This window comes from Pedobacter ginsengiterrae (assembly GCF_039537385.1).
In the GTDB taxonomy this organism is placed as follows: Bacteria; Bacteroidota; Bacteroidia; order Sphingobacteriales; family Sphingobacteriaceae; genus Pedobacter; species Pedobacter ginsengiterrae.
On record NZ_BAABAK010000009.1, the window covers coordinates 1 to 57,671 of the forward strand.

49 protein-coding genes and 1 rRNA gene are annotated in these 57,671 nt (G+C 35.3%); 17 read left to right on the forward strand and 33 right to left on the reverse strand.

What is annotated here, in order from left to right; translation table 11 throughout:
* The first annotated feature begins 124 nt into the window (after window positions 1-124).
* Window positions 125-236, forward strand: a 5S ribosomal RNA gene (gene rrf / locus ABD692_RS07855).
* A gap of 929 nt (window positions 237-1,165) precedes the next feature.
* Window positions 1,166-2,146 (forward strand): acyl-ACP desaturase, encoded by a 981-nt coding sequence (locus ABD692_RS07860; RefSeq protein ID WP_316764036.1) that lies wholly within the window; start codon window positions 1,166-1,168, stop codon window positions 2,144-2,146.
* A gap of 51 nt (window positions 2,147-2,197) precedes the next feature.
* Here ABD692_RS07860 and ABD692_RS07865 read toward each other — a convergent pair whose 3' ends face one another.
* The 11 genes from ABD692_RS07865 to pyrR form a co-directional block, all read right to left on the reverse strand.
* Entirely contained in the window at window positions 2,198-5,569 is a 3,372-nt protein-coding gene (locus ABD692_RS07865) for a methylmalonyl-CoA mutase family protein (protein WP_316764033.1), read from the reverse strand.
* A 148-nt stretch (window positions 5,570-5,717) separates the two neighbouring features.
* Window positions 5,718-7,373 carry an alkaline phosphatase PafA gene (gene pafA, locus ABD692_RS07870; protein ID WP_344766100.1) on the reverse strand — a complete coding sequence of 552 codons (1,656 nt, stop codon included), beginning with the start codon at window positions 7,371-7,373 and terminating at the stop codon, window positions 5,718-5,720.
* A 68-nt stretch (window positions 7,374-7,441) separates the two neighbouring features.
* On the reverse strand, window positions 7,442-8,731 hold the full coding sequence (locus ABD692_RS07875; RefSeq protein ID WP_344766101.1) for a bifunctional folylpolyglutamate synthase/dihydrofolate synthase: 1,290 nt from the start codon (window positions 8,729-8,731) through the stop codon (window positions 7,442-7,444).
* A 109-nt stretch (window positions 8,732-8,840) separates the two neighbouring features.
* A complete protein-coding gene (locus tag ABD692_RS07880) occupies window positions 8,841-9,656 on the reverse strand; it encodes an energy transducer TonB (RefSeq protein WP_316764025.1) in 816 nt (271 codons plus the stop codon).
* Window positions 9,656-10,057 (reverse strand): ExbD/TolR family protein, encoded by a 402-nt coding sequence (locus ABD692_RS07885; protein ID WP_316764022.1) that lies wholly within the window; start codon window positions 10,055-10,057, stop codon window positions 9,656-9,658. The genes ABD692_RS07880 and ABD692_RS07885 overlap by 1 nt, the downstream gene beginning before the upstream one ends.
* Entirely contained in the window at window positions 10,057-10,761 is a 705-nt protein-coding gene (locus tag ABD692_RS07890; protein ID WP_316764018.1) for a MotA/TolQ/ExbB proton channel family protein, read from the reverse strand. Before ABD692_RS07890 ends, ABD692_RS07885 begins: the two co-directional genes overlap by 1 nt.
* Entirely contained in the window at window positions 10,761-12,131 is a 1,371-nt protein-coding gene (locus ABD692_RS07895) for an HU domain-containing protein (protein ID WP_344766102.1), read from the reverse strand. The genes ABD692_RS07890 and ABD692_RS07895 overlap by 1 nt, the downstream gene beginning before the upstream one ends.
* 53 nt (window positions 12,132-12,184) lie before the next feature.
* The gene (locus tag ABD692_RS07900) at window positions 12,185-13,882 is read right to left on the reverse strand and encodes a porin family protein (protein ID WP_344766103.1); all 1,698 of its coding nucleotides are present in this window, start codon (window positions 13,880-13,882) and stop codon (window positions 12,185-12,187) included.
* A gap of 4 nt (window positions 13,883-13,886) precedes the next feature.
* The gene (locus ABD692_RS07905; protein ID WP_344766104.1) at window positions 13,887-16,913 is read right to left on the reverse strand and encodes a tetratricopeptide repeat protein; all 3,027 of its coding nucleotides are present in this window, start codon (window positions 16,911-16,913) and stop codon (window positions 13,887-13,889) included.
* A 277-nt stretch (window positions 16,914-17,190) separates the two neighbouring features.
* Window positions 17,191-18,120: an aspartate carbamoyltransferase catalytic subunit gene (locus ABD692_RS07910; protein WP_316764007.1), complete on the reverse strand. Its 930-nt coding sequence runs from the start codon at window positions 18,118-18,120 to the stop codon at window positions 17,191-17,193.
* A gap of 7 nt (window positions 18,121-18,127) precedes the next feature.
* The gene (gene pyrR, locus ABD692_RS07915) at window positions 18,128-18,673 is read right to left on the reverse strand and encodes a bifunctional pyr operon transcriptional regulator/uracil phosphoribosyltransferase PyrR (protein ID WP_316764003.1); all 546 of its coding nucleotides are present in this window, start codon (window positions 18,671-18,673) and stop codon (window positions 18,128-18,130) included.
* A gap of 357 nt (window positions 18,674-19,030) precedes the next feature.
* Here pyrR and ABD692_RS07920 point away from each other — a divergent pair, with 357 nt between their 5' ends.
* Window positions 19,031-19,432 carry a thiol-disulfide oxidoreductase DCC family protein gene (locus tag ABD692_RS07920; protein ID WP_316764000.1) on the forward strand — a complete coding sequence of 134 codons (402 nt, stop codon included), beginning with the start codon at window positions 19,031-19,033 and terminating at the stop codon, window positions 19,430-19,432.
* A gap of 11 nt (window positions 19,433-19,443) precedes the next feature.
* Here the strand turns inward: ABD692_RS07920 and ABD692_RS07925 are convergent, their stop codons facing one another.
* The 11 genes from ABD692_RS07925 to ABD692_RS07970 all read right to left on the reverse strand — a co-directional run bounded on the left by ABD692_RS07925 (window position 19,444) and on the right by ABD692_RS07970 (window position 30,732).
* Window positions 19,444-19,683, reverse strand: a complete 240-nt coding sequence (locus tag ABD692_RS07925; RefSeq protein ID WP_344766105.1) for a hypothetical protein — start codon at window positions 19,681-19,683, stop codon at window positions 19,444-19,446.
* An 80-nt stretch (window positions 19,684-19,763) separates the two neighbouring features.
* A complete protein-coding gene (locus ABD692_RS20940) occupies window positions 19,764-19,865 on the reverse strand; it encodes an SHOCT domain-containing protein (protein WP_425567339.1) in 102 nt (33 codons plus the stop codon).
* Window positions 19,866-19,948: 83 nt separating this feature from the next.
* On the reverse strand, window positions 19,949-20,545 hold the full coding sequence (locus ABD692_RS07930) for a hypothetical protein (RefSeq protein ID WP_344766106.1): 597 nt from the start codon (window positions 20,543-20,545) through the stop codon (window positions 19,949-19,951).
* A 1-nt stretch (window position 20,546) separates the two neighbouring features.
* Entirely contained in the window at window positions 20,547-21,023 is a 477-nt protein-coding gene (locus ABD692_RS07935; protein WP_344766107.1) for an RNA polymerase sigma factor, read from the reverse strand.
* A gap of 250 nt (window positions 21,024-21,273) precedes the next feature.
* On the reverse strand, window positions 21,274-22,941 hold the full coding sequence (locus ABD692_RS07940; protein WP_344766108.1) for a beta-N-acetylhexosaminidase: 1,668 nt from the start codon (window positions 22,939-22,941) through the stop codon (window positions 21,274-21,276).
* 407 nt (window positions 22,942-23,348) lie between these two features.
* On the reverse strand, window positions 23,349-25,283 hold the full coding sequence (rpsA, locus tag ABD692_RS07945) for a 30S ribosomal protein S1 (RefSeq protein WP_316763983.1): 1,935 nt from the start codon (window positions 25,281-25,283) through the stop codon (window positions 23,349-23,351).
* 364 nt (window positions 25,284-25,647) lie between these two features.
* Window positions 25,648-26,634, reverse strand: a complete 987-nt coding sequence (locus tag ABD692_RS07950) for an SH3 domain-containing protein (RefSeq protein ID WP_344766109.1) — start codon at window positions 26,632-26,634, stop codon at window positions 25,648-25,650.
* Window positions 26,635-26,775: 141 nt separating this feature from the next.
* Window positions 26,776-28,257, reverse strand: a complete 1,482-nt coding sequence (locus ABD692_RS07955; protein WP_344766110.1) for a TPM domain-containing protein — start codon at window positions 28,255-28,257, stop codon at window positions 26,776-26,778.
* Window positions 28,258-28,319: 62 nt separating this feature from the next.
* Window positions 28,320-29,150, reverse strand: a complete 831-nt coding sequence (locus ABD692_RS07960; RefSeq protein WP_316763968.1) for a 3-keto-disaccharide hydrolase — start codon at window positions 29,148-29,150, stop codon at window positions 28,320-28,322.
* A gap of 54 nt (window positions 29,151-29,204) precedes the next feature.
* Window positions 29,205-29,885: a (d)CMP kinase gene (gene cmk, locus ABD692_RS07965; protein WP_344766111.1), complete on the reverse strand. Its 681-nt coding sequence runs from the start codon at window positions 29,883-29,885 to the stop codon at window positions 29,205-29,207.
* 61 nt (window positions 29,886-29,946) lie between these two features.
* Window positions 29,947-30,732, reverse strand: coding sequence for a hypothetical protein (locus tag ABD692_RS07970; protein ID WP_316763963.1), 786 nt, complete (start codon window positions 30,730-30,732; stop codon window positions 29,947-29,949).
* A 162-nt stretch (window positions 30,733-30,894) separates the two neighbouring features.
* Between ABD692_RS07970 and arfB the strand changes: the two genes are divergently transcribed.
* Window positions 30,895-31,305, forward strand: coding sequence for an alternative ribosome rescue aminoacyl-tRNA hydrolase ArfB (gene arfB / locus ABD692_RS07975; protein ID WP_344766112.1), 411 nt, complete (start codon window positions 30,895-30,897; stop codon window positions 31,303-31,305).
* Between the two features lie 2 nt (window positions 31,306-31,307).
* Here the strand turns inward: arfB and ABD692_RS07980 are convergent, their stop codons facing one another.
* Window positions 31,308-32,255, reverse strand: coding sequence for a lipid A deacylase LpxR family protein (locus ABD692_RS07980; RefSeq protein ID WP_344766113.1), 948 nt, complete (start codon window positions 32,253-32,255; stop codon window positions 31,308-31,310).
* Window positions 32,256-32,348: 93 nt separating this feature from the next.
* A complete protein-coding gene (gene lon / locus ABD692_RS07985) occupies window positions 32,349-34,820 on the reverse strand; it encodes an endopeptidase La (RefSeq protein ID WP_316763954.1) in 2,472 nt (823 codons plus the stop codon).
* A 332-nt stretch (window positions 34,821-35,152) separates the two neighbouring features.
* Between lon and ABD692_RS07990 the strand changes: the two genes are divergently transcribed.
* Complete coding sequence (locus ABD692_RS07990; RefSeq protein WP_316763951.1) at window positions 35,153-35,773, forward strand: tetratricopeptide repeat protein; 621 nt, start codon at window positions 35,153-35,155, stop codon at window positions 35,771-35,773.
* Between the two features lie 54 nt (window positions 35,774-35,827).
* Here ABD692_RS07990 and ABD692_RS07995 read toward each other — a convergent pair whose 3' ends face one another.
* On the reverse strand, window positions 35,828-36,355 hold the full coding sequence (locus ABD692_RS07995; protein ID WP_344766114.1) for a hypothetical protein: 528 nt from the start codon (window positions 36,353-36,355) through the stop codon (window positions 35,828-35,830).
* Window positions 36,355-37,875, reverse strand: a complete 1,521-nt coding sequence (gene gpmI, locus ABD692_RS08000; protein ID WP_344766115.1) for a 2,3-bisphosphoglycerate-independent phosphoglycerate mutase — start codon at window positions 37,873-37,875, stop codon at window positions 36,355-36,357. The genes ABD692_RS07995 and gpmI overlap by 1 nt, the downstream gene beginning before the upstream one ends.
* Window positions 37,876-38,163: 288 nt before the next feature.
* On the opposite strand from gpmI, the gene ABD692_RS08005 reads away from it, so the two are divergent.
* The 4 genes from ABD692_RS08005 to ABD692_RS08020 all read left to right on the forward strand — a co-directional run bounded on the left by ABD692_RS08005 (window position 38,164) and on the right by ABD692_RS08020 (window position 41,037).
* Entirely contained in the window at window positions 38,164-38,508 is a 345-nt protein-coding gene (locus ABD692_RS08005) for a DUF4783 domain-containing protein (protein ID WP_344766116.1), read from the forward strand.
* An 89-nt stretch (window positions 38,509-38,597) separates the two neighbouring features.
* Complete coding sequence (nadC, locus tag ABD692_RS08010) at window positions 38,598-39,440, forward strand: carboxylating nicotinate-nucleotide diphosphorylase (RefSeq protein ID WP_316763940.1); 843 nt, start codon at window positions 38,598-38,600, stop codon at window positions 39,438-39,440.
* A 51-nt stretch (window positions 39,441-39,491) separates the two neighbouring features.
* Window positions 39,492-40,139 carry a glycerol-3-phosphate 1-O-acyltransferase PlsY gene (gene plsY / locus ABD692_RS08015; RefSeq protein WP_344766117.1) on the forward strand — a complete coding sequence of 216 codons (648 nt, stop codon included), beginning with the start codon at window positions 39,492-39,494 and terminating at the stop codon, window positions 40,137-40,139.
* Between the two features lie 91 nt (window positions 40,140-40,230).
* Window positions 40,231-41,037 carry a M48 family metallopeptidase gene (locus ABD692_RS08020; protein ID WP_344766118.1) on the forward strand — a complete coding sequence of 269 codons (807 nt, stop codon included), beginning with the start codon at window positions 40,231-40,233 and terminating at the stop codon, window positions 41,035-41,037.
* A 146-nt stretch (window positions 41,038-41,183) separates the two neighbouring features.
* Here ABD692_RS08020 and ABD692_RS08025 read toward each other — a convergent pair whose 3' ends face one another.
* The 4 genes from ABD692_RS08025 to ABD692_RS08040 all read right to left on the reverse strand — a co-directional run bounded on the left by ABD692_RS08025 (window position 41,184) and on the right by ABD692_RS08040 (window position 46,908).
* Window positions 41,184-42,440, reverse strand: coding sequence for an anthranilate synthase component I family protein (locus ABD692_RS08025; protein ID WP_344766119.1), 1,257 nt, complete (start codon window positions 42,438-42,440; stop codon window positions 41,184-41,186).
* A gap of 243 nt (window positions 42,441-42,683) precedes the next feature.
* The gene (locus ABD692_RS08030) at window positions 42,684-43,964 is read right to left on the reverse strand and encodes an adenylosuccinate synthase (protein ID WP_316763929.1); all 1,281 of its coding nucleotides are present in this window, start codon (window positions 43,962-43,964) and stop codon (window positions 42,684-42,686) included.
* 38 nt (window positions 43,965-44,002) lie between these two features.
* Window positions 44,003-44,500 (reverse strand): Fur family transcriptional regulator, encoded by a 498-nt coding sequence (locus tag ABD692_RS08035; RefSeq protein ID WP_316763928.1) that lies wholly within the window; start codon window positions 44,498-44,500, stop codon window positions 44,003-44,005.
* Window positions 44,501-44,700: 200 nt separating this feature from the next.
* Window positions 44,701-46,908, reverse strand: a complete 2,208-nt coding sequence (locus ABD692_RS08040; RefSeq protein WP_316763926.1) for a RelA/SpoT family protein — start codon at window positions 46,906-46,908, stop codon at window positions 44,701-44,703.
* Between the two features lie 110 nt (window positions 46,909-47,018).
* Between ABD692_RS08040 and ABD692_RS08045 the strand changes: the two genes are divergently transcribed.
* The 4 genes from ABD692_RS08045 to ABD692_RS08060 all read left to right on the forward strand — a co-directional run bounded on the left by ABD692_RS08045 (window position 47,019) and on the right by ABD692_RS08060 (window position 50,429).
* Window positions 47,019-47,633, forward strand: a complete 615-nt coding sequence (locus ABD692_RS08045) for a DUF4294 domain-containing protein (RefSeq protein WP_316763925.1) — start codon at window positions 47,019-47,021, stop codon at window positions 47,631-47,633.
* A gap of 9 nt (window positions 47,634-47,642) precedes the next feature.
* Entirely contained in the window at window positions 47,643-48,155 is a 513-nt protein-coding gene (locus ABD692_RS08050) for a glutathione peroxidase (protein ID WP_316763923.1), read from the forward strand.
* Between the two features lie 5 nt (window positions 48,156-48,160).
* Window positions 48,161-48,877, forward strand: a complete 717-nt coding sequence (gene bshB1 / locus ABD692_RS08055; RefSeq protein ID WP_344766120.1) for a bacillithiol biosynthesis deacetylase BshB1 — start codon at window positions 48,161-48,163, stop codon at window positions 48,875-48,877.
* 190 nt (window positions 48,878-49,067) lie between these two features.
* The gene (locus ABD692_RS08060; RefSeq protein ID WP_316763916.1) at window positions 49,068-50,429 is read left to right on the forward strand and encodes an acyl-CoA dehydrogenase family protein; all 1,362 of its coding nucleotides are present in this window, start codon (window positions 49,068-49,070) and stop codon (window positions 50,427-50,429) included.
* 244 nt (window positions 50,430-50,673) lie between these two features.
* Here ABD692_RS08060 and ABD692_RS08065 read toward each other — a convergent pair whose 3' ends face one another.
* On the reverse strand, window positions 50,674-51,903 hold the full coding sequence (locus ABD692_RS08065) for a glycosyltransferase (RefSeq protein ID WP_344766121.1): 1,230 nt from the start codon (window positions 51,901-51,903) through the stop codon (window positions 50,674-50,676).
* Between the two features lie 152 nt (window positions 51,904-52,055).
* On the opposite strand from ABD692_RS08065, the gene ABD692_RS08070 reads away from it, so the two are divergent.
* Window positions 52,056-52,637 (forward strand): MiaE family protein, encoded by a 582-nt coding sequence (locus ABD692_RS08070; protein ID WP_344766122.1) that lies wholly within the window; start codon window positions 52,056-52,058, stop codon window positions 52,635-52,637.
* A gap of 125 nt (window positions 52,638-52,762) precedes the next feature.
* Here the strand turns inward: ABD692_RS08070 and ABD692_RS08075 are convergent, their stop codons facing one another.
* Both ABD692_RS08075 and ABD692_RS08080 read right to left on the reverse strand, forming a co-directional pair.
* Window positions 52,763-53,833 carry a DUF3810 domain-containing protein gene (locus ABD692_RS08075; RefSeq protein WP_344766123.1) on the reverse strand — a complete coding sequence of 357 codons (1,071 nt, stop codon included), beginning with the start codon at window positions 53,831-53,833 and terminating at the stop codon, window positions 52,763-52,765.
* Complete coding sequence (locus ABD692_RS08080) at window positions 53,833-55,167, reverse strand: dihydroorotase (RefSeq protein ID WP_344766124.1); 1,335 nt, start codon at window positions 55,165-55,167, stop codon at window positions 53,833-53,835. The genes ABD692_RS08075 and ABD692_RS08080 overlap by 1 nt, the downstream gene beginning before the upstream one ends.
* Window positions 55,168-55,500: 333 nt before the next feature.
* Here ABD692_RS08080 and ABD692_RS08085 point away from each other — a divergent pair, with 333 nt between their 5' ends.
* From ABD692_RS08085 to gldC, 3 genes are all read left to right on the forward strand, one after another.
* On the forward strand, window positions 55,501-56,847 hold the full coding sequence (locus ABD692_RS08085; RefSeq protein WP_316763902.1) for a DEAD/DEAH box helicase: 1,347 nt from the start codon (window positions 55,501-55,503) through the stop codon (window positions 56,845-56,847).
* Window positions 56,847-57,119, forward strand: a complete 273-nt coding sequence (locus ABD692_RS08090; RefSeq protein ID WP_344766125.1) for a hypothetical protein — start codon at window positions 56,847-56,849, stop codon at window positions 57,117-57,119. Before ABD692_RS08085 ends, ABD692_RS08090 begins: the two co-directional genes overlap by 1 nt.
* Before the next feature lie 131 nt (window positions 57,120-57,250).
* A complete protein-coding gene (gene gldC / locus ABD692_RS08095; protein WP_316763897.1) occupies window positions 57,251-57,586 on the forward strand; it encodes a gliding motility protein GldC in 336 nt (111 codons plus the stop codon).
* The last annotated feature ends 85 nt before the right edge of the window (window positions 57,587-57,671 follow it).

Below are 57,671 nucleotides of genomic sequence, written 5' to 3' on the forward strand. Positions count from 1 at the left end.
TTTGTTCTTCAAAACTTAACTTCTTTCAATAATATGTCATTTAAGTTGTATGTTATAAGTTGTAGGTAGTACGTTCAAAAACGTAAAACCTAATACTTAAAACGTAACACTTATTTAAAAACATTTAGGTGCCTATATCGGTGGTGTCCACCTCTTCCCATTCCGAACAGAGAAGTTAAGCCCACCAGAGCCGATGGTACTGCGGTAACACGTGGGAGAGTAGGTCGGTGCCAAATCTTAAACTGCTAAAAGCAGATTAATAAAAGAACCCTTGTAGTAACAACTGCAGGGGTTTCTTGGTTTACAGGGTTTTTGTATGATGCTTATTAAAGCTAAAAGACTAAAGCAGAAAGCTAAAAGACCAAAGTGGTTAAGGGTAACTGGAAATTAATTTCACCAGCTAAGACATTCTAAGGGAATCTAAGTTTTCCAGTTTCATTTAAGGGTTATCAATATAATTCCTTCAGACTAAAGGGAAGAGCACAGATTGTTAGATGCTAGAAGACTAAAGCTTAAAGCGGAAAGCTTAAGTTAGGCATCAATCTGATGGTGACAGAATGTTAATTTTACCAGCTAAGATATCTAAGGGCATCTAAGGTTTCCAGTTTCATTTAAAGGATTACTAATATAATTCCTTCTGACTAAAGGGAAGAGCACAGATTGTTAGATGCTAAAAGACTAAAGCAGAATGCTGGGGATTTCAATTGATCTATTGTTTATGCTGAAAGCTTAAAGATCAAAGCAGAAAGCTAAAAGACCAAAGTAGTTAAGGGTAACAGGATATCAATTTTACCAGCTAAGACATCTTAGGACATCTAAGGTTTCCAGTTTCATTTAAGGGTTATTAGGTATTTTTATAGTTTGGGCAGGATGAATGGTTCAAAAAAAGTATCTGGCATTGCGCTTTAAACCTGATGGTAGCGAAAATCCTTTTTGGGTTTCCAGGCTTTTATACGATCGGGTACTTCTAGCGGCCAAAAAGATTGTAGCAAACAGCAGGACTGCATTGGCCCATAAGCACCAGAATTGTTTTACTGAAAAAAAATACCCGTTTTAGGGTATAATATCTATCATATTTAAAACTGATTGTAGTCAAATATGTTAATATTGTAAAGATTTGCCGTAATATTTGGTTATCTTTGCTAGCGATAATACATAACAGATAATGAGCTTTTTTGCAGATAAAAGAAGGGAAGTAATGATGCATATTGAAAAATATATGCTTGAATCTATGGGTACCTACTTAAAACCAATTGATACTAACTGGCAACCATCAGATTTTTTACCAGATTCTACAAGTGAAACTTTTTATCAGGATATCAGGGATTTAAGGGATAATGCAAAAGACCTTTCTTATGATTTAGTAGCTGTTTTAATTGGTGATACGATTACTGAAGAGGCATTACCAACTTACGAATCGTGGTTAGCTATGGTGGATGGGCACAGTAAGGATGAAGAAGGTGGCTGGATGAAATGGGTACGTCATTGGACTGCTGAAGAAAACCGCCATGGTGATTTATTAAATAAATATTTGTATTTATCTGGACGCGTCGATATGCGTCAAATGGAAATTTCTACGCAGTATTTAATTGCTGATGGTTTTGATATTGGTACTGGTCATGATCCTTATCGTAACTTTATTTATACTTCTTTTCAAGAGTTGGCAACGAATGTTTCACATAGACGTGTGGCTTCTTTAGCTAAAAAGGATGGCGATACTTTATTATCTAAAATGTGTGGTGTGATTGCTTCTGATGAAGCCAGACATGCTAAAGCATATAAAGATTTTATGAATCGTATTTTTGAGGTTGATCCTAATGAAGCGATGCTTGCCTTTGAGGATATGATGCGTAAAAAAATTGTAATGCCAGCACATTTCTTACGTGAAGTAGGCTTGAAAATTGGACAAACGTTTGGCCATTTTACAGATGCTGCACAGCGTTTAGGGGTTTACACAGCTGTTGATTATGTTGATATTATGCAACAATTAATTATTGATTGGAAAATTGAAGGCATGCGTGATTTAGATGAAGCTGGTGAAAAAGCTCGCGATTACATCATGAATTTACCTTCGAGGTTGCTTCGTGTTGCAGAGCGAATGAAAAATCCTACTATTGATTATAAATTTAGCTGGATCGCTGGTTAAAATAAAATATAATATTTTTAAAGTCCCGATGAAAATCGGGACTTTTTTGTTTTACATGTTTCTTCTGTACTGTCCGCCGACTTCGTACAAAGCTTTACTAATTTGCCCTAACGAACAAACTTTGCATATTTCCATTAGTTGTTCGAAAATATTATCACCTGCTACGGCAGATTTCTGTAATTGTTTTAAAAGTACTTCTGCCTGATCTTCATTTCTATTTTGAAATTCGTTTAAGGTTTCAATTTGATATTGCTTTTCTTCTTCAGTAGCCCGAATTACTTCGCCTGGAACAATTGTTGGAGAGCCATTTTTATTGAGAAAGGTATTTACACCAACAATAGGATACTCGCCTGTATGTTTTAAGGTTTCATAGTATAAACTTTCTTCCTGTATTTTACCGCGTTGATACATGGTTTCCATAGCACCTAAAACACCACCTCTGTCGTTTATCCGTTTAAATTCGGCTAAAACAGCATCTTCAACCAGATCAGTAAGTTCCTCTATAATGAAAGCACCCTGTAATGGGTTTTCATTTTTGGCCAGACCTAACTCTCGGTTAATAATTAATTGAATAGCCATTGCTCTACGCACCGATTCTTCTGTTGGAGTAGTAATGGCCTCGTCGTAAGCGTTTGTATGCAAGGAGTTACAGTTATCGTAGATTGCATAAAGTGCCTGTAAAGTTGTTCTTATATCATTAAAGTCGATTTCCTGAGCGTGTAAAGAACGGCCAGAAGTTTGAATATGATATTTTAATTTTTGCGAACGATCATTTCCTTTATACTTGTTTTTAATGGCTTTAGCCCATATTCTTCTGGCTACGCGACCAATAACTGCATACTCAGGATCGATGCCATTTGAGAAGAAGAAAGATAAGTTTGGGGCAAAATCATCTATATGCATGCCCCTGCTTAAATAGTATTCTACAAAAGTAAAACCATTACTTAAGGTAAATGCCAGTTGTGAAATAGGATTCGCACCAGCTTCGGCAATGTGGTAACCTGAAATTGACACGGAGTAGAAATTACGGACTTTTTCATCAATAAAATACTTCTGAATATCGCCCATCATTCTTAAAGCGAACTCGGTAGAGAATATGCAGGTATTTTGTGCCTGATCTTCTTTCAAAATATCGGCCTGAACCGTTCCGCGAACGGAACTGATGGCGTAAGCTTTAATTTTAGCGTAAACATCTGCAGGTAAAACCTGATCGCCAGTAACGCCTAGAAGCATTAGGCCAAGTCCGTTATTTCCTTCTGGAAGCTTTCCGCTGTAACTTGGTCTGCTTATATTCTTAGCCTTATAAATGGCTTCTATCTTTTTGTTGGTTTCTTCTTCCAGTCCGTTTTCAGTAATGTATTTTTCACACTGCTGATCTATGGCCACATTCATAAAAAAGCCCAAAAGCATTGGTGCGGGCCCATTAATTGTCATAGATACAGAAGTAGATGGCGCACAAAGGTCGAAACCAGAATATAGTTTTTTTGCATCATCTAATGTTGCAATGCTTACACCTGAGTTTCCGATTTTACCATAAATATCTGGGCGAATGTGCGGATCTTCTCCGTATAAAGTTACCGAATCAAACGCTGTTGATAAACGATGAGCTGGTTGACCTAATGAAACATAGTGGAAACGCTTGTTTGTTCTTTCTGGTCCACCTTCGCCTGCAAACATACGTGTTGGATCTTCACCTTCGCGTTTTAGCGGGAAAACTCCAGCTGCGTAAGGAAATTCTCCTGGCAAGTTTTCGGTTAATAACCACCTCAAAATATCGCCCCAATCTTCGTAACGTGGTAAAGAAACTTTTGGGATGTTCAGCTTGGATAAAGACTCGTAATATAACGGAAGTTTAATTTCTTTATCGCGAACTTTATAAATGAAGAACTCTTCTTTATAGCTCTTTTTGGTTTCTGGCCATTGGCGTAATAACCTTCTGCATTCGCCATCTAACTGCTCTTCAAAATGAGTGTAAGCTTCTTCTAAGCCTTGCCCGATGGAAAGTGATGTATTTTCTTTGGCTAAATCTATTACGCCTTTTAGCTGATACATTTTTCTGGCAATGCCTGATTGCTTATCAACCCACTCATTATAGGCTTGACTAGACTCTGCAATTTCAGCCAGATAACGAATCCGATCTGGTGGAATTATGTATATCTTCTCCGATTGTTCGGAGGTAAGTTCCATTTTAGCGTTGAAATCTGTTCCAGTTTTTAATTTTATTTGTTCCATTAAAGCAACGAATAAATTATTCATTCCTGGATCATTAAATTGCGAGGCCATGGTTCCATAAACAGGGATTTCCTGATCCTTGGCATCGAAAATATTGTGATTTCTTTTATACTGTTTTCTTACGTCGCGAAGTGCATCTAAAGCACCTCTTTTATCGAATTTATTAATTGCTACCAAATCTGCGAAGTCGAGCATGTCGATTTTTTCGAGCTGCGTTGCAGCTCCAAATTCGGGAGTCATTACATATAGCGAAACATCGCAATGTTCTGTGATTTCGGTATCGGATTGGCCAATTCCAGAGGTTTCTACTATTATAAGATCATATCCTGCGGCTTTGCAAATGTCGATACTTTCCTGTACGTTTTTAGAAAGTGCTAAATTAGCTTGCCTTGTAGCTAATGAACGCATATAAACCCTTGGGTTATTAATTGCATTCATTCGGATTCTATCGCCAAGTAAGGCACCGCCTGTTTTTCTTTTGGATGGATCTACAGAAATTATAGCTAGGGTTTTATCTTTCACTTCGACGAGGAAACGTCTTACCAGTTCATCAACTAACGATGATTTACCTGCACCACCAGTTCCTGTAATCCCTAGAATTGGTGCTTTATTATTTTTTGATAATTTTTTTAATTCATCCACGAAGGATTGAGCACCCTCTGGATCGTTTTCTGCAACTGTAATGGCACCAGCAATGGCTTTAATGTCTTTTTGAGGAATAGTTTTTAACTCTTCAGTTATACTGCTTTTGGTTACAAAATCAGTTTTCTCTAACATATCATTAATCATGCCCTGTAAACCCATTCTTCGGCCATCATCTGGAGAATAGATTTTAGAAATACCATAGGCTTCGAGGTCCTCAATTTCTGAAGGAAGAATTACACCTCCACCGCCAGCAAATATTTTTATATGTCCTGAGCCTCTTTCCTGAAGTAAATCGAACATATATTTAAAATATTCTATATGTCCGCCTTGGTAAGAAGTCATCGCAATTCCCTGAACATCTTCTTGAATGGCACAATTTACAACTTCATCTACAGAACGATTATGACCTAAATGAATAACTTCTGCTCCTGAAGATTGAAGAATACGGCGCATAATATTAATGGTCGCATCGTGTCCATCGAAAAGAGAAGCAGCGGTTACAAAACGAATTTTATTTTTGGGTTTATAGATTTCTACTTGTTGCATATTATTTATTTAATGAAACAGAAGAGCGGCTCTGTTTTCAAATTATATCGGGCTATGCAAATGTAATAATAACTTGGTATCTGCCCATTTTTTAACGGTATTGATACTGTAATAAAGCAAAAAAGCCGACTGTTAGGTCGGCTTAGTTTTATTTGTTTGTGATTTCGGTAATTGGTTCACCCACGCATCCACTTGGCATTTGAATGTGCAATAGTGCTGCCAGGGTTGCAGAAATATCTGTCATGTAATGCGTTTTATTCGTTGCGCCTGGTTTAATTCCCCATCCCATAAATACCAGAGGAATATGAGCATCGTAAGGATTCCAGTTTCCGTGAGTGGTACCTGTGCTGCTACCATTAAACCAGTTTGGATCTAATATGTAATACAAGTCGCCACTTCTTCTTGCATTGTAACCATTAGTAATCATTTTTTTCTGAATTTCAGGTATTGTTGCTATCGAAATCTTGGAAATGTCTACTACATTGGCAAAACCATCCATTCTTTTCAAGAATTCGATTGACGCAGCCTTGATTACATCGAAACTTACGGTTCCGTTATCGGTTTTATCGTGATCGAAAATGATTTGATTGTTCATTGATTTAAGAACAACATTATTTACCTTAAATTTATCGTTTAAAAATCCATTAAGCTTAAAAACAATATCTCTATCGCTTACTGTTCCACCAGGTAATTTATTTTCTTTCATAAAACCTGGAACATGAGCAACACCGTGATCGGCACTTAGAAAAACAGTATAATTTCCTTTACCAACTTTTTTATCCAGATAATTAAAAAATTCTTCAAAGTCTTTATCTAAACGTAAGTAAGTATCTTCTGCTTCGATAGAGTTTGGTCCGTATGCATGACCAACATAATCTGTTGCCGAGCAGCTAACGGCCAAGAAATCGGTAATGTTATCCTGTCCCAAATCTTCGGAAAGGATTGCCAGTTTAGCTAAGTCTAAAGTGATTGTATTACCATAAGGTGTGCTTCTGATTGCATCGAAGTTTTTATCGACATTTTGAGTAAGCATATGCGGAAAAGTACTTGATTTACCTTCGTAAGCTTTCTCATCGCTTGTGCTATTTACATAGCTATTTATTGGATATAAGGTTTCCCAGTTTTTAGCGTAAAATTTATTGGCAAGTTTTAATTTGTTGTAATCAGCAATCCAGGTTGGTACTTCTTTCATATAATATGAACTCGTAATCCAGTTACCTGTGCTGCCTTGGTACCAATATGCCGCATTTGCTGCATGGCCAGCTGGCAAAATAGAGCCTCTATCTTTAAGGGAAATACCGATAACTTTACCTCTGAAATTGGTTGCCAATCTTAATTCGTCGGTTATGGTAGTTGCCAAAAGGTTTTTTGGCGACATATTTCCTTCAGAAGAAGGTGTGCTACCCACCGTTACCACTGATGAATCTTCAGTACAGTAAACATTTTTTTTAGTTTCTACATTATACCAATCGTTACCCACAATACCATGAATTGCAGGAACTGAACCGGTATAAATTGTTGTATGGCCAACTGCCGTATATGTAGGTGTATAAGGAATGAATGTATTTTCTACCGAAAAACCTTCGTTAATTAATCTTTTAAATCCGCCGTTTGAATAACGGTTGTAATAACGATATAGATAATCCCAACGCATTTGATCGACTACTAAACCTACAACCAATTTTGGTCGTGCAACATCTGCAGGAAAGGCTTTAGCGGTTGGAGCTGCTTTTTTAGTTTGAGCTGAAACAGTTGTTAGGGAGAGGATGGATAGGGAAACAATTAAGCAAGAAATTTTCTTCATTCTATTTTAGTTTAAAAGCTAAAAGTAGAATTTTTAGATGAAGATTGTTTGAACTTTCTGTAAAGTTTTTATATCGCTTCAGCAACTACAAACGTACTTCCACCGATGAAAACTAGATCATCTTTATCTGCCTTATTTATTGCTGCCTGTTTTGCTTCCTGAACAGAATTAAAATAATCGCCTCGTAAATTAAAAGCACGGGCCTGCTCTTGCAGCTCTTTAGCATCGAGTCCCCGTTCAATATCCGGTTTACAGAAATAATAAGTGGCATTTTTTGGAACTAATGACAGCACTTTGGTAATATCCTTATCTTTTACCATTCCAAAAACCAGGTGAAGATTTTTGTGAGGTGTAGATTCGATATTCTTAATCACTTCTTTTATGCCAGCTTCATTATGCCCAGTATCGCAAATTACTAAAGGGTTTTTGCTTAATGTTTGCCAGCGACCCTGAAGCTGGGTTAATTTTTTTACTTGTTTCAAGCCATCATAAATAGCTTGTTTTACGATTTTTGTTTTGGTAGTCTGATTAAAAACTTCGAGTGTTTTCAATACGGTAATTATGTTTTTTGGTTGATATAGACCAGTTAAATCACTTTTAAGATCAGCATATTTAATTTGATTGTTTTCGTAAACCGATAAACTTAGCTTGCTACTTTTAACTGAAATATTTTGTGCTTTTAAAAAGTTATCAGCAAAATATATTGGTGCTTTTACACTTGTGGCTTTGTTATTAAAAACGGGTTGTGATTCGGCCTGAGTTTCACCAATAACTACCGGAATACCTTTTTTAATGATACCTGCTTTTTCGCCAGCAATTTCTTCAAGGGTGTTACCAAGCATATTGGTGTGATCTAAACTGATATTGGTAATTACAGATATTTCTGGGGTAATGATATTTGTCGAGTCTAAGCGCCCTCCTAAACCGACTTCTATTACGGCAATATCCACCTTATGTTTTGCAAAATGTTCGAAAGCCATAGCAACCGTAACTTCAAAAAATGAAGGCTTTATTTTATAAATTAATTTTTTATTAGCCTGAACAAAAGATTTGACTTCTGTTTTGCTAATCATTTGTCCATTTATACGAATTCGTTCACGAAAATCTTTTAGGTGAGGGGAGGTATACAAACCTGTTTTAAGGCCCTGCGCCTGTAAAACAGAAGCCAACATGTGCGATGTTGAGCCTTTGCCATTTGTACCAGCAACATGTATGCTTTTGAATTTTTGGTGAGGGTTATCCAAAGCTTCGCAAAGAATGATGGTATTGGTTAAATCTTTTTTGAAAGCTGATGCGCCAACACGAGTAAACATAGGGAGTTTACTGTACAAAAAATCGAGTGTTTGCTGGTAGTTCATAATAGTTGTCAAATATAAGCTGACAAATTATTATTATGAAAAGAAATGGAAAGATTATGAATTGATATTGAATGTAGATATGGTCTGCATTTCACAGACCATAAAATATTTACTTCACCTTAAAGTTAAATACGACAACCCCAGTCTGGTTATCGGTTCCAATATCTGATTTATTTAAAGTAGAATTTAATACAGCCTGAATACATTTGTTAACCAAATCTGTATCTGTAATGGTCGAACCTTTTAATTCCTGGTTGGCTCTTGTAATATCACCCGATTTATTGAAATAAATTCTGATGGCAATTTTGCCTGTTTTTTGGCCATCATCTTTAGGGGTAACCAAATTAGAAAAGCGTCTTAATTCAATGGGTTTATTTCCAAAACCAGAACCACCTTCTCCATAGTTATTAGCAAGCGGATCGCCGTTTTTCGAGCCTTGATTTCCCGGGGTATCACCTGTTCCATCGCCACCACCCTGGCCAGTACTCTTTTTGCCTTTATATAAAGCATTTTGATTGATTACAGGTTTTGAAGGTTTTTCTTCAGTTGCCGTAGTCGGGGTTTTTGTAGCCGTTTTTGTCGGTTTTGTATTTACGCTAATGGCCTCTTCTGTATTTTGTGTTTGAATCTCCTTATCACCAGTTTCAACAGTCGTGTTTTCGGTTACTTTTTCTTCGGGTACAACTTTATCGGGAGCTTTATTATTGGCATTAGGATCTGCAGATGGTTCTTCAATACTTGTATAATCATCACCCATTCCTGTTTCAGCTGTTCCATAATTTACAACCATACCGCCCATGCCCAAATCTTCAGGTGGTTCGAAGGAATTAATCACAATTAAAAAGCTAATTGCAAGCAATAGCGCCATTATCCCAGAGGATATTGCTACTGCTTTTGGATAATTATTTTCTTCTTTGTAATTCATTACTTTTTAGGCTCTACAGCTAAAACAAGTTTTAATTTCAGTTTGTTTGCCACATCATAGGCAACCATAATGTTTTCTGCAGGAACATTTTTAGCCACATATAAAATTATAGTCATATCTGGAGCCAGTTTTTGATAAGCTTCTACTGCCGATTGCAAACTTTCTGCTGTTGCAGGTTTTTTATCAACGAAATAATTTAAATTTTCGTCTATACTTACAGTTACTGCTTTTTTGGCTGTAGATTGTTGTCCACTTGATGACTGCGGCAATAATAACTTAACTACCTGAGGATTTACTACCGCAGATGCCAATAGAAAAAACAGCATCAGGAAAAACATAATATCGTTTAATGCCGATGTATGTACTTCTACAGAGCCTTTTGTTCTTTTTCTTAAATTCATTATTTACCTGGTTCTTCTAATAAATCAATAAAGTCAATTGCATCGGTTTCCATTTTAAGGATGATTTTTTCGACCATTATATTTAAAATGTGGTATAAAACATAAGCGATAATACCGATAATTAATCCAGTAGCTGAAGTGATCATTTTGGTATATAAACCACCAGAAATGGTGCCGATTTCGATAGCACCTTTAATTGATACCTGGTGGAAAATGGTGATAACCCCAACAATTGTACCTACGAAACCCAGCATTGGTGCAATACCAGCTACAATTCCTAAAATGCTGATGTTTTTTTCCAGTTTGGAAACTTCAAGTTTTCCAACATTTTCAATTGCACCTTCAATATCTTTTATTGGTCTGCCAATGCGTTTTAATCCTTTTTGCAACATGCGAGAAAGGGGAGAATTATTATTTCTCAAAAGAGCAGAAGCACCTTCTAAATTTCCAGATTGTATGTAAGATCTGATCTGGCCCATTAAGTTTGATTCGTCTTTAGTTGCTTTTTTTATTGTTAAATAACGTTCAACAAAAATAACCAAGGCTAAAAAAGCTAAGAAAGCTAAAGGAACCATTACCCAGCCACCTTTAAACAACAAATCGATAAAATGCAATTCTGGTGCAGGTTGAGATAGTGCTGGATTTACTGCGTTTGCGGTATCCTGTAATACTTGTGTGGTATCTTGAATTAATAATGCAATCATTATGGTGTGTTTATCTGTTTAATATCTAATTCTTTAATTCTTATTTTTTTGCTTAATTCTGGTCGGGCATCAAGTGCTTCTTTCTCTGTTTTAAAAGAAGCAATGCTAACTTTTTTGTATGGTCCTTCTATCGGTACAATTTTAGCTTTTAATCCGTAGCCTTTCATTTGTGCAACAAATTGCTCTGCTTTTTTAGTTGTTTTAAAAGAAGCACCAATTATTTCGTATGTTATAACACCTGTTTTTTGTGGTGTTTCAACTGGTTTTTGTGGGCTAACTGCTGCAATAGATTTTGCCTTTTGACTATCTATTTTGCTTTGAACCTGATTTGCTTTTAAGATGCTATCTGTTTTTGCAATTGAATCCTGCTTAACTTTGGCACTATCGATTTTCTGTGCTTTAGCAGTATCTAATGTCATCGTGCCAGGTTTTGCAATAACTTGTTCTGATTTGTTAAACAAATCGGGTTTTGCAAAATAAATAATTGCTGCAACAACAATGAGAATTGCAACGCCAATCCAAACTTTCGTCCAGACAGATTTTTCTTCTTCCTGAAGAATTTCTTCTGCTAAAGGATCATGTCCGAAACGATTAGGATGTTCGGCATGTTGCTCTTTTATAAATTCGGGCGCTTCAGAAACATACTGTTTTGTTGCGTCATCCTCATTTAAATTAAGATAAGTTTTTGGCTCTTCTGCAAGTGGAATTTTGACTTCCTCTGGCTCTACTTCAATAATTTCAACTTCCTGATTGCGGGGTAACGTATGTTTTAAATCATCTTTAACCTCATCAAGCTCGATATTTTCTATTATAGGAAAAACCTGTTCTTCAGCTTTTTTATCTTCTTCAATATGTATTGGCGCTTCCGCAATTTCTTCAAAAACCTCTTCTTCATTCGTATCAGCATCAAGAGGCTCTACGCTTTTTTCACTCTGGGAGGCCTTTTCAGGTTCGTCAACAAGTTGGGTTTCTGTGACATCTGGTAAACCAAAAAATTCAGAACCGTAATTAACATTATTAACGGGCTCGAAACTTAAGCCCTCATGTTCTGTATAAAATAAGCGGCCTATATTTTCTAATACCGCTTCATGTTCAACTTCAAGCTTTTTATTTGTTTCTTCTACAAATTGAGAAATATAATATTCTGCACTTTCCTTAGATATATTTCTTTTAGCAGCAATAAAATCGGGAAGTAAATTTTCTTCCTTTAAACTTGCTGTAAATTGCAATGTATAACCTGGTGGTAAAAACGATTGTTTCTCCTTATCGTATCTGCCAGCAAATTTCTTTTTGTAAAAAGTACCCAGGTCGGCAATGCCAACCGAGGATTGTTGCTTTAAGAGTTCGGAAAGGTATAATAAGATGTCCATTCTGGTAAAATTAGCGTTTTATTCTAAATCAACACAATAATAAATTAATGTGTTTAAAACGAATAGGTTAGTCCACCAAATATATTAAAGCCGTTTACCTGATAAAATAAGTATCTGTTATAATTTTTGTTTAAGATGTTGTTCGCTTTTGCAAAAACAGAGAATTTATTGTTGATTCGGTAATCTGCACCAACCCCTAAATCTACAAAACCTTTAACTGTAACAATAGATTCTATTGCTGGGTTTGGAATTAAATATTGCGATGGAGCTACAGGAGCAGAATTATTTAATTTTGCTTTTACATCATCCTGAATTACAACGGCTGCGTTAAAGCTTAATTTTTTGTTATAAGTATAAACAAAGTTTGAGCTTACTTTTAAACCTGGTTTAAACCAGCTGTAAGTTTCTTGTGCAGGTTTATAATCATCGATATTTAATTTACCAGTCCATTTTAAAGCATCGCTAACCTGAACAGAAATTTCACCTTCCAAGCCTGTTACTTTAGCGGTTCCGAAATCATAAATCACATCAAACTTATTAAAATCGGTAAAGTTATTGATGAATAAAGGCATGTCTTCAACTTGTTTTATATAGAAACGAGCTTTGTATCCAAAACCAGGTCCGCCAGTTCCTTTAACACCAGCACTGATGCTTAACTTCTCAACTGTGTTTTTAACAAGAATATTGCTGTTTAGCCATGGATTTTCATCGGTAAAGCCTTTCATAGAGTTACGGGTAACATCACCTTTAACCTCTCCAAAAACTTGTAAATAATCAGGAATTAAAGTAAAATCTGCAGTAACCGCTGGGAATATTCTAGAGCTGCTGTAAGCACCAAACTCCTGAACAAAGTTAATCCCTGCCGTAACTTTTGCGCCTTTAACCTGTAAGCGGATGTAAGGATTTAAACGTAATAAATTGTTGCCAACGCTTGTCGTTAAGTCTTTTGTATTCCCAAATTCTGTTGAAGCGGCTAAGCCTAAGTTTAAAGAGCTGATCCTTTTATTTAAATAACCATTTAAGGTTAGATAGCTTTCTTTTGCACTGAATTTATCATTCCAAACGTAGCCATTAGCTTTCAATGCATAGCTGAAATCGTTTTCGTCTTCTTTATAGTTTTTTACTAACTCACCTTCCGCTTCGAATAAAGTCAAGGCCTGTTTCTGTGGATTTGGGTTTAAAGTAGGGCGGGCATCATCAATACCATAAAAGTACAAACCGTTACGCTCGAAATTAATGCGGCCACTAATGGTATTCTCAGCCATAATACTACGACCAAAAACACTGAATTGCTGATTGCTGCTATTTTGTTTATTTAGTTTGCCTTCCTGACTAAAGTGCTTAAAGTAACCACCGAGTTGTAAGGCTGGATCGCGACCTATATTTACATAAACTTCGCCTAATAAAGTTGCTAACGAACCAAAGCCACCTTTTACATAATTGTTAACCAGTTCGCTTTGTTTTTCATCAACCAAAGCTTGCGCCTGTAGTTTCTGAATGTCGCTGTTTATTTCTAATTTTCTTTCTGTAACACTATAATTAAGTTTTGCTTTATAAGTTTTAACATCATCCAGGTTTGGGCTTCTTCTAAGCTTTACCGCTTCTGCTAATATTGGTTTGTACGGACGGACAACTTCAATTTCTTCACTTACCGTTGCTTTCTCTTCTTGTTTTTTTTCTTGTGCCTGAACAGTTACTAAACCTGCAGCAAGGAAAAACAATGAGCTGTATATATATTTAATCGACTTCATGATTTTACTTCTTCGGGTTTAACTTTTCTAATTTTTGTTTTGCTGTAGGGATGATGTCATCCTTTTTGTTGTCGTAATTATCGATGATACTTAAAAGCGTACTTTTTGCTTGTAAATTATCTTTCAATGCAACATAGTTATCAGATAACAGGATAAAAGCTTTAGCTACCCAATAATCGTAAGATGCCATATTGTTAATTAAATCGAAGCAGGTTTTGGATGATGTTTTATAATCACCTTTGGTGTATTCTAAAAACGCCAGATTGTATTTAGCTTCTGCAGCTGCAATTGTTTTAGTGCTCGCAACAACATTTTTAAATTCTTTTACAGCCGTTGTCGTATCGCCTTTTAATAAGTAGGCTTTACCTGCATATAAGCCAGAACTGTTTTTCTCTTCTTCTGATGCTTTTTCTGATCCTTTAGTAAGCTGAGCATATTTAATCATATCATCAGGAGAGTTAAGCGCTGTATAAGCTTTTAACAGATTGTTGATGGCATAACTGTAATGCGCTTTGTAATCAGTAGTCGTTTCTAAACGCTTTAAATAAACTATTGCCTCGTTATATTTTTTCTGATCAAGAAAAACTTTCGAGATACTTAAGAGCGAACGTTCGGTATAATCGCTCGACCAATCATTTAAAATATATTCGTAATCTGCAATTGCATCATCTGGACGACCAAGTTTCACTAAAGATTCTGCCCGGATAAACTTGCCTTCCTTATCGTGAATAGATTTAGGGAATTTATCAAAATAAGCATTAATAGCCTGTAGTGCGCCATTTGCATCACCTTTTAAGTATAACGTATTGGCAGCAGCAAAAACGATGTTATCTTGTTCTGCATTTGAATAGTTACCAAGCGGTGTTGTACCAGCGTAAGTAATAAAACCATTAGCATCACCTTTATCTACATAAATGTTTTTGATGGATTCCATGGCTTGCTTAGCTTCATCGGCACTTGGATAATCGCGAATTACCTTTTTGAAGGATTCTAAGGCAGCATCATCCTGATCTTGGTTGTATTGAACCAAACCAATGGTAACCAACGCTTTTGGTACGTAACTGCTGTGCGGATATTTAGCCACTAAACCAACTAAATCGGTTTTTGATTTCTCTAAATCGCCTTTATTGAAGTAAGTGTAGGCCGTTTCAAAACCTGCATCATCAGCGTAGTTTGAATTAGGGAATTTTTGCAACAAACTTTGCATGGTTGCAATTTTTGTATCGTATTGATTCTCCAATCCCTGAATCATGCCCTTTTGGAAAATAGCATAATCTTCTGCACTTGTTTTACGACTAATAATTTTATCGTAATTGCTCATGGCATTGCCATAGCTTTTATTTACAAAATACGAATCGGCTAAACGAATGGTTGCATCATCAATTGTTTTCTGATCTTTATCACTGCCAGCTAAAAAGCGTTCGAAATAGGTGGCTGCTTTGCCATATTTTTCATCTTCGAAAGCCGAGTAGGCCAAAGCATAGTTTGCAAAATTGTAAACACCAGTTTTATCAGCATCGGGCATTTTTAAGAATTTTTCGAAAGTGGTAACCGCTTCTCCGAATTTCCGTAGCTCGTACATTGATTCTGCTTTCCAGTAGGTACTTAATGCATGAATCTCATTGTCTTCTGGGAATTTCTCAGAACGTAAAAACATTGATAAAGCATTAGGGAAGGCTCTTTCGTTATAAAATTCTAATCCACGGAAATAGGTTACTTTTTGATAAGCTTCTTTTGCTTCTAAATTTTTATCAGGAATAGGCTCTAAAATATCAACAGCTGCCTGATAATTTTTAGTGGTTAATAAAACCTCGCCTAATAAAATTTTAGCTTCGTTAATTTTTCTTGATTTTGGAAATTGTTTCAGGAAGCCTTGTGTAGCCTCTAATGCTTGTTGATGGAAATTTAATTCGTAGCTTAATTTAGCATAATTTAACCACGATTCCTCCTGGATAATTTTATCAAAATCCAAGCGTGAGGCACGGAAAAATGCACTTTGTGCTTTCTCTTTATTTCCAAGTTGAATAAATGCCTTACCTAAAGTATGCATACCATTTTGAAGGTAAACATCGTCGGTATTTAGTTTTTCTAAAATAGCAACAGACTCTTTGTACTTTTTATTTTGAAACAAAGAGTAGCCATACTGGTAAATAAATAAGTTGTTTTTAGTATCGCTTTTATCTTTAGCATAAAATTCAGCGAAATACTTTTCTGCATTTTTAAAATCAGATTTTGCGAAATAAGAAGCAGCAACTAAACTTAACATTTCAGGCTCAAACTGCTGTTTGGTTTTTGCCATTGCAGGTATCGCATAGCTGATTACATCATCGTAACGCTCATCTAAATAATACATCGAAGTGATGTAATAAGGATAACTAGCTTCGTAAGTTGGCGAGCCTTTTAGTTTTTCGAAATTTGCTAAGGCCGTTTTATACTCCTTATTCAGGTAGTTAATGTAAGCAAAGTAGTAAGTCGCACTTTCCTTAAATTCACCTTCCTCTTTCTTTACTTTTTCAAAAAGCGGTTCAGCCTTATCATAGTTTTTTAACTGGAAATAAGCATAACCCTGTTTAAACTGGTACTCATTTCTTTGTTTACCAGAAAGGGTAGAAGGATCGGTTTTTTCAAACCACTCTAATGCTTTTTCGTAGTTTTTTTGATTGAAATATGTTTTACCTACATAAAAGTAAGCCAGTTTTGTGTTCGGATTTAACGGATAATCGCGAATAAATGCCTGGAATAAGCTCTCGGCATCCGTATTGGTTAATTCTAAAGCACAAACGGCAGCATAGAATTTTGCATTCTCTTTTAATAAAGATAATTCGGCATTGCTTTCTGATTGAGAAGCGGGTTTAAAACGTTGTTGTTCAACAAGTTTAAACTGTTGCGAAGCAGCAGTATATTTCTCTTTGTCTAATAATTCTAAGCCCGTCTGATAGTTTTTATTGAGGTTTTGCACAGCGCTAACTTGCGCATAAGTGCTAAAACTTCCTGCTAAAAATAGCGGAATTAGTAAGTATTTATTTTGCATCGGTTTCAAATATGGTTGGTACTAAATTATAAATAGTATCAATGCTTATCAACAGAAGTAATTAACATCTGTGGATAACACAAGTTTAACGAATGGATTTTCGAATTGGTATGGAAGAAATGTAAATGTGGAAAATTAAGCTCTTTCAAGGTTCAATGGTCATTGTGCAATGAGCCGAACTAGCTAGGCGATCAATTGTGAAGTAAGTTAACAATTAATCAAAGTCTAATTTACTAAATTATGTCGATCGCTAGTAAACAATGACTAATGAACCAATTTATCCTTGACTTGCCAATAGATAAAGTACGGCCATTCTAACAGCAACACCATTTTCTACTTGCTCTAAAATAATTGATTGCTTGCTATCTGCAACATCACTGGTAATCTCTACACCTCGATTAATCGGGCCAGGGTGCATTACAATGATTTCTTTATCCAGGTTATCTAAAATTTGTTTATTTAAGCCGTACATCATGGCATATTCTCTTTGCGAAGGGAAATATTTAATGTCTTGACGTTCTAGCTGAATGCGAAGCATGTTTGCTACATCGCACCAATTTAGGGCCTTAATTAAGTTATGCTCTACCTTAACACCCAGTTGATGAATGTACTTAGGAATTAACGTAGTCGGACCGCAAACCATAACTTCTGCACCTAAACGTTGTAAGCAAAGTATGTTCGAAATTGCAACTCTCGAGTGCAAAATGTCGCCAACAATTACAACTTTTTTACCTGCAACATCTCCTAATTTCTGGCGTATTGAAAAAGCATCAAGCAATGCTTGTGTCGGATGTTCGTGTGCGCCATCTCCAGCGTTTACAATTTGAGCTTTAATGTGTCTGCTTAAAAACTGACCAGCGCCAGCGTACGGATGACGCATTACAACCATATCAACCTTCATCGATAGAATGTTGTTCACCGTATCAATTAAGGTTTCGCCTTTGCTTACAGATGAGGAAGAGGCTGCAAAATTTACAACATCTGCCGAAAGTCTTTTTTCGGCAAGTTCGAATGAAAGTTTTGTACGGGTAGAGTTTTCGAAGAAAATGTTGGCAATGGTAATATCACGAAGCGAAGGAACCTTTTTAATAGGTCTGTTAATCACTTCCTTAAAATTATCTGCAGTTTCGAAAATTAATTCGATATCATTCCGGTTAATATCTTTAATGCCTAAAAGATGTCGGGTTGATAGTTTGTCTGCTGCCATTTTTTACTTATTGTTTATCTGATAATAATAAAACTTTGTCTTCTGCTCCTTCACTCGCCCAGGTAACTTTTACATGCTGCGAGTTTAAGCTATCTACCTGTAAGCCAATGTAATCGGGTTCTATTGGTAAATGTCTGCTAAATCTACGGTCAATTAAAACCAATAATTCAACTTTTTCCGGGCGGCCATAAGCAAGCAAAGCATCAAGCGCTGCTCTTATTGTTCTGCCTGTCCAAAGTACATCGTCGATTAAGATTACTTTTTTACCTTCGATTATAAAATCTATTGAATTACTGCTGGCTGTTACCAAACCGTCCTTACGGCGAAAATCGTCTCTAAAGAAAGTAATATCAAGGTTTCCCTTTAAAATTTTCTTGCTTTTTAAAATACCCTGAAGTTCAGTTTGAATTCGATCGGCTAAAAAGGGGCCTCTAGGCTGAATGCCAATTAAAACGGTATTTGCGAAATCGTCGTGGTTTTCAATTAATTGATGGCAAAGCCTCTTAATTGTAATTTGAATTTTTTGTCCGTCAAGAAGTGTTTTCTTTTGCATTGAAGAAGGATTGGGCAAATATATAAAAATGTTTTAAGGTAGGAAAGGTGAAGTTAGATTGTTTTAACTTCATATTGCTAAAATGTTCATTTTCAAATATTAAAATCTATAAATAACTTCTATAATTTCAATTCTTTGAAAAGCAATTTATTGTGCTTATCGGTTCCAGCAGTCCTGTCATTCACTACAATCTTTTAAAAACCTCTGTATTGCTGGGGGCTGAAGCATCTGTTTCATCGGTTGCAGATGCTTCGTGCCTCAGCAAGACTCCATATCCGTGGCTGCTGCAATTTTAAAAGTATTTCGGTTGCTGCCAGGTTTAGATTCCTCAGGCTAAAAGTGTAAATTTACATCATAATGAAAGCGCAACCAGTAATTTTTTTCGATGGTGTTTGTAACCTTTGCAATGCTTCGGTTCAGTTTGTAATTGAGCATGATCAAGAAAATTATTTCAAATTCAGTGCTTTACAAGGTGATTATGCGAAAGTGGTTTTACCAAAATTCAATGTAAATCCGAGCAGTTTAAACTCAACATTGCTATTGGAAGATGGTAAACTTTATACAAAATCGTCTTCGGCGTTACGTGTAGCTAAAAAACTAAAGGGTATTTGGCCCTTACTTTACGGGTTTATTATTGTGCCTAAGTTTATCCGCGATTGGGTTTATGATCTTGTTGCTAAAAACCGTTACAAATGGTGGGGCAAGCAGGAAACTTGCTGGGTACCAACGCCAGCGCTAAAAAATAAATTTTACGACTAAGTTATTTTTTCTTACAACTTTGGATGTGCATTGTTGCCGATCTTCTTATAATATCCTTTACCATTGCTGCTGAAAAATGCGCCATATGCAATAATTAAAATAACGATTAAAGCACCCAATAGGCCAATTGTGTAGCCGCTATTAATAATTTTATCTATGCTTATTAGGTAAATATCCCAAACTCTTAATATCAAAACACCAATAAATGATATGCTGTGTAAAACAATTAATGCTCCGATAACTTTTTTCATACTATAATATTTGGTTTAAGTATTGTGAGAATTTCTTTGGTCTTTTAGCTAAAAAAGCATGTAGATTTGATGGTTAAGAATTAAAATCGACTTAACAATTCTTTTTTCTTAGCATCAAATTCATCTTGTGTTATAATGCCTTCATTTACTAGGAGCTTAACAAACTGAATAAAGCGATGTATATAATAAAATGATTATGAAATAATTGTTCTACAATTTGGGCAATGAATTGCATCATTGTTGTCAAAATGGTTTAGATCGAATTTTAAGAAAGTTCGGTTATTTTGTTTTTCAAATCGTTTAATGGTTTAACAAAAATACTGTCGTTCATTTTCTTTGCAATAAAAATAAACGGTATGCCCACCAGAGTCAGTATCAAAATTTGGGGTAAAAAACCTGGCAGGCCAATTATTTTCTCAAAAGATTGATGTACGTAAAGTTTATAAGCTAACAATCCTGTTGGCCCAGCAAGAGGTAAAAAAATGTATCCATAAATAGATTCTCCCTTTAAAATCTCTTTAATTGCGTTGTAATTATCGATAAGTACCTGTTTGGTATTCGAATTATAATCAACAGCAGTTTTAATCTTTTTGAACTTGATTACACCGAGTGCTCTAAATGTTTCGTAGGTGATAAATACGAATAAGAGTAAAAACCTTAAGTCGCCTTTAGCAATAAAAGCCATCACTAAAATTGGAATATCTATAATTCTAATCCACCTTAGTTTCCATTTTAGTTTAAACAATAAATCTTGCAGCAGCGTATGAGACTTTTCGTCGATACTAATTTTTGTAATATCGATTTTTTCTGCTTTGCTATTAAATTCGGTACTAAGGTTTTGCCATTCTTGTTCTAAGTTCATTTTATTTCCCTGTTAAAAGTGAAGCCAGTTGTTGTTTAATGCGATGAAGTTTAACATTTGTATTATTCCGTGATAAACCAATCATTTCGCTAATTTCTGTATTGTCGAAGCCGTCTAAATGCAGCATAATTATACTTCTGTCGATGTCTGTTAGCTTTCGGATGCATCGGTAAAGCCAGTCTGCCCGTTCTGATAATTCTAGAGGTTCGAAATAATAGTCGAACGAATCAGGATTCTTGATTTGAATTTGTTTTTTCTTTTTACTCAAAAAAGAGAGCGAAACATTTAGACTGATTTTGTAGAGCCAGGTAGAGAATTTTGCCTCGCCTTTAAAACGCGGATAGGCACTCCAACTTTGGTAAATAATTTCCTGATACAAATCTTTACGGTCTTCTCCATCATCGGCATAAAGGTTTATCATTTTATAGATAATACCTTTATGTTCTTCCAATTTGTTTAGGTAAGATTTTTCAATCATGTTGCTTATTTACCTTTTAATAAACGATTGGCTTTAAAGTCCTTTTGATAGCGGGCGATATCTCGTATTAAAAATATAACAGCCATCGTTATAAGAAAATATTTTATGTACGGAGATGTAGTTTCTAGGCTGGCGATTATAAGTAAAAATCCTGTCAGGGCAAATTTTGAGTTTCGGTTATCCATTGCTTATTAAATTTATTTGAACAGTTAGTAAGCATTGGGCATTAATAAATTACAGAAAATGAAAATTAATTTTCTAGGTAACGCTTGGAATAAGTGATTCGCCTTAAATCATAACGTTTAAACTGTGTTTTCAAGCGTTTTTGAAAATCAGGGTAATTGCGTTTTTCCTTTGGACTCCATAAAATTTCGCTCAAGGCATCTAATCGCGGAAATAATTGATATTGCACTTTTGCTGGATTGGTAATATACTCGCTCCATAAACAACCTTGTCCGCCCCAAATGTATTTTGCCTGTTCTGCATTTAATTCTGCTGGTACTGGTTCGTAGTTGTAAACATCGGCTAGTAAAGATGGTGTACTTGCGGTTAAGCTATCTTCTTTTGCAAATTGACCGTGGTTGAAATACATTTTGTTTTCAGGAGTCATAATGGCTTTATGATTTTGTTTTGCAGCCTCAATACCACCTTTTTCGCCTTGCCAACTCATTACAATAGCATTTGGAGCCAGGCCACCTTGTAGAATTTCGTTCCAGCCGATAATGGTTTTGCCTTTGCTATTTACAAATTTCTCAATCCTTTGGATGAAATAACTTTGCAGTTCACTCTCATTTTTAAGCCCATTTGCTTTCATAATTTGTTGCGAAACAGCTGATTGTTTCCACCAAACTTTCGAAGCCTCGTCGCCACCGATGTGAATGTATTGCGATGGGAATAAATCCATTACTTCGGTTAATACGTTTTCTAAAAATTTGAATGTAGTATCTGATGCTTGCAAAACGTTATTGTATTTATTCATCATGCCCCAGGTTTGGGCTACCTCATATTTTTTGTTGGGCTCTGTTCCTAATTCGGGATATGCCGCCAACAAAGCCATGCTATGGGCTGGCATCTCGATTTCTGGAATGATGGTGATGTAGCGTTTAGCAGCGTATTCAACTACGTCTTTTATTTGTTCTTGTGTGTAAAAGCCACCATGTTTAATCCCATCCGTTTTAATCACGGCATCTTTTGGAGTAATATTAATCCCTGTTGGCAAAACCTGATATTTAATGTTTTCATTCCCTTTTCCTGGCCACAATCCAACAATACTACCATCACGCCAGGCGCCAATTTCTGTGAGTTTTGGATATTTCTTAATCTCAATTCTCCAGCCATGGTCATCGGTTAAATGCCAATGGAAATAGTTCATTTTATGTAGGGCTAAATAATCAATGTATTGCTTTACAAACTCTACATCAAAAAAATGGCGGCTAACATCCAAATGCATTCCACGGTAATCGAAGCGGGGATAATCTGTAATGGAAACCGCTGGAATTTGAAGCGATGCTGATTTTACATCAGGTAGCAATTGAATTAAAGTTTGTACACCATAAAAAAGTCCATTTTCAGAATTGGCATAAATTATTGTTTGATCGTAGTTGCTTACAAGTTCATATTCGTTCGAACTTTTTAGTAATCGCGTAACTATTTCTAGTTTGATTATATTTTTCTTACTTGTTGAATTTGGGTTAATCCGAAGTTTTAGGTCGTAATATTTTTGAATATAACTTTGTAGAAATAAAGCTGAGTTGGACAAAGAATCACTTGAAATAATTTCTGTGCTTTTATCAATAATAAATTTTTCTGTGCTTAATCCAGTCTTAATACTTACTGGCTGCGGGATAATATTTACTTCTTGAGCAGATAGCCTGTTGCAAAAAGCAAATGATAAAAACAAAAAGATAATCTTCTTCATAATAGAATGGTTTTCCTTTTCAAAAGTAGTAATTCTAATCGGATGAAAGTAAAAGGTTTGGGAGAACGAATTATTGATGTTACCTAAACCCGATGGGAGGGAAATCCTTTTTTGTTGTACTTCGACGGGCTCAGCATGACAGGAGTTTAAAAAAAGATTGATCGGACAGCGGGGCAGGAGTTACCGATGAGTGCTGACTTTCGTTTTCAAATTATTTGAACCATTAAGACATTAAGAAAATATAAGCTCATGTTGCATTTATATTATAACTGAGATTGCTTCGTCGGCTGAAAAAGCCTCCTCCCAAAGACGGCCTCGTGAAGATTCTGTGTTTCCGTGGCAAAAAATAGGAAAAAAAAATCCCGATAACTTTCGCTATCGGGATTAATATATTTAGTTAAAAAGAACTAGCCTTTTTTAGCTTTGCTTTCTTCGCCTTCTAATTGCGATTTCAATTGAGCTAATACGTCTAAATCTCCTAAAGTAGATTTCTCTACAGAATCTTTAACTTTTTTAACTGCAGTTACAGATGCTTTTGCTTCTTTTTTCTTAGTAGCACGTTCTTCTGCTAAAACTTCAGCTTTAACTTCTTCCCAAATACGAGCGTGAGAAACAACGATGCGTTTAGCTTCTTTGTTAAACTCGATAATTTTGAAGTCGTTAGTTTCTTCAGCTTTAACTGAAGTACCATCTTCTTTAACCATGTGTTTAGTTGGTACGAAACCTTCTACACCGTATGGTAAAGCAATAACAGCACCTTTATCAGTTACTTTAACAACTGTTCCTTGGTGAACCGAATCTAAAGTGAAGATCGTTTCGAAAGTATCCCAAGGGTTTTCTTCCAATTGTTTGTGACCTAAACTTAATTTACGGTTATCAACGTCTAATTCTAAAACAACTACATCTAATACATCACCAACTTTAGTGAATTCGTTAGGGTGGTTTACTTTTTTAGACCAAGATAAATCAGAGATGTGGATTAAACCATCGATACCTTCTTCGATTTCAACAAAAACACCGAAGTTAGTCATGTTTTTAACAGTTGCTTTGTGCTTGCTTCCAACAGGGAATTTAGCAGCAACTTCTTGCCATGGATCGTTAGATAATTGTTTAATACCCAAGCTCATTTTGCGCTCGTCTCTATCTAAAGTTAAAACTTCAGCTTCGATCTCATCACCAACTTTTAAGAATTCTTGTGGATTTCTTAAGTTTTGTGACCAGCTCATTTCAGAAACGTGGATTAAACCTTCAACACCTGGGATAATTTCTAAGAAAGCACCGTAATCTGCAACAGTTACGATTTTTCCTTTTACTTTAGAACCAACTTGAATGTCAGTGCTTAAGTTCTCCCAAGGGTGTGGAGTTAATTGTTTTAAACCTAAAGCGATACGTTTTTTCTCATCATCGAAATCTAAAACAACCACGTTGATTTTTTCATCTAATGATAATACTTCTTTTGGATGCTCTATGCGGCCCCAAGAAATATCAGTAATGTGAAGTAAACCATCAACACCACCTAAATCGATGAACACACCGAAATCAGTAATATTTTTAACAGTACCTTCTAATACCTGTCCTTTTTCTAATTTAGAAACGATTTCTACTTTTTGTGATTCTAAATCGTCTTCGATTAACACTTTATGAGAAACTACAACGTTTTTAAACTCATGGTTAATTTTAACAACTTTGAATTCCATTGTTTTACCAACGTAAACATCGTAATCACGGATAGGTTTAATATCAATTTGAGAACCTGGTAAGAAAGCTTCAACACCCATGATATCAACAATTAAACCACCTTTAGTACGGCTCTTAACGAAACCGTTGATGATTCTATCATTTTCAAGAGCCTCGTTAATCGCTTCCCAAGATCTTTGAGTTTTAGCTCTTTTGCGAGAAAGGATCAATTGACCGTTAGCATCTTCTGGTGCTTCAACGAAAACGTCAACTGAATCGCCGATTTTTAAATCTGGTGTATCACGGAATTCTGAAGTAGAAACTAAACCGTCTGATTTAAAACCAACGTTTAATACTACATCTTTGTTGTTAATTGAAACAACGATACCGCTAATGATTTCACCTTTAGTGATTTGATTGAATGTTCCAGCATACATATCTTCAAACTTTTTACGGTCTGCGTCATTGTAATTTCCGAAAACTTTTTCATCTGCATCCCAATCGAAATCTTCCGTTGGTGTTGCTAATGATGATTTGATCGATTCGATCGAAACTGAATCAGCTTCTGATTCAATAGTTTCTTTTTCAGTCAGGCGTCCGCCTTCTCCCTGAAGCTCAGCTGTTTTAGCTGCTAATTCTTTTTCTGCTACTTGTTTTTTAGCCATTAATTAATTATCTCCTTTTTTCCCTATTTAGGGACAGCAAAGGTAAAAATATTTTAATTAATAGAAAAGATTTTTTTAATAAATGTTGCTGATTTTTAGGTTATTAGAAAAGTAGTAGCAAGTATTAAGTATCAAGTATCAAGATTGGATGCAAAAAACGGGCATTTTGGAATTCCTTTCTTTCAGAGCGCCTTCTCCGATATTTTACCAGAGGTGGGTTTTTCTTATGTATTTTTATATAATGATTTGAAAATGAGCATTCAGCAATTCTTCGGTCGAAGCAGTCCTGTTATTCGCTATAGCCCCGAAGAAAAATCGGGGGCTGCCGCTGCTACCAGGTTTAGAAACAACAATTGCTTTAAACTTATTTCTTTGTAAATATCCCTCTGGTAAAACCCTCTCCAATTAGCGTGTTATCATCTCTTATTAAAAGCATTATGGTGTTTTGCTGGTCGTATAATTTAATCATATCACCATCAATAACATATTTAGAGGTAAAAGCCGAGTCAGTATAAGCATCCTGAACTAAAACCGAGTCTTTAGATTTAAAATTAAAGACCTTATACTGTATATCTTCGCTACTGCTAAATGTACCCGAAACCGTTTTTTCTTTTACAAAAGTTATAAAACAGAAGTAACCAATTACCAGTATAACAATTGTAGCAAAAGCAATTAAAAATTTGTTTCCGCTGGCATATTTTAGCGAGAAGTACAAAATAACAATTAGTATCAAGGCAACCACACCGAAGAAAATAATATTTGAATAATTTTCTGCAGATTGAGGTATAGAAGCAGAAACTGCCGCTTTGTTATCAATTGGTTTTAACAGTGGTGAAATTCGAACTAAAAACTCCTTGCTCACCCAACCTTCGCCGTTGGTTACTTTTATTTTAAAGTAACTGGCATCAGCCGAATCAATTACAGCAACATTTTCATTTTCTGGAAGGTAACCAATCACTTTACTTTTTGGATCAGCCTTTTGCCTTACTCTCAAATTGTCGGTTGTAACGCGATAGATTACATCGGCAACAGGCGTAGTAGCAGGAGCTTGGGTTGATGGTGCTGTAGAAGCGGATTGTGGCGTAGCAGGTTGTGGAGCTGAAATCTTTTGAACGAAATCTTTACTTACCCAGCCTTCACCATTTTTTAACTTGATTTTATAGAACTTAGCATTGCTAGCGTCTAAAACCGTTACATTTTCATTTTGCGAAATGTTACCTACTACTTTACTTTTTGGGTCGCTGCTCGCTCTAACACGTAACTGATCGGCGGTCACTTTATAAGTATCTTGTGCTGCTAATCGGTTCGAAAAAAAAGAAAAAGCAAGTAGTAAAAAGAAAATTCTAGTCATAATTTTGGTATTTCTGCAAAGCAAATAAGTAAAATATTGCACCACGCTAAGAGCAAACATCGTGCTAAAGAGCTCCAAAATTAGGAAATACTTTTAATAAGCCTTGTAAAAGAACGGAATCATTTTCAAACGTAATCATGATTACCAACTTCCTCCAGAGCCACCGCCGCCGCTACTACCACCGCCCCAGCTACCACTGCTTGATGATGAGCTGCTTGATGATGAAGAACTGCTGCTACTGGAAGAAGAGGAACTTTCAACAAGCATTGCCAGTACAACCGTTTTAATGAAAATTTCATGGTTGCAATTGGAACATTCCTGAATCTCTTTCCCTTCGCCTTTATTGCTATACGTTGCTCTTCTTACGGTTTCTACTTTAGGTTTTGATAAAGTTTTGAATTTACATTTTGGACATTCACTAAAATCGCTAAAGTTTTCTGCTGGCCAGGCTTTTATTTGGTGCTCTTTGTGATTTTGGCTTTCCCAAATGTCATAATCGTAAACAAAAAGTATTTCTTCCTTGCGTTGACCTTTGTTTAAAAATGGTTCTCCTTCGACATTAATATCTCTATCCACACGGATCATGCTATTATTATTACTATCTAATAATGGTGTAAATCTCGAAGATAACTTACTCCTAGTATTTGCGTTTTTTAAAATCCCGAATAAAACAAGAGGAGAGAGTATTGCTAATGGCCAAACTTTTTTATTTAGTTCTTTAGCTGCATTAAAGAAATTTTCATCATCAACATGCATTTTTCTCAATGTAGAAAGTGCTCCCAAATATCTAAAGAAAAAAAACAGCGATAAGACGATATATATTATTATTGGAATACTGGTTAAGTTTAGCCCGATGTTTTTAAACTCGAATATAAAAGCCCAAACAAAAAAAGAAACAAAAGCAATGAGGAATAACCCTCCACAACCACCTGCTAAAGCCTTATCATAGGAATTTACAGTAATTTTGTTTTTTTTAATTTTATAAGAAGGTAATTTCTTTTTGAGGTAAATAAATGCAAGAATGAAAAGCGATATAATTACCCCAGAATAAATTGTGGGGTCTTTCCATTCGTTTTTGCTTTTATTTGTTTCGGCAATTAAAGATTGTATTTCTGCTGAATTATTTGGATTATTTAAAAAATCGGCAATTGCATTTAGTGAATTTGCAATGCCATCATCATAATTCTGAGTTCTAAATGCAGGCAATAAATTTCTTTCTGCAATATGTTTTAACTTAACATCTGGTAATAAACCTTCTAATCCGTAACCTGTAATAAATCGATATTTTCTTCTGTCAATGGAAGCGAATAATAGCAAGCCATTGTTAACCTCTTTTTTGCCAATTCCCCATTTTCTAAACAATTGCATCCCAAATTCAAACTCATCAAGATTGTCGTCGAAATCTTTTACAACTACAACTGCAATTTCGGTTTTAGTTTGTTTTTCTATACGAGTTATGAGTCTGTTTAACGAATCTACATTGCTTAAGATCCCATCGGGATCGCTTACATAATAGTCTTGCCCTAATCTCTTTGGGTCGGGAATCTCATTAACATTATATTTTTTCTGAGCGTACGTAGCTAAGCTTACAAAAAACAGTAAGGAGAGTATTAAATTTTTCATCTAAAAAATTATTGTTAAATAGAATAACATTAGTTTTAGGGATGCTAAAAATGAATGGGGGATTATTCTTTAAGTATTTTATCTAATACTTTATTTAGTTTGGTTTTATCCTTCATGTAAGCTTCTAAATTAAAAAGCTTAACCGTTTTAAATTCTATTGGGTGGCTTTCACTCTGCAACGAAATATAGCCCGATGTTAGTGGTTTACCATCAACTTTAACTTTTGGGTCATAGTTGGTAACACTTCCTCCTCCAATTTGTGGTTTAGTGTATTCTAAAACAACTTCGCCTTCTATAATATGTTTAACAACAGAATCGCCTAAAACCAAAAATTCGGCAGTAACCCATTGGTCGCCAGCGTAAGTTTTAGATTTAGAATCTAAACAGTGTTGAGTAAATAGTTTGCCTTCGAAAACGATGTTTGTTCCAGGGGTACATACATTACTGGTATGTCGATCGTGTTCGCCATCGCCCCCCAAAATTTGTCCTTCAATAGATATAGGAAAATCTTGATCGCGAAGCATAGTTTCTGGAGCTTGACCATGCAGCATGGCGCCGCTATTTCTCCAAGCCCATCCTTCGCCGCCTTTTGCCTGTTCGCCGATAAAACGATAGGTAACTTTTAATAAATAAGCCGAAAATGGTTTTTTATAGAAAATATGGCCGTATTGTTTGTCGAAATCTTGATAACCATCATAGCTTACTTTCATCAAACCATTTTCTACTCGAAAAGTATTTGCGTAATTATCGTTAAAATCGTGTTTAGAGATTTTAACTTTCCAATCTTTTAAATCTTTACCATTGAAAAGATTTATCCAGCCTTTTTGGGCATTTGCCTGGAAAGAAATAGAGATTGTTAATAAGGTAAGAATAAAGAAGATTTTATGTTTCATATTAGCAAACTTGGTTAGCTGCTAAAAATATGAAATTAAATTTAACCCTTTAAATTAATTGTTTAGAAATGGTTGTACCTTTTCTAAAGCAAATGCAAGTTGTTCTTCTTGTGTTAAGTTGGTGTTATCTAAAATTATAGCATCATCAGCCCGCACTAAAGGACTTTCTTTTCTGGTTGTATCGGCATAATCTCTATGTGCTAGATTTTCAAAAACTTCTTCTAAAGTTGTTTCATTATTACCTTTACTTTCTAATTCTTTAAATCTTCGCTCTGCTCTAATTTTTGGGTCGGCAGTCATAAATAATTTCAATGGTGCTTCAGGAAAAACTGTTGTTCCAATATCTCGGCCATCCATAACAATGTTTTTTGATTTTCCCATCCGTTGTTGTTGTTTAACCATTTCGTGGCGAACAATTTTATGGGCAGAAACCTCACTTACGTTTTCAGAAACAGGCATCAACCTAATTTCATCAGAAACCTCTTCGCCGTTTAATGTAATATGCGATTCGTAATCTCGTGCATGAAAATTTAATTCGATATGCTTTAAGGCATCGGCTACTTTTAAGTCATCAGTAATATCAATATGGTTTCTTAAAAAATATAAGGTTACAGCACGGTACATGGCCCCACTATCTATATATATAAAACCTAATTGCTTAGCTAATGCTTTTGCCAGTGTACTTTTTCCGCAAGATGAATAGCCATCTATAGCTATTACTAAATTTTTTTTCATCGTGCTGCAAAGGTAAAAAATAGAAGGATAACGCTGAACTTTTTAGCGCTTTAAAAGATGTTTATTTATCAAATTTAGCTATCCAGACTGCATTGTAAGGATGTAACCATCCTTCATGTTGTAAATACCAGAATAATCCTTCATCAATTCTAAAAGCAAATAAGCCATTAAGCAGGTGATTTGCATTATGAGTTGTATAATTTTTACGGTAGCTAAAGTAGGTTATTAGCGTTGCCTTTTTTTGATCACCTTCATCTGTGATCTCTAAAGTACATGGATCAAAAGCTGCAGCAAACCTGAAGTTACCGTTAAAACGTTCACTCCATTTGTTCCAGGCAACCTCATGTTTACCCTTCCTGTTAATTACAGCCTGAATATCTGGTGCTCTTAAATAATCATTATCATAAAAAATTCTTGTTTTACTTTCTTTAGGAAATAAAAGATAAAAATTTTGAATACTTGCTTCTGGAAAAGGAATAATATCTCCTACAGTTATAATTAACAAAGTACCATAAATCGCTGCCTTTTCTTTAAAGCTTAAATGAAAGCCAGCATTAATTTGCTCTTGAAAAGCCTCTGCATGTTGGTTGTATTGCCTAAGATTATAAGGGGTAGAAAGGATAAAAAGTAAAAAACCTGCGCATAAGGTTATGGTGATAAATCGTCGGTTTTGTTTTCGAAAAAATGAGATAATAGCAAAAATTAAGATTAATGCCAGCCCATAAAATATGTGTAATGAGTAACAATAAGTCCAGATTAATAAGAATAGGAAAACAAAAATGATAATCGAAAATAGTAGAGTTTTTAAAAAACGTAGAAGTTTTTTACCGAAGTTATTTAGTGTCATTGGGACGTTTTTAGCTTGAAGCTTATTTAGATTGATTTTTTGAAGTTAAAATTTCTGGATGAATAAACAAAATCATCAAAATTATAAATATCAAATTTAACATTTTTTGTTATTTTTTTTAGGGATATATTTGATGCTTAAATAAAACGAAATTGTATAGTAATGGTACCTGATAGAGAGCAGATTTTAAAATATGTAACCTTTAAAACTTCTAGAAGCGGAGGGAAGGGCGGCCAGAACGTAAATAAGGTTTCGAGTAAAGTAGAGCTTATTTTTAATATTAACGAAGCTTATTTTTTTAATGAAGATGAAAAGGAACTTTTAAAATTAAGATTAGAAAATCGATTAGATACGGAAGGATTGCTTCATATTGTTTCTCAGGAAGATAGAAGTCAGCTTTTAAATAAAGAAAAAACAGTGGTTAAATTAGTCGAACTTATTAAAAAATCACTCTTAATTCAGAAAAAAAGAAAACCAACTAAAATACCAAAATCGATTATCGAAAAAAGGTTAAAAAACAAAACCGTTAACGCATTTAAAAAGGAACGTAGAAGGAAGCCTAATTTAGACTAAAATTATTGCCCAAATCTGTAGTACAAGCTCAATCCTCCATAGTTTTGCGCCTTAGCAACGCTTTTAACTTCTTTAGTTTTAAATATCACGTTAAAATCAGCAGTAAATCTATTCGAACTATAATTTACACCAAATTGCTGTTCGAACACTATTGGTTTAACGCCAAATGTTACTGGACTATCATTATTGAATAGACTTCCCTGAATAGTGGCATCATACGCAACAACATTTAACTGGGGCTTTGCGTAAAAGAAAAATTCGAAATTATTTATTTTTTTTGTTTTTGAATCTCCGATAACGGCGTTGTGGTAGGCGCTATTAAATAGTTGGTTTAATTTTCCAGCTCTAAATAAAACCGATGCACCCAAGCCATTAAAAGTTGCTCCTAAATTTGCATAGCCTTGTCCACTAAAATCGACCGCATTATCGCTTGAGCGATGTATTAATTTACTATAACTTGTAGAAAGATTAATTGTTACTTCGTTTTTTATTTGATAATCCCAGCCAGCTGGTGTGTAAAAGCCAACAGTTTTGTGTAAAAACTCTTGAGCATCTTGCGCTAACGAATTCGGGCCAACTGTTCCTAATTCGATACTGGTTTTTAAAACGCTCTCTTTTTTATAGAAAACAGAGTAAGCGGCTCCAGCATACAAATAACCAGCAAAAGGCCTGTCCTGGTCTTCTCGTTTAGCAACCATTCCCCAATATGGTGTGTAAATCTTTTGCCCAACAGAAATTTCGTAAGTTTTCTTCTCGATATGCTCTCCAAATTTTTCAGGATTTATCGCTCTGCGGTAATAAATAAATAAACCATTTGTATAATATCTATCGTTTAATGTAGCCAGATAAGCATCATTTTCCGTTTTGAAGCCAAATTCGTTTTTAAAATTCTGAGCCTTAGCAGCATCAATAATAAACAATAATAAAAGGGAAGCTAAAATCGATTTCATAAAAAAGCCCGAGGAATTACCTCAGGCTATAAAAGTATCTATTGTAAATGAATTAATTAATCGAAGGATTAAATTAAATTTTAATATTACAAATTAGTTAACAATTGGGGCAGGTTTTATACTTAAATCCAATGGTTTTTTAACCTTATTTTTTAATAATGCCAAATCAATTACTTCACTCATTTCAGAAACGTAGTGGAATTTTAAATCTTTGATATAACTTTCTTTAATTTCTAAAATATCCTTACGGTTGCTTTTGCAAAGAATTATTTCTTTAATATTTGCTCTTTTTGCGGCTAATATTTTTTCTTTAATTCCGCCAACAGGTAAAACCTTTCCTCGTAAGGTAATCTCGCCAGTCATAGCTAAATGTTGTTTTACTTTACGTTGCGTAAACGCTGAAGTTAGAGCGGTAAGCATGGTTATACCAGCCGAAGGGCCATCTTTTGGTGTTGCACCCGCGGGTACGTGAACGTGAACATCCCAGTTATCAAACAAAGTATAATCAATGCCGAATTCGTTTGCATGTGCACGTAAATAAGCTAACGCAATAACTGCCGATTCCTTCATTACATCGCCAAGATTACCAGTTAAGGTTAATTTACCTTTACCCGGACTTAAACTAGACTCAATGAACAAAATATCGCCGCCTACGCTAGTCCAGGCTAAACCTGTAACCACACCAGCAACTTCATTACCTTCATATAAATCCTTATCATAAATTGGTGCTCCAAGAATTCTTTCTACATCATCGTTGGTTAAAGTAACATTATACTCTTCTTCCATTGCAATTTTTGTAGCAACACCACGAACCAGCGATCCAACTTTTTTCTCTAAACCACGTACACCACTTTCGCGGGTATAATCTTCAATTACTTTTTCGATTAAGGCAGGTTTAAGAATGATGTCCTTCAATTTCAAGCCATGGTTTTCTTTTTGTTTCGGCAATAAGAATTTTTTAGCAATTTCTATTTTTTCCTCAATTGTGTAACCATTTACCTCAATAATCTCCATACGATCTAACAATGCAGGCTGTATCGTACTTAATGAATTCGCTGTCGCGATAAACAAAATGTTCGATAAGTCGTAATCCATTTCTACGTAATGATCGTAGAAAGCATTATTTTGTTCAGGATCTAAAACTTCAAGCAAAGCTGATGAAGGATCGCCGCGGTGATCGGTACCTACTTTGTCAATTTCATCCAATACAAAAACAGGGTTATCAGCACCTGCTTTTTTAATTGAAGAAATAATACGGCCAGGCATAGCGCCTATGTAAGTTTTACGGTGACCACGAATTTCAGCTTCATCGCGAATACCGCCTAACGCCATGCGCACATATTTACGGCCCAAAGCTTTCGCTATAGACTTGCCTAAAGATGTTTTACCAACTCCTGGAGGGCCTACCAAACATAAAATTGGCGCCTTCATATTGCGTTTAAGTTTTAACACCGCTAAATATTCAATTATACGTTGTTTAACTTTTTCAAGCCCGAAATGGTCTTTATCTAAAATTCTTTGTGCCCTTTTAAGGTCGAAGTTATCTTTTGTAAATTCACTCCAAGGCAAATCTAAAAGCAATTCCAAATAATTCAATTGTACAGAATAATCTGGCGCCGCTGGATTCATACGGCCTAATTTATCAAGCTCTTTATCGAAATGCGCAAAAACCTCTGCCGACCATTTTTTCTTTTTTGCCCTTTCCTGAAGTGCGTCAAATTCAATATCTGCAGAACTGCCTCCAAGCTCTTCTTGAATGGTTTTTAACTGCTGATTTAAGAAATAATCACGCTGTTGTTTATCTAAGTCGGTGCGAACTTTCGATTGAATTTGATTTCTCAACTCCAACATCTGCAATTCAACCATTAAAAGATCCATAACTTTTTGCGCTCTTTCCAATAAACTGTCCATTTCCAGGATTTTTTGCTTATCAGACATTTCGGCATTCATGTTCGATGAAATAAAATTAATCAGAAATGAATTGCTTTCAATGTTTTTAAGTGCAATACTTGCTTCGCTTGGAATGTTCGGCGAAAGCTGAATAATTTGAGCAGACATTTCACGAATAGAAGCAATCAGGGCTTTAAATTCTTTATCCGTTTTATGCTTCTGCTCTTCAAACTTCTTAACCGAAGCTTTGATATATGGCTCATTTTGAACCTCTTCCAACAAACTAAAGCGTTGTTTACCTTGAATGATAACTGTAGTGTTACCATCAGGCATTTGTAAAAGCTTTATAATGTTTGCAACAGTACCAACGGTATTTAATTGATCAAAAGTTGGATCTTCAATCGAAACATCTTTTTGGGAAACAACACCAATAATCTTATTTCCTTTGTAGGCTTCTTTAATTAGCTTAATGGATTTATCTCTTCCAACTGTGATTGGAATAACTACACCAGGAAATAAAACGGTATTGCGCAGTGGTAGAATGGCCAACACTTCGGGGGTTTCTTCATTATTCATATCTTCTTCGTCTTGTTGAGACATTAAAGGGAAAAATTCGGTATCCTCGTTTATTATTGGCATTGCGCTATTAAAATCAAATATATCTTCTTTACTCATTATTATTATTTGAAACGACAAACTGGCAGTTCTATCGTTGATGATCTGTGTGTTTTTAATCTATATATATTAAATTCAACTCTTGTGCCAAAGTTGTTTTAATTTAATGTTATATTAAAATTGGTATAATGTTATGATAAAAAGGCAGAGAATATAAATTATTCGCCAAATATCATATATCAGGATTTTGAGCGTTAAACCTATTGTTTGATTGATTTAGTGAATGTAAAAAAATTAAACCACTTTATTTTCGAAGAATTGAATATATTGCGTGAATATTTTATGCATTTATTTGCGATGAAATTTTAGATTTGTTAACTTATTACCAGTACATGAACTACATTAAGCAAACCGTTTTAGGTTTAATCATTTTCTCTACAAGTACCAGTTTTGCGCAAAGTAACGATAAAAAAGTTTTGGATGCCATGGTTAAGGGAGATTATAAAACAGCCGTTGTCCAGTTAGAAAAAGCCAATGCCAAAGAACCGAATAATGTAAAAGTTTTACAAATGCTGGGTTATTCTTATTATCAAAATGGTGATTATGAAAACTCAATAACAACTTACAGCAATTTAATTGTTTTAAAACCGACAGAAGTTTCTGCTTATTATTATCGTGGCAAAGCAAGATTAAATGTTGCTAACGACCCTAAACAAGCTTTAAGTACCATGCGTGAGAATTTTTATACTGCCGCTATTAAAGATTTTACTAAAGCAAGCGAATTAAGTGGAGAGGAAGATACTCAAATGCTGCAAAACCGTGGTTTGGCTTATAAAGATTATGCAATTTTTAGATCTTTTAAAGCGAAGAAAGCTGTTGAAAAACAAGCTTGTGTGGCATTATTTAATAATTCTATAGCCGATTTTCAAAAGGTTTTAACTTTACAGCCACTTAGAAAAGATATTATTGATTGGATTACTTATGATAAAGCTCAGATTACAAGTTTAAAATGAGTTAAACCAGTTGTAAAGAAAAAGGCTTGAAATTAATTTCAAGCCTTTTTTGTTTTAAAATTTACCAGTAATTTGATAACTTTTTGCATTAAGTAACTTAATTTTTTGATACTTTTTAATTTGATATAAACTATCAGGATAATAAATTAAGGTATCACCAGATAGATACAGGATATTTTTATTGGCAATAATAATTTCAATTTTTTTAACCTTGCCGTCTGTTTTGCTAACCAAAAGATTCTTAACAGGTATCTTTTTATTTGCTGAAGTATAATGCTCGAATGCTAAATTGTTATCTGCCTTAAAACTACCCTTCCACGATGCTTTGTTAATATCTGCATTCATAAAAATTGCAAACTCTTTTTGCCAGTCTGTAATATGAATTACGCTGGTTTCTGAAGTTCCGTTTACAATAACTTGCTTTTTTACCTGCGGATTTATTTTGTTTAAACGGATGGCTTCCTTTACAAAATATCCTTTTAAATCAAAGTAAAGCAAATCCGTATTCGCTTTTGATGCTTCGCGCTGGTTGCAGCCGAACAATCCAAAAGCAAATACAGATAAGATTAATTTTTTATTCATTATACTAAAACGTTACCTGTCATTTCTTCAGGAATGTTTACACCTAGAATTTTTAAAACTGTAGGCGCAATATCACCAAGTTTTCCATCAGCGATGCTTTTATATTCATCATCAATTAAAATACAAGGAACAAGGTTAGTGGTATGCGCTGTATTTGGTGAACCATCTTTGTTTACCATAAATTCTGAGTTACCATGATCGGCCAGTAAAATGAATGAGTAACCATTCTCTAAACCTTTGTTAACTACAATTTCAGCACATTTATCTGCAGTTTCAACAGCCTTAATTACGGCAGAGAAAACACCTGTGTGCCCAACCATATCAGGGTTTGCAAAATTTAAACAAATAAAATCAGCCCATCCAGTTTCCATTTCTTTGGTAATGGCATCGGTAATTCCAGCTGCGCTCATTTCTGGTTGTAAATCGTAAGTAGCAACTTTAGGAGAAGGGATTAAAATACGTTTTTCATTTTCAAATTCTGTTTCTCTTCCGCCAGAAAAGAAGAAAGTTACATGAGGGTATTTTTCAGTTTCGGCGATGCGAATTTGATTTTTTCCGTTTCCTGCCAAAACCTCACCAATCGTATGTGATAAATCATCTTTGGTAAAAATTACATTTACCTTCTCAAAACTTTCATCGTAAGTAGTCATGGTTACGTAGTACAATGGCAGCTTGTGCATTTGTTGTTCTGGGAAATCTTTTTGAGTTAAAGCCGTTGTAATCTCACGGCCTCTATCGGTACGGAAATTAAAACATATTACCACATCATCATTTTGAATAGTAGCAACAGCTTCGCCATTTTCGTTAGTTAAAACAATTGGTTTAATAAACTCGTCCGTAACGCCCTCATCATAAGATTTTTTTATGGCAGCTAAAGCATCTTGCGTTTTCTCGCCAACAGCGTTAACCATTACATCGTAAGCCTGCTTTACACGTTCCCAACGGTTATCTCTATCCATTGCGTAATAACGGCCAATCATCGAAGCTAATTTAACATTCGAATTTTGAATGTGATTTTGTAAATCAGTTATAAAACCTAATCCCGAATTAGGGTCGGTATCACGGCCATCTAAAAAAGCGTGAACAAAAGTTTTTTCTACATGGGCTTCACTGGCAGCATCGCATAATGCTTTTAAATGTTCAATATGTGCATGAACACCACCATTCGAAACCAATCCGATAAAGTGAACGGCTTTATTGTTTTTCTTTGCGTAATCAAATGCACTAACTAAAACTGGATTACTATGTAATTCTCTATCAGCAATAGATTTATTTATGCGCCCAAGTTCCTGGTAAACTACACGGCCAGCACCTAAATTCATGTGGCCAACTTCCGAATTACCCATTTGGCCAGCTGGTAAGCCAACGGCCTCGCCCGAAGCTTCTAACTTAGAGTTTGGGTATTTTTGAATCAATGAATCGAAAAAAGGTGTATTGGCAGCATAAGCGGCGTCAGAATTATCATGTTTTCCGTAGCCCCAACCATCGAGAATAATAAGTGCAAGTTTTTTATTTTTCATTCGTTCTTATTTTTGAGATGATTAAATACATCGTTTTTAAAATAACATGTATTCAATCATTAATTGATTTTTAAAATTAATACGCAGTTTTAAAACATTTTGGTAAATGTTATGTTTTAATAACTCTTTATAAAGCAAATATAGGTTTATTGATGCTTATACAAATTAAGAAATCCTTTTTTTGATAAGCTAATGGCATAATTTTAGCTACAGGGTTCATTATAAAATACAGAAATGATCCGGAGCTTATTTTTATTCTTAGTAGCAATTACACCAATATATCGTTCCATGGCCTTTCAGGTTGATATTATTGATGATTTATCCTCGTATTTTAAGTCAAGTAACTCAAAGGAAATAGCTAAAAATTTTGCGCCAACTATCGAACTGATTATTATTGATGAGGAAGATGTATACTCTAAAGCACAGGGTGAGCAGATTTTGAAAGATTTTTTTAGTAAGCATCAACCTGTAAAAACAAGTATTTTTCATAGAATTAATAATAGCCAGAATTACAGATTTGGAGTAATTTTATTAAGTACCTCAAAAGAAACTTATCGGGTTTCTGTTACCATGAAAAAATTTAACACGGCATTTTTAATTACTGAGTTGAGAATAGAGCCTGCCAAGGATTAATCTAAATTTAATTTCCTACCATTTCCGCATCTTCTTTAAGATTGCCTTCTGATAAAAAATTCTTACTTTTGGGCTTTAATACCCGAATTTTGGATAAACAACTTATATCTCAATTTATAAAAAATGCACTTGCCGAAGATGTTGGCGATGGCGATCATACTTCATTGTCAACTATTCCCGCTGGAACAAAAGGTAAGGCTAAGCTTATTATTAAAGAAGATGGAATTTTGGCAGGAATTGAGCTTGCCTTAGCGATATTTGAAGAAGTAGATTCTAATTTAAAAGTTGATGTACTAATTCATGATGGAGCTGATGTTAAAATTGGAGATATTGCACTAACTGTAGAAGGAAGTACACATTCTATTTTGATAGCCGAGCGACTGGTATTAAATTGTATGCAACGCATGAGCGGAATTGCAACAAAAACGAATCGAATTGTTTCCTTACTAAAAGATACCAAAACCAAATTATTAGATACTCGTAAAACAACACCTGGTTTGCGTTATTTGGAGAAATGGGCGGTGAGGATTGGTGGCGGTGTAAACCATCGAATAGGTTTATACGATATGATTTTGATAAAGGATAACCATGTTGATTATGCTGGAGGTATTGAAAATGCTATCAATGCGGCCCGCAAATATCTGGTAGAAAAAAATAAATCATTGCAGATTGAGATTGAAGTGAGGAATATTGGGGAATTAAACGAAGTAATTGAAGCGGGTGGGGCAGATAGAATTATGCTTGATAATTTCAATTATACCGATTTGAAAGCTGCTGTGCAATTAATTGATGGACGTTTTATTACAGAAGCATCTGGAGGTATTACGGAAGAAAATGTTAGCGAATATGCCGCTTGTGGAGTAGATTATATTTCTATGGGAGCGCTTACACACTCTGTGAAAAGCCTTGATATGAGTTTAAAAGCATATTAATCTGTGATTTCATATATAAATAAAAGCTTATTTTTTGTATCATTGTAGGCTATGGTTACGGTTTATTCTCTCACAGCCTTATTAGTTGCTTATCTCTTTGGTTCTATTCCAACAGCGGTATGGCTAGGACAGGCTTTTTATGGTGTTGATGTTAGAGAATACGGAAGTGGTAATGCTGGTGCAACCAACACTTTTCGCGTTTTAGGCAAAAAAGCTGGTATTGCCGTAATGGTTATCGATATAGCAAAAGGTTATACAGCAACTAATCTTGCTTATCTGATCGGCATGTCTGTAACTGGGCCTCAAAATTCTGCACAATTTGTTAATTACCAACTTGCCTTAGGGGTTACAGCCGTTTTGGGGCATTTATTTCCAATTTTCGCTGGATTTAGGGGTGGTAAAGGTGTCGCTACACTTTTTGGAATGATTTTGGCAGTTCACTTCCAGGCATCTATGCTTTGTGTTCTGGTTTTTGTGGTTGTATTGCTTTTAACAAAATATGTTTCCCTAAGTTCGATATGTGCTGGATTTACTTTTCCGCTGAGTATCGTATTTCTATTTCAGGTATCTATAAAATCAGAAGTGCTTTACGGCATGGTGGTTTGTGTTTTGATTCTAGTTACCCACCAAAAAAATCTCGAAAGGTTGCTGAAAGGCAAAGAATCTAAAGTGTACTTGTTTAAAAAGAAAACTAATTAATTAACAAAATACATTTTTTGAAACTTATTTATGCAATTCCTGTTTGTATGGAGGTTGCTGTAAGTAATCATTATCATTAACTACAATTTTTATGAAAAAGTTATTTTTAACGGCTGGTATTGCCAGTGTTTTATTATTCAATTCATGTTCTACTGTGCCATTAACTGGGCGTAGCCGTTTTGATTTGGTTAGTAATGACCAGGTTTTGCCGATGGCTTTTCAAGCTTACAGTACTTTTCTTACCGAAAATAAAACTACAGTATTGCCAGCTACGAATGCACAGGCACTAAAAGTTAAAACTATTGGTAGCAGGTTAATTACAGCTGTAAAATCATATATGAATAGTAACAACTATGGTAATTTAATTGCAGATTATCAGTGGGAAGTTAACGTTGTTCAAAACAACGAAAAAAATGCATGGTGTATGCCTGGTGGTAAAATTGTAGTATATACAGGTATTTTACCTGTAACCCAAGATGATGCTGGTTTAGCTACCGTTATGGGGCATGAGATTGCTCACGCTATTGCTGGCCACTCGGCAGAACGAATGTCTAATGAAATGGTAACACAAGGGTTAGGATCTTTAGCAGGTGCTGCATTATCTAAGAATCCAAAGGTTCAATCTATTTTTAATGCAGGTTATGGAGTTGGTGGGCAGGTTGCAATGTTGAAATTTAGCCGTAATCAAGAATTGGAAGCCGATCGTTTAGGATTAATTTTTATGGCAATGGCTGGCTATAATCCTCAAAGTGCTACAAGTTTTTGGAACAGAATGTCGTCTGCATCAGCAGGTGCACAAAAACCAGCAGAATTTTTAAGTACTCACCCAAGTGATGCAACGCGTATAGCGCAAATACAAAAATATTTACCTGAAGCACAACAGTATTATAAAAAATAGTTGAAGGTTAGAAGTTAAAAATTTAAGGTTGAAAGTGTAAAACTTTCAGCCTTTTTTAATGTCTTTTTTGGTTTGTAGAAACAGATTCTTAAATCTTTTGTTTCGATTAATGACTAATGACTAATGACCAATGAGGCCAAATGAACTCAGCTTCCTAAAACCTTAAGAATTGCACTGGCCTTAAGTAGACATTCTTCATACTCTTTCTCGGCATCGCATTGGTAGGTAATTGCGCCACCAACTTGAAAGGATAGGTATTTGTTGTCTGCGTTATAGAGGATACTGCGAATAACAACATTAAAATCAAAATTTCCATTGGGATTAATGCAGCCAAAGGAACCAGAATAGATTCCTCGTTTTGTTGCCTCGTACTCTTCAATTAATTGCATGGCCTTAACTTTTGGTGCTCCGGTCATAGATCCCATAGGAAAAGCATTTTTTATAGCATCTATAAAATGCACATCAGGATTTAAAGTACAGCTTATTGTAGAAATCATTTGATGAACCTGCGGGAAGGTGTATATTCCGAAAAGCTCGTCTACTTTTACGCTTCCTTTAACTGCTGATTTTGTAAGATCATGACGCACCAAATCGACAATCATAACATTTTCAGCCTGCTCTTTAACGTCGTTTCTAAGGCGAATTTTAATTTCTTCATCTTCACCTAAATCTTCACTTCTTCTTGCTGTTCCTTTTATGGGTTGAGATATTAATTTTGAACCACGCTTACATAAAAAACGCTCGGGCGTAGCCGATAAAATATAATGATTATAAGCTTTGAAATAACCTGCAAATGGAGTTGGGGAAACCTTGTTTAAGAACTCAAATGTTTGTACTGGATTGATTTCGGCATGTTCGCTGAAGAATTCCTGACAAAAATTTACCTCATAAATATCGCCGCGAATAATGTGGTTTTTTAAAGATTCTACTTTTTCTATGTATTGATTTTTAGAAAGCTTTTGATTAATTGTTAAAGAATTTGCTTCTGTTTTGAGCTCAGGATTATAATCAAGAATTTCATTTAAAATAGATTCGTTTCCTATTAAAACTTCTATTCTATCTTCTTTAACTGCAATTAAATATTTGGGAACGAAAAAGTATAATTCTGGAAAGTTTAAATGGTCATTATTATTTGATTGAAGGTCTTCAATCTCATTTTTAAGGTCGTAGCCCAAGAAACCAAATAACCATTGTTTATTTACCGTTTGAAATTCTTTTAATTGCGCAAAAGCATTGCCAGAATCACATTTAAGTTCAGTTTGAATATCCGCCGCAATGATAAAATCGTATGCTGAATAAGGATCTTTATACTGATTTGAATCTAAGAAGCAACAAACATCAAACTGATTTGCCCAGTGCAATGCCTTTTGTTTAAATTCTGTAATGTTTTGGTTGGTTTTCAAGCTGCGGCAAAGGTAACTAAACCCGACATAAGTGGAAAGCTCCCGTTGCAGATTCTTTCAATTTTCAATGCGGTTGAAATCGGGACTTGGAGCATTGGCGGGAATAACGTTAATAGTAGCAGTTGCTGTGCTTTCCAAATAAAAAAGCAACCCAAATATGGATTGCTTTTTATTATGGTTTCAAGTTTCGCTTGCGACAAAATCTCTCCATTTCGCTGCGCTTCATGGGAGATGACGAGCCTACTAGCGTAACTCTAATGTTTGTGCTCTATCTGGTCCTACAGAAAGGAATTTGATTGGCACTTCTAATTCTTTTTCTAAGAATGCAATATAATCATTCAATTTAGCTGGAATTTCATCAACCGAAGTAATTTTAGTTACATCTGTAGCCCAGCCATCAATAGCTTTAAGCACTGGTTTTGGTTCTATTGAAATGATGTCGTAAGGCATATAATCAATCGTTTCGCCGTTATATTCGTAATGTGTACAAGCATAAATGGTATCGAAAGTATCTAGAACGTCGGCTTTCATCATAATCAATTCGGTAACACCGTTTAGCATGATGGCATATTTTAATGCAGGAAGATCGATCCAGCCACAACGACGAGCACGGCCTGTAGTTGCGCCAAATTCGTGACCTAAGGCACGTAAATTTTCACCAACTTCGTTATCTAATTCAGTAGGGAAAGGACCGCCACCAACGCGTGTACAATAGGCTTTGAAAATACCGTAAACTGCGCCAACTTTGTTAGGTGCAATCCCTAAGCCTGTACAAGCGCCTGCTGTTGTGGTGTTACTTGATGTTACGAAAGGATATGAGCCGAAATCAACATCTAATAAAGTTCCTTGTGCACCTTCTGCTAAAACCGCTTTTCCTTCTTTTAAATAGCCATTAACAAAATGCTCGCTATCTACATGTGGAATTGATTTCAAGAATTCGATTGCTTCGAAAAATGAAGCTTCTTTTTCTGCTAATTCATATTCGAAACCTTCGTAATGAGAAAGGATTTCGGTATGTTTTTCTACTAATTTAGCGTAGCGCTCTTTAAAGTCTGGTAAAGTGGTATCTCCAACGCGTAAACCGTTACGGCCAGTTTTATCCATATAAGTTGGGCCAATACCTTTAAGTGTTGATCCAATTTTATTTTTACCCATGCGTGCCTCGTTGGCCGCATCTAATAATTGGTGAGTTGGTAAAATTAAGTGCGCTTTACGGGCAATAACCAATTTACCTTCGGCAACTGGATCATGACCTGCTTTTTTTAAATTATCAAGCTCTCTTTTTAAAATGATAGGATCGATAACTACACCATTTCCAATTAGGTTCATGGTTTTTTCGTTGAAAATTCCTGATGGGATAGTGTTTAAAACGAATTTTTTGCCATCGAATTCTAAGGTATGTCCTGCATTTGGGCCGCCTTGAAAACGGGCAATAAGATCATATTTTGGACTTAGTACATCAACGATTTTTCCCTTTCCTTCATCGCCCCATTGCAGGCCGAGAAGTACATCTACTTGCGTCATTATTAAAAATTTAAGCTGGTTTTATTTTGTGGATTGATTTAATTTGCTTCAACTTTTGCAGCAGCAGCTGCATTTTCGTTTACTTTATTTGCCATGCTGCAATCAGAGCAAAAGCCATAAAGATTTAACGAATGGTGCTTAACATCGAATTTTAAAAGGTCGCCTACCATGGTTTGGATTTGATGAATTCGCGGATCGCAAAATTCTACCACTTTACCACATTCGATACAAATTACGTGATCGTGTTGACGATAGCCGTAAGATTTTTCGAATTGAGCCATGTTTTTACCAAACTGATGTTTGGTAACCAAATCGCAAGAAACTAAAAGTTCTAATGTATTATAAACCGTAGCACGACTTACGCGATATTTTTGGTTTTTCATGTGGATGTAGAGTGTTTCTACATCAAAATGATCGTTTCTTGAATATATTTCTTCCAATATTGCGAAACGCTCAGGTGTTTTGCGAAGATTTTTGTTCTCTAAATAAGCTTCAAAAATCTTGCGAACAAGCTCATTTGTTTTCTGTTCTGACATAGTTTTTAAACTCCGTTCAAAGGTAGGTAAATTGTTTGACTGTTTAATTGTTAGATTGTTGAAATGTTGTAATAAGTCGGTTGCGGGTTATCAGTTGTTTTCAGATTAACAAAGAAATAAATCACCTAGGATTAAACCTTTAGTGAAAATGACTTCCAAACCTATAACCTATAACCTATAACCTATAACCTATAACCCTTTTATGCATCAAACCTGGTAACGCCTGTTACACCTTTTACCTGTAATAAATTTTTAATCAAATTTTCCAGGTGTTCGGTATCGTTTACAAAAATCATTATCGAGCCATCAAAAATTCCTTCGTTGGTATCTACGGTTATCGAACGCATATTAACTTTAAAGTCGTTCGAAATTACTTTTGTAATGTTGTTAATCAAACCAACATCATCAATGCCCACAATACGTAAACCTGTTAAGAAAGTTAGTTCTTGCTGTTTATTCCATTTAGCTTTAACAATTCTATAACCGTAATTAGACATCAGCTGAGCTGCATTAGGGCAGTTAGTTCTATGGATTTTTATGCCCTCACTAACAGTAACGAAACCAAAAACATCATCGCCAGGAATAGGATTACAGCAAGCAGCCAAAGTGTAATCTATCTTTTGTAAATCCTCACCGATTAATAAAATGTCGTTTTCCGAGCCTTTCATTTTTGTTTTAACCGCATCAACCGTTAGGTTTTCCGGTCGTTCAGGACCTCGGGTTTCTACTTCTTTCTCGCTCGATAAATATTCTTTAATATCCTTAAGTTCTATTTTACCTAAAGCTACATTTACAAATAATTCTTGCGTAGAAGGAAGTTTAAAGAAATAACTGATTTTTTGCAGGTTATCGGTATTGTAGGTGATTTTAAGCGATTTTAATTTGCGTTCTAAAATTTCCTTTCCAGTTTCGGCAATCTTTCTTTTTTCTTCTTTTAAGGATGATTTTATTTTTGATTTGGCTTTTGCCGTAACCACAACATTTAACCAGTCTTCTTTTGGTGTTTGTTTGCTCGAGGTTATAATTTCAACCTGATCGCCATTTTGTAATTTGTAAGAAATTGGAACGAGTTTGTGGTTTACTTTAGCGCCAATACACGTTGCGCCAACATCTGTATGAATTTCGAAAGCAAAATCTAATGCGGTTGCACCCAGCGGCAATTGAATTAAAGCACCTTTTGGTGTGAAAATGAAAATCTCATCAGAGAAAAGATTCATTTTGAAATCATCTAAAAAGTCTAAAGCATTTGCCTCAGGATTATTTAGCATTTCTCTAACTTTCTGAATCCATTGATCCAAACCGTTATCATTGCTCGATTCTTTATATTTCCAATGTGCAGCAAAACCTTTTTCGGCAATTTCATTCATTCGCTGCGTACGAATTTGAACCTCAACCCATTGTCCGCGTGGCCCCATTACTGTAGTATGTAAAGATTCGTAGCCATTTCCTTTCGGAGATGAAACCCAATCGCGTAAACGATCTGGATTTGGACGATATAAGTCGGTTACAATTGAATAGGCTTTCCAGCAATCGGCCTTTTCGTTTTCGTAAGCGCTATCTAAAATAATCCTAATGGCGAAAAGGTCATACACCTCTTCGAAAGGAATATTTTTTTTCTTCATTTTATTCCAAATGGAATGTATAGATTTTGGGCGTCCATAAATATCGGCAACTAGCCCTTGTTCATGCACAATTTCATCAACAGGTTCTACAAATTTTTTAACAAAAAGGTTTCGCTCTGCCTTTTTTTCGTTTAATTTTTTGGCGATAAATTTATACGTTTCAGGCTCAAGATATTTCATAGAAAGATCTTCGAGCTCTGATTTTATTGCATACAAGCCTAAGCGATGCGCAAGAGGCGCATACAGATAAATTGTTTCTGAGGCAATTTTAAGCTGTTTATGTCGAGGCATAAAATCCATCGTACGCATATTATGCAACCTATCTGCCAATTTTATCAGAATTACCCGAACATCATCTGCCAGGGTAAGCAGCATTTTACGAAAATTCTCGGCCTGTAAAGAGCTATTTGTATCAAAAACGCCAGATATTTTGGTTAAACCATCGATAATTTTAGCTGTCTTTTTGCCAAATTCACGTTCAATATCTTCTAATGTGATGTCTGTATCTTCAACAACATCGTGTAATAATGCACAAACAATAGAAGTGGTACCTAGGCCAATTTCTTCGGCCGCAATTTGGGCTACTGCTATCGGATGATAAATATACGGTTCGCCAGATTTACGGCGCATATCTTTATGGCTTTCGAGTGCCATATCAAAAGCTTTTCTAATTTCTTTCTTGTCTCCCTTTTGTAAAGTTGATTTACTGGCTCTGAGCAAAGCCCTGTATCGTTTTAATATTTCTTGTTTCTCTGCCTCTAAATCAATCACTAACTCTGTTTTCATTTGTATTTTTTGCGTAAAAAATGCGTCTTATTATTTTATAATAACTTATATTAGTTTTATAAAACTCCTAATATATGAAATAACAACTAACTTTGTTTAGGTATAAATTTATGAAATTTAAAGAGCTTATCATTCTGTTTATTGTCATGATTTTTAGTGTTTCGCTAAAAGCACAGGAGTATACATCACCTGTTTATCCAAAATTGGGTAAAGCCGATACCATTAGGATTACTTCTACGAATGATAATGGAGTTATGATACCTTGGATGCAGCTTAATGAGGTGTATGTTTACGCAAACCGAATTTTTAGAACACCTGAAGAAAGAGCAGCGTTTAATCGTTTGCGTTACAATGTTTTAAAGGTTATGCCTTATGCACTTTTTGCCAAGCGCAGATACGAACAATTAGAGCGGGATTTGGTTACAGCACCCGAAAAGAAAGAACAGAAAGCGCTTGTTAAGCAGTGCGATAAAGAAATTAAAGATATGTTTAACCGTGAGATTAAAGATTTAACAATCACTCAGGGACAAATATTAACAAAATTAATTGATCGTGAAGTTGGTCGCACTACATATGATATTGTGAAACAAACTAAAGGAGGTTTTGCTGCGTTTTCCTACCAGATTATTGCCCGTGTAGTTGGCCATAATTTAAAAAGTACATACAGCATCGATGAAGATAGGGATATTGAAGCCATTATCCGTTCTTCTGGATTCTATCAATAAGCATTAATAATGAAGGAAACTATTCCGAACATCTATTCATTTAAAGTGAAGAAGATTACAGGTGAAGATCAACTACTTTCAGCCTACCGAAATAAAGTTATTTTAATTGTAAATACCGCATCAGAGTGTGGTTTTACGCCTCAGCTAGGCGAATTACAACAATTAAAAGATGAAATTAACAATCCCGATTTTGAGATTTTGGGTTTTCCTACCAACGATTTTGGTAAACAGGAACCACTAACTGGCAAAGATATCGCCAGTTTTTGCGAAATAAATCACGGTGTAAAATTTCCTGTTTTCGATAAAATTATGGTGCGTGGTGCTCATGCGCATCCTCTATACCAATTTTTGAGTGATAAAAAACTGAATTCAAAACTCAGTTCATCGCCAAGATGGAATTTTCATAAATATCTGATTAACGCAAAGGGCGAACTGGAAGATTATTTCTTCCCTTTTACTAAACCATTGAGTTCAAAAGTTAAGAAAAAAATTCAGCGCCTGCTGGATAATAAAAATAAATAGAGTTAATGAAATTAGATATATTAGTTATAGCCGTTCATCCTGATGATGCCGAACTTTGCTGTTCAGGAACCATTTTAAAGCATATTGCATTAGGTAAAAGAGTTGGGCTAGTCGATTTAACACGAGGAGAATTAGGAACCAGAGGTACAGCAGAAACAAGAGATGAAGAGGCAGCCGATTCTGGTAAAATTTTAGGTTTACATGCCCGAGAAAATTTAAGGTTTAGAGATGGGTTTTTTCAGAATGATGAATTTCATCGTTTAGAAGTTATCAAAGCAATAAGGAAATATCAGCCTGAAATTATTTTAAGTAATGCTTTAGAAGATCGCCATCCTGATCACGGAAGAGCTGGAGACTTAGTTTACGACGCTGTTTTCCTATCAGGCTTACCTAAAGTTGAAACAGAAATTGATGGACAAAAACAAGAAGCACATCGCCCGAGGTTGTTGTTACAATATATTCAAGATCGATATTTAAAACCTGATATCATTGTAGATATTTCTGATCATATGGATGCAAAAATTCAATCGATAAAAGCTTTTAAAACACAGTTTTATAATCCCGATGTGGATGGTTTGCAGACTTATATTTCATCGCCAGAATTTTTTGAAAGCGTAATTGGCAGAGCCAGGGAATTTGGTAAAAGCATTGGCGCAACCTTTGGCGAAGGTTTTACTTCAAGAAAATTGTTGGGAGTAAATAATTTATTCGATTTAAAATAAGTTAGGCTTATTGTCATTATTAGAAACGAAGAATCTCTAGCCCATACTCGGGCATTTTTTTCAAACATTTACGATTTAGCTGATTGTTATTGCTGTTTTCATTGGGTTGTAGGTTCTTCGTTCGTAACAACGACAAAATAGATAAACTAACAAAATCGCCACTCGTTTGTTATTCTAAAAACGAATAATAATGGCGAACATATTCTCTTCACTCAAAAACGCGTATAACCTTTTTAAGCATGTAGATTTTGATAAGCTCGAGGCTCTGTCAAAAAAAGTCGATCTTCCAAAAATGGTCGAAACCATTTCTAGTCTTGATGATAAGCAAATTCAGGGCATGATGAAAATGATGGGCGGTTCAAAAAAGAAAAAAGAACTCCCTCCAATAGAAGGTGATTTTTATCATTTAGGCGATGAAGCTTTAAAAGATGAAGACCGTGCACTACAACTAAAAGTGAGAGCTTTTTTAGAAGCCGAAGTAAAACCAATAGTTAACGAATATTGGAACCGAGCTGAATTTCCACACGAAATAATACCAAAACTTGCCGAACTTAACATTTGTGGTTTAACCTACAAAGGTTATGGCTGTCCAGGTAAATCGAATTTAATGGAAGGCATTTTAGCAATGGAAATGGCCCGAATCGACACCTCGATTTCAACATTTTTTGGCGTTCAAAGCGGTTTGGCCATGGGTTCAATTTACCTTTGTGGATCAGAAGAACAAAAACAACAATGGCTTCCTTTAATGCAGAAATTCAAAATTATTGGTGCTTTTGGTTTAACCGAACCCGAAGTTGGCTCTGCTGCGGCTGGTGGCTTAACCACAACCTGTAAAAGAGAAGGAGATAAATGGATTTTAAATGGTCAGAAAAAGTGGATCGGTAACGCAACCTTTGCCGATATATTAATTATTTGGGCCAGAGATGAAGCTGATAATGAAGTTAAAGGCTTTATTGTTAAAAAAGATAATCCAGGCTTCGCTGTCGAGAAAATGAAGGATAAAATGGCCCTTCGCATTGTTCAAAATGGCATAATTACCTTAACCAATTGTGAAGTTGAAGAAGCCGATCGTTTGCAAAATGCCAATTCTTTTAAAGATACGGCCAAAGTTTTACAAATGACAAGAGCTGGTGTAGCGTGGCAAGCCGTTGGTTGTGCTCGTGGGGCTTACGAAAACGCTTTAGATTATACCCGAACCAGAAAACAGTTTGGTAAACCAATAGCTTCATTTCAGTTAATTCAAAATCATTTGGTCGAAATGCTGTCCAATCTTACCGCCATGCAAACCTTATGTTTTCGCTTGTCACAGCTTCAAGATCAAGGTTTGTTAAAAGATGAACACGCCTCATTGGCAAAGGTATTTTGCTCGTTACGCACACGAGATGTGGTTAGTAAAGCCCGCGAAGTTATGGGCGGAAACGGAATTTTGCTTGAATATAATGTTGCCCGTTTCGTCGCCGATGCAGAGGCTATTTACTCATATGAGGGAACTAAAGAAATCAATACATTAATTGTAGGGAGAGCTATAACAGGTTTTTCGGCTTTTGTTTAACCATTAAAATTTTATTATTTTTTGAAAAGCAAATTTCTTTGCTTTTCAGTTATTTCAGCCCTGCTGTACACTATAGCCTCGCAGAAAAAGCTCGGGCTGCCGTTTCCATCAGGTTTATAAATAAAGGGGAGATGCTTTTCGGGAGAAACCATCTCCCAATGTAATTGGCGAAACATTTTTAAACAAATATTTAACGTCCAAAGCAGATCTAAACTGATAGGCTTAACCATTGAAGCATAGTAATTTACTTTTTGTTCTTTTCCTCAATCCACAACGACATATATTTCGTGCTCTGTGTGGTGTGATGGTTTAAAATCTGACCAATAAAATTTTCCTGACGATGTTTTTCTAAATCCAATTTTTCAATAACAGTAATAAACTTCTCCGCAAAATGTAATGAAGAATAACGTTCGTTAATAATTCGAACTCCATTTTGTTGAGCCAAAAGCCAAATCGTCTTGTTTTCATAAAGTTCAACCGCTTTTTTAACAGAAATTTCTACATCATCTTCAATAAATCCATTCCAATCTAAACCGCCTCTCATAGCTTCGGCACCAACAGAAGTTGTTATAGATGGTGTTCCAACTTGCATGGCATCGATAAATTTGCCTTTAACACCAGCTCCAAATTGAATAGGAGCGAAAAGAATTTTATGCTTTGCAATGGTTTCTTTAGCATTTAATGCTCTGCCCTTAACAAAGAATTTTTCATTTTTATTTTCCAGCTGCAAAACTTTTGGCGAAGTATAGGCTCCGTAAATGTTCATGCTTGCGTTTGGAAGTTTTTTGCGTAATAAAGGCCAAACCTTAGTCTTTAAATTTTGGACTGTATTAAAATTTGGTTCGTGCAGGAAATTACCAATGAATACAAAATCAGTTCGTTCTGCAAAAGGAATCCAATTTTGGACCATTTCAGCTGTAATTTCTTTTTCAAGGAAAGGTAGATAGTAAAGTAAAGAAGAATCAACTTTGAAAGTTTCTTCCAGGATTTTCATTTCCACTTCCGAAATGATTAACGAAAGGTCGCAACGCAAAATAGAAGCAATTTCCCGCTTTGCGGTATCTGAAAACAAGTTAATTTCAGTTTGTTTTTTACCGCTTTGTTGTCTGGCACTCCGCAAACAATGTAAATCTTCGGTATCTAAAATTCTAAGCGCATCAGGGCATTCCTGCTGCACCCGCCAACCATATTGTTCTTCCACCATAAAGCGATCGAACATAACAATGGATGGGTTTAATGTTTTTAAAAATGAATTGAAGCTTTCATCATTCAGCTTTATTTGCTGCTCAATAACAGAAGTTTGTGAGAAATCATAACTGAAATCACTTTTCGAGGCTGCAGAAGCAAAAGTGATTTCATAATCCTTGTGCAAAAATAAATCGACTAGTTGAATCATTCGTGTTCCCGCTGCCGATGAAGTAGGCTCAGGCCAAACCAATCCAATAATCAATAATTTCTTTGCGCTTCTATTCATTTTCTACAAAATAAGCTCTTTTTTTTTGCTCCCGCAGATAAATATGATTTTCGTAGATTAAAAATCCAGATTTGCGTTTATGCTCTAAATCTGCCGGAGATATTAAACGTATCTTAAATATTCTTAATTTTGCAGTTCAATTACAACACCACATGTTAGGATTAAAATTATTGACAGACCCACGTTGGGCCGATATTGCTGAATCGAATTTAGAAGAAATTTTATCTGACCATGCCTGGTGCGAGCAAAAGGCAGCCACGAATGCAATCACTTTAATTACTCAAAACTCAGAACATCAGGATTTAGTTGAGGAATTAACCGCAATCGCAATTGAAGAAATGCAACATTTTCAAATGGTAATCGACATTATTAAACAACGTGGTTATACTTTAAGCCGTGAAAGAAAAGATGATTATGTTGGGCGTTTAGTTAAGTTTAGTAAAAAAGATGGCAGCAGAAACCAGGCTTTTATTGATCGGCTTTTGTTTGCTGCAATGATTGAGGCCAGAAGCTGTGAGCGTTTTCGGGTACTTTCTTTAAATATTAAAGATGAAAAACTGGCTAAGTTTTACCATGAATTAATGGTGTCCGAAGCAGGTCATTATACTACTTTCTTAAACTTTGCCCGTAAATATACTGTTGATGTTGATGTAGATAAACGATGGAAAGAATGGCTGGAATTTGAAGGCGAATTAATTCAAAGTTTTGGAACCAGAGAAGCTATACATGGTTAAACCCCCAACCCCCTAAAGGGGATTTTGACTTTCTAAAGTCTATTTCAAACGCACAACAAATAGATTATAATTTAAATAAGTAAACCCAGCTTTTCCATCATGCTTTTAGTTCCCCCTTTAGGGGGCTAGGGGGTAATTTCTTCCTTATGTATATTCCACAACCAAATCACAATGTCCTGATAGCTGTCGATGCCCTTGGGTTGGTTATTCAGTTTTAGGAAACTATCAAAAGCGGCATCCATGTAGCCGAACATTTCGCCGTTATATTTGCGCCAAAACTCCTTTTCAGTTTTAAAGTCAGCTAAAACGCCAGCGGATAACTTATCGTGAAGTATTTTATAATCTTCGGGCGATTTCATTCTGATTTCGAACAAAATATAACGTAGCATTTCATAATTAGCCGAGTATTTGTAATTCACATCAGGGCTATTGCTTGCTGTTAAATAGCCCAAAAGATTGGCCTCATCCTCGTAAGCAATGCCTAACTGATGGGCAATTTCGTGGCAAGAAACGTAAGGCTTTACAAAATTAGGCAAGGCCATGTTCATATTTGCCTCGCCAGTTAGTGGGGCGTAGTAGCCCTCAATTCCCACTTTGCTGATGACCCATGAGTTTAAAACTGATTTTAGACACGGATTTTGATAACGAAATAACGGATTCTTTTTCTCCATTAAATCATAAGCTTTTGCCGAATTCGTTTTTAAATATTTGATGGAATAAGCAGGGATTTTGGTTTGTTTAAGTTTTAGATCATTAGTCTTATTCACAAAATAATCGCCAAGTAAAACCAATTCTTTTACTGTATATTTTTCATTTCCAATCCCTAACTCTTCACTCACACTTGGTCTGCTGTAATTTAAACCCCAAACAATTTTGAAGATGATGTAAAGAATCAGGAAAAAGTTCAAGATCTGTAGCGGAACAATGATTCTGTGTTCTTTCTTTAAAGATTTTCTTTTTTTGAAAAACCTGATGATTCTGTAAACGACAAAACCTATTAGTAAGGCATAAACAATATCGCCTATAGCAAATGGGAAAATCGAGGAAACAAATCTTAGTAATGAAGAAATGTAAGAATAAATGCCTGTTGAGTAATATTTTTGGACAAGAGAAGGGAATAAGCTGAATAGGAAAATCGCTGAAGTAAATGCGAACAATACAATAGTTTTACTATACAGAGATTCTCCTTTTATCATTATCTCGCAAAAGTTAGTCGCTTACCGATCTGGTCGGTTGTGAATCTGCCTTTTTGGTAGGCCAAATTCCCTGATACAAATGTGTGTGTTACGCTGGCTTGAAAAGTATCTCCATCGAAAGGACTCCAACCGCATTTGTAAAAATTATTCAGCTTGGTTACAGTCCATGAATCTTTTAAATCTACCAAAACCAAATCTGCCCAATAGCCATCACGGATGAAACCGCGTTTTTCTATATCGAAACAGATAGCCAGGTTATGTGCTGTTTTTTCAACGATTTTCTCTAATGAAATTTTGCCTTGCAAATGCATTTCTAATAAAGCAGGTAACGCATGTTGAACCAGCGGCCCACCTGATGGTGCTTGCGAGTAGGGCTGGTTTTTTTCTTCTAAAGTATGTGGTGCATGGTCAGTAGCGATAACATCGATGTTATCATTTAAAATGCCAGCGAGTATTCCATTTTGGTCTTCTTCAGTTTTAACTGCAGGATTCCATTTTATAAAATTACCTTTTGTGGCGTAATCTTTATCATTAAACCAAAGGTGATGAACACAAGCTTCAGCAGTAATTTTTTTATCTTTTAATGGAATGGTATTATCGAAAAGTGCAATTTCTTTTGCAGTAGAAATATGTAAAATATGCAAGCGTGTTTGGTATGCTTTTGCCAGCTCAACTGCTAAAGATGATGATTTATAGCAAGCTTCTGCACTCCGAATAATTGGATGCATTTCGATGGTTAAATTATCGCCATATTTTGCCTTAAATTCGGCCAGGTTGTTACGAATGGTTGCCTCATCTTCGCAATGTGTAGCTACTAAAATAGGCGCTTTGCTAAAAATATTTTCTAAAGTTTTTTCGTTATCAACCAACATATTTCCTGTTGATGAGCCCATAAAAACTTTAATGCCACAAACATTTTTAGCGTCGGTTTTTAAAACTTCTTCGATATTATCGTTACTTGCACCCATGTAGAATGAGTAATTGGCAAGTGAAGTTTCTGCAGCAATTGCATACTTATCGGCAAGTAGCGCTTGTGTTAAAGTATTTGGAACTGTGTTAGGCATTTCCATAAAGGAGGTAATTCCACCAGCTACGGCGGCCATACTTTCGGTAAAAATATCGGCTTTATGTGTTAAACCTGGCTCACGAAAATGCACCTGGTCATCAATCATTCCTGGTAAAAGGTATTGCCCCTCGGCGTTAATTTCAGTTGCATTTGGTGCAGAAAGATTTTGACCGATTTTGGTAATAAATCCATCTTTAATTAATACATCGGCAACAATTTTTTGTCCCTCGTTTACAATTGTGGCGGCTTTTATCAGGTAAGAATTCATGGTTTCAAAGGTAGTGTTTTAGTATAAAGTAGAAAGTATAAAGTGGAAAGTTTTGGGCTACAGAAAGGTGGAAGTTGAGTTTTTAGCATTGTTTTAAGTTAAATAAACCTGATAAAGTGGAAATACTTTTTGTTGCAGGTTTTCGACAAGCTCAGACTGACAATTGCAAAAAGATTGGAACGATAGCAGGACTACCGTAATTAAAGAACTACTGAAATTGCTTTACCCCTAAATCTCTTTAAGTGATCTTGGCTTTATGAATTCATGACTTAAAGACTCCGAACTTCAGACTAATTTAAGCCTTTCAGCTTAAAAAGCCTATCTTTGTGGGCTATGGCAAAATCGTTCGAAGAATTTAAGTTAAACAGGCAAATTTTAAATGCAGTTGCCGATGCAGGTTACACCGTTGCCACGCCGATACAGGAAAAAGCAATTGCGCCAGTATTATCTGGACAAGATATTTTCGGAATCGCAGAAACGGGAACAGGTAAAACCGCGGCTTTTGTTTTGCCGATTTTAATGCAATTAAAATATGCTCAGGGCGAAAATCCAAGGGCATTAATTTTATCGCCAACACGCGAATTGGCTATGCAAATTGCTGAGCAGGTAAAATTATTCTCTACTTATACAGACTTACGTTCGCTGGTAATTTTCGGTGGTATTGGTCCGAAAACACAAAAAGAACAGATTGCAAAAGGAGTGGATATTTTGATTGCTACGCCTGGAAGATTTCTGGATTTATACCTGGATGGTGATATTAACACACAGAGTTTAAAATTTTTAGTACTGGATGAGGCTGATAAAATGATGGATATGGGCTTTATTGGTTCGATTCATAGAATTTTAGAAATTGTGCCTCGTAAACGACAAAACTTGCTTTTTTCGGCTACGATGAGCGATTTGGTGCAAAAAATTGCTGGCGATTTCTTAAATAATCCATTGGTTATTGAGGCATCGACACAGGCTACACCTGCAGCAAATGTTACTCAAGCCTTATATTACGTGCCAAATTTTAAAACAAAAATAAATTTGCTGCAACATTTGTTGAAGAATGATGAGGCTTTTAGTCGCTTGATTATTTTTTGTAAAACAAAAACAGTTGCCGATAATATTTTCAGTTTTATTGAGCGTAGATATGGTTCGGAAAACGTTCGCGTTATTCATGCAAATAAAGGACAGAATACACGAATTAATTCGATTAATAGTTTTAAAGAAGGTAATATTCGGGTTTTAGTTGCTACCGATGTGGCGAGTAGAGGGATTGATGTGAGTGATGTTAGCCACGTAATTAACTTTGATGTGCCGATTATTATTGAAGATTATGTGCACAGAATAGGGCGTACGGGTAGGGCTTTTGCCAAAGGCGATGCCATTACTTTTGCTACCGATGCAGAGAAATATTATATCCGCAAAATTGAAAAGTTAATACGCCAGTATATTCCAGTGGCCGAAATACCTGAAGGTGTTTACATTGATGAAACGCCTTATGAGGAACGCCAGCATATTGCGAAGGAAATCGATCTGCAGAAACGTAAGGAAGATCCTGAATTTAAAGGCGCTTTCCATGAGAAGAAACATGCTGCAGCGATAGAGAAAAAGGTAAGAGAAAAAGCCAAAGCAAAAGCTGGAAAGCAAATTAAATCGTTTAAAAAAGGTAAAAAATTCGATAAGAAAAAGTAATGAACTTAAGGATTACCCCTTTAAATATAGTTGGAGCAGTAGCGCTTGGCTTGGTTGTGGTTAATTTATTATCTGAAAAAGATAATACGCCCCGACATATTGATATGAGTGGTTTCTACCTTGTTATTTTAGGCTGTTTAATTTTGGTTACGTTTATTACCGATTTGATTTTCCGTTTTACGTTAAAGGATTTAAAAAAGATTTGGATTGTTGAATCGATTTTTGTTGTGACTACCATAATTCTGATGTTGATTATTCAAAAATTAGCGTAATTAACAGGTAAAAAAAACGGTATAATCCTTTCATCTGAATAATTAATTCAAAAAATAATCATCTTTGCGGCGATAAAAATTAACGGTTGAAATCGGTCAAAACTACTCAATCGGCGAAATCAATTAAAAATATGAAAACAGCAGAAATAAAATTAACAGTTGAATTAGACGAGGCTAACAATCCAGATAATATTCTTTGGGAAAGTACAGATTCGGAAAATGCTGATAAAGTACCCGCAAAAGCCATGTTTCTTTCGGTTTGGGATCATAACTACAAAAACACGTTAAAAGTAGATCTTTGGACCAAAGACATGCCCGTTGATGAAATGAAACGTTTTTTCTATGAAACGTTACAAACGATGGGCGATAGCTTTTTGAAAGCAACTAACGAAACTTTAATTGTTGAAGATTTACGTGATTATTGTGCTCATTTTGCAGAGAAAATGGGTATTGTTGAGGGACAGTAGTTCGTGAGTCGTTATTTGTTAAAAAATGCCAAACAAATTAGTTAATATTTGTTTTTTCTAAACAACTAAACAACTAAACAACTAA

Coding starts and splice junctions, on each gene's coding strand:
- ABD692_RS07860 (WP_316764036.1), top strand. CDS start 1,166: ATGAGCTTTTTTGCAGATAAAAGAAGGGAAGTAATGATGCATATTGAA.
- ABD692_RS07865 (WP_316764033.1), bottom strand. CDS start 5,569: ATGCAACAAGTAGAAATCTATAAACCCAAAAATAAAATTCGTTTTGTA.
- pafA (WP_344766100.1), bottom strand. CDS start 7,373: ATGAAGAAAATTTCTTGCTTAATTGTTTCCCTATCCATCCTCTCCCTA.
- ABD692_RS07875 (WP_344766101.1), bottom strand. CDS start 8,731: ATGAACTACCAGCAAACACTCGATTTTTTGTACAGTAAACTCCCTATG.
- ABD692_RS07880 (WP_316764025.1), bottom strand. CDS start 9,656: ATGAATTACAAAGAAGAAAATAATTATCCAAAAGCAGTAGCAATATCC.
- ABD692_RS07885 (WP_316764022.1), bottom strand. CDS start 10,057: ATGAATTTAAGAAAAAGAACAAAAGGCTCTGTAGAAGTACATACATCG.
- ABD692_RS07890 (WP_316764018.1), bottom strand. CDS start 10,761: ATGATTGCATTATTAATTCAAGATACCACACAAGTATTACAGGATACC.
- ABD692_RS07895 (WP_344766102.1), bottom strand. CDS start 12,131: ATGGACATCTTATTATACCTTTCCGAACTCTTAAAGCAACAATCCTCG.
- ABD692_RS07900 (WP_344766103.1), bottom strand. CDS start 13,882: ATGAAGTCGATTAAATATATATACAGCTCATTGTTTTTCCTTGCTGCA.
- ABD692_RS07905 (WP_344766104.1), bottom strand. CDS start 16,913: ATGCAAAATAAATACTTACTAATTCCGCTATTTTTAGCAGGAAGTTTT.
- ABD692_RS07910 (WP_316764007.1), bottom strand. CDS start 18,120: ATGGCAGCAGACAAACTATCAACCCGACATCTTTTAGGCATTAAAGAT.
- pyrR (WP_316764003.1), bottom strand. CDS start 18,673: ATGCAAAAGAAAACACTTCTTGACGGACAAAAAATTCAAATTACAATT.
- ABD692_RS07920 (WP_316764000.1), top strand. CDS start 19,031: ATGAAAGCGCAACCAGTAATTTTTTTCGATGGTGTTTGTAACCTTTGC.
- ABD692_RS07925 (WP_344766105.1), bottom strand. CDS start 19,683: ATGAAAAAAGTTATCGGAGCATTAATTGTTTTACACAGCATATCATTT.
- ABD692_RS07930 (WP_344766106.1), bottom strand. CDS start 20,545: ATGAACTTAGAACAAGAATGGCAAAACCTTAGTACCGAATTTAATAGC.
- ABD692_RS07935 (WP_344766107.1), bottom strand. CDS start 21,023: ATGATTGAAAAATCTTACCTAAACAAATTGGAAGAACATAAAGGTATT.
- ABD692_RS07940 (WP_344766108.1), bottom strand. CDS start 22,941: ATGAAGAAGATTATCTTTTTGTTTTTATCATTTGCTTTTTGCAACAGG.
- rpsA (WP_316763983.1), bottom strand. CDS start 25,283: ATGGCTAAAAAACAAGTAGCAGAAAAAGAATTAGCAGCTAAAACAGCT.
- ABD692_RS07950 (WP_344766109.1), bottom strand. CDS start 26,634: ATGACTAGAATTTTCTTTTTACTACTTGCTTTTTCTTTTTTTTCGAAC.
- ABD692_RS07955 (WP_344766110.1), bottom strand. CDS start 28,257: ATGAAAAATTTAATACTCTCCTTACTGTTTTTTGTAAGCTTAGCTACG.
- ABD692_RS07960 (WP_316763968.1), bottom strand. CDS start 29,150: ATGAAACATAAAATCTTCTTTATTCTTACCTTATTAACAATCTCTATT.
- cmk (WP_344766111.1), bottom strand. CDS start 29,885: ATGAAAAAAAATTTAGTAATAGCTATAGATGGCTATTCATCTTGCGGA.
- ABD692_RS07970 (WP_316763963.1), bottom strand. CDS start 30,732: ATGACACTAAATAACTTCGGTAAAAAACTTCTACGTTTTTTAAAAACT.
- arfB (WP_344766112.1), top strand. CDS start 30,895: ATGGTACCTGATAGAGAGCAGATTTTAAAATATGTAACCTTTAAAACT.
- ABD692_RS07980 (WP_344766113.1), bottom strand. CDS start 32,255: ATGAAATCGATTTTAGCTTCCCTTTTATTATTGTTTATTATTGATGCT.
- lon (WP_316763954.1), bottom strand. CDS start 34,820: ATGAGTAAAGAAGATATATTTGATTTTAATAGCGCAATGCCAATAATA.
- ABD692_RS07990 (WP_316763951.1), top strand. CDS start 35,153: ATGAACTACATTAAGCAAACCGTTTTAGGTTTAATCATTTTCTCTACA.
- ABD692_RS07995 (WP_344766114.1), bottom strand. CDS start 36,355: ATGAATAAAAAATTAATCTTATCTGTATTTGCTTTTGGATTGTTCGGC.
- gpmI (WP_344766115.1), bottom strand. CDS start 37,875: ATGAAAAATAAAAAACTTGCACTTATTATTCTCGATGGTTGGGGCTAC.
- ABD692_RS08005 (WP_344766116.1), top strand. CDS start 38,164: ATGGCCTTTCAGGTTGATATTATTGATGATTTATCCTCGTATTTTAAG.
- plsY (WP_344766117.1), top strand. CDS start 39,492: ATGGTTACGGTTTATTCTCTCACAGCCTTATTAGTTGCTTATCTCTTT.
- ABD692_RS08020 (WP_344766118.1), top strand. CDS start 40,231: ATGAAAAAGTTATTTTTAACGGCTGGTATTGCCAGTGTTTTATTATTC.
- ABD692_RS08030 (WP_316763929.1), bottom strand. CDS start 43,964: ATGACGCAAGTAGATGTACTTCTCGGCCTGCAATGGGGCGATGAAGGA.
- ABD692_RS08035 (WP_316763928.1), bottom strand. CDS start 44,500: ATGTCAGAACAGAAAACAAATGAGCTTGTTCGCAAGATTTTTGAAGCT.
- ABD692_RS08040 (WP_316763926.1), bottom strand. CDS start 46,908: ATGAAAACAGAGTTAGTGATTGATTTAGAGGCAGAGAAACAAGAAATA.
- ABD692_RS08045 (WP_316763925.1), top strand. CDS start 47,019: ATGAAATTTAAAGAGCTTATCATTCTGTTTATTGTCATGATTTTTAGT.
- ABD692_RS08050 (WP_316763923.1), top strand. CDS start 47,643: ATGAAGGAAACTATTCCGAACATCTATTCATTTAAAGTGAAGAAGATT.
- bshB1 (WP_344766120.1), top strand. CDS start 48,161: ATGAAATTAGATATATTAGTTATAGCCGTTCATCCTGATGATGCCGAA.
- ABD692_RS08060 (WP_316763916.1), top strand. CDS start 49,068: ATGGCGAACATATTCTCTTCACTCAAAAACGCGTATAACCTTTTTAAG.
- ABD692_RS08065 (WP_344766121.1), bottom strand. CDS start 51,903: ATGAATAGAAGCGCAAAGAAATTATTGATTATTGGATTGGTTTGGCCT.
- ABD692_RS08070 (WP_344766122.1), top strand. CDS start 52,056: ATGTTAGGATTAAAATTATTGACAGACCCACGTTGGGCCGATATTGCT.
- ABD692_RS08075 (WP_344766123.1), bottom strand. CDS start 53,833: ATGATAAAAGGAGAATCTCTGTATAGTAAAACTATTGTATTGTTCGCA.
- ABD692_RS08080 (WP_344766124.1), bottom strand. CDS start 55,167: ATGAATTCTTACCTGATAAAAGCCGCCACAATTGTAAACGAGGGACAA.
- ABD692_RS08085 (WP_316763902.1), top strand. CDS start 55,501: ATGGCAAAATCGTTCGAAGAATTTAAGTTAAACAGGCAAATTTTAAAT.
- ABD692_RS08090 (WP_344766125.1), top strand. CDS start 56,847: ATGAACTTAAGGATTACCCCTTTAAATATAGTTGGAGCAGTAGCGCTT.
- gldC (WP_316763897.1), top strand. CDS start 57,251: ATGAAAACAGCAGAAATAAAATTAACAGTTGAATTAGACGAGGCTAAC.